Below are 55,698 nucleotides of genomic sequence, written 5' to 3' on the forward strand. Positions count from 1 at the left end.
TATGCGAAGTCATCCGGTGTCACGATAATGTTCTGCGGCTTCACGTCGCGATGGATAAGCCCTTGGGCATGAGCCGCATCCAAGGCCGCCCCGATCTGCCCAATGATGGCTACTGCACGGTCCGGGTCGATCGCCCTTCTTTTGAGCAAGTCAAATAGTGTTTCACCTTGGACGAGTCGCACGTCGATGTAGAGAACGTTGTCGATTTCGCCCCAATCATGGATGGGGATCACGTGTGGCTCTTGAAGAACTGCGGCGGCACGCGACTCACGCAAGAACCGGGCGCGAAATGCCCCATCTTCTGCGTATTGTTCCTTGAGTAGCTTCAGTGCGACGGTCCTACCCTTTTCGGCGTCGTAAGCCTCGTAGACCTCGCCCATCCCGCCTTTTCCGAGCAGGCGCCTAATTTCGTACTTACCGAACGTCTCGCCGACGAGCGACTTCACCGCATCTTCCCTTCTTCGTCGAAGCCAGTATCCGCCGCGAGGGTTGGGTACGCAGACGTTTGCCCAAGAAGCCTTGTACCTGCTCAATGCGCACATGCCACAGGCTGTGACTCTGCGCATGCCTTTGGGGCTGAGCGAGGGGAAGATGTCCCTGGGCACATTTACGTCGGGAGCATCGGGTGGCGTTATCTGAGTACGAGCAAGAACAGCTCAAGAGGGTCAACGCGCACAAAAAGCGAACCCTTAAGCGGTCGTCGCGTCGATTAATTCCCTTCACGGTAAGTGGATTGAGCTCGGGGCTGGCGGGCCAGGTGCTGAAGCTGCCCGGCCTTCGCGAGGCGAAAGACCAAGGCACTGCACTGTTCGACGGAGCGGCGGCGGGCGCGGGCAAAGTCATGAGCAGGACGAGTCAACGTCTGACGCTCAAGTAATCGGTGCCTATGCGAAAAATGGTCACGCCGTAGATCACATCGAAGACATCAGGAAGCTCGACCTGAAAACCGTGGACGAGGTGGCGTCATTCACGCTCTTGCATCACGCCTACTCGCTATCCGCAGCGGCAGAAGGTGCGGCAGCCGGCCTTGCCATCAACAGCGGCGAGGTAGTGGCAACTGCCGGTTCGGTCGCAACTGGCGGAGTCTCAGCCGCACCGGGACTCGGTACCGTCGTTGCTGCGATGGGTGTCGATGCCGCCGCGCTTTTGACCGCTTGCACCGGCGTCGTGGCGCGGGATGCCCTCTATTACGGCTACGACCCGCGTGATCCCGCCGAGGAGATCTTCATGATGCAAGTCATCGGGCTAGCCCTGGCAACGACGGCATCGGCAAAAGCCGCTGCCTACCAACAGCTCACAGCATTGACAGAAAGACTCAATGAAAATGAGGCTTGGTATCAGCTCGACCAGCAGGAGTTCGACAAAGTTGCTCAACGCTTCGCCGTTGAGTTCAGCCAGAAGTTGATGAACAAGAGGATCTTGCAGCTGCTGCCCGTCGTCGGAGTCGGTATCGGCGCGGCCTTGAACTGGAAGACGGTCAACGCGATTGCCGATGCTGCGTATTGGGCGTACCGCGAGCGCTTCTTGTGCGAAAAGGGCGGCGAAACCGAGCCCATCGCAATTAATGTCGATTCCGCCGACGATGATCTAGCGGCGATTGATGTTGTCGACATCCTGAAGTCGGAAGGCGTCCACCCCGGCGAGTGAAAGGACGGGCGCGTTGGACCCCATAGCTGTGGCAGACGCAATTGCGGCCGAGGCGCATGCGGGCCAGGTCGACAAGGCGGGCATGCCTTATGTCGGACACGTCCGCAGGGTGGCGTCCTACGTCGATCCCGCCAACACCGACGCCGTCGTCGCGGCATTGCTTCACGACGTCATCGAGGACACCGCCATCGACGCGGCCGAACTAGCCGAGCGCGGTATCCCCGCCCAAGCGATCGATGCGATCGAGCTGCTCACCCGCCGCGACGACCAGCCGTCCGCCACCTACTACCAGCGCATTAGCGAGCACCCAACCGCTCGCGGACCTGGCCGACAACACCGATCCCGATCGCCTGGCCACGCTGCCCGAGTCCGACCGGGCCCGCCTCACCCAGAAGTATGCGGGCGCCTACGCGGCACTAGATGCCGACTTCGACGACGGTGTCCGCCGCAGAGCGCGTGCGGCACAATAGCTTTCAGCAATCGACGTAACGGCTGATGGTGTCCGCAAGTGTCGGCACGGCGCCGCCGGTTTGAGACTGCGCGGAGGCCAGATACAGCGGCGGGCTGACGATTTCGGATTGGCGGTGGTTGCGACGAGCCACCGCCAACCACGGTCGATGGTCGGCAGAGTCTGTGGACAAACTCGTGACTGTGGATACGGACGCGAGGCGTGCCCGGCGTGGAGTTGAGCGGCCGAAATTTGTCGGCCCCGGTTGCGAAGATCTTGTTATGTCTTCGACCACATCGGTTCCCGCGGCGGTGAGCCCTAAGGAGCGGCTTGAGGTGTTGTTCGATGAGTTGGCGGAGTTGGCTGGTCAGCGTAATGCGGTTGATGGGCGCATTGTGGAGATCGCCGCCGAGATCGATCGTGACGGGTTGTGTGGGATGACGGGGGCGCGGTCGGTGGCGGCGTTGCTGGGGTGGAAGCTGGGTTCTTCCTCGGGCAATGCCCATACGATCGCCACGGTGGCGCGCCGCTGGGAGGAGTTTCCCCGCTGCACGCAGGGGATGCGGGAGGGTCGGCTGTCACTGGATCGGTCGGGGTGATCGCGGCCCGAGCGAGCGACGGCTCTGATGAGCATTACGCGGCGTTGGCCAGCGTTGCCACCGTCAGCCAGTTGCGCACCGCGGTCAAGCTGGAACCGCGCCCCGCACCCGAACCCGCTTGGCCGCAGCCGCAGGCCTCGATCACCCAGACCTCTGACGAGGAGTTCACGTGCTGGCGGATCAAACTTGCGCACCCGGACGCGGCGAAGTTCGACGCGGCACTGGCGTCTCATCGTGATGCGCTGATCGCCGAGTGGAAGCGGGACCACGACACTGGCGGCGCCCGCACGGGCAGCACACCACCGTGGTCGTGCACGTCGATGTGGCGCAGCGCACGGCGGCGCTGCATCTGGGTCCGCTGCTCACCGACGCCGAACGCCAGTACCTCACCTGTGATGCCACCTGTGAGGTGTGGTTCGAACGGGATGGCGAGGTCATCGGCGCCGGGCGCACGACGCGGTTGATCAACCGGCGGCTCCGCCGCGCCCTCGAGCACCGCGACCAAACGTGTGCGGTTCCCGGCTGTGGGGCCACCCGCGGTCTGCACGCACACCACATCCGCCATTGGGAAGACGGCGGTCCCACCGAGTTGTCCAACCTGGTCTTGGTGTGCGCGTACCACCATCGGTTGCACCACCGGGGCGTCATCACCATCAGCGGACCCGCAGACGATCTCACCGTTACCGACGAGGACGGCCGACCGCTGCGCCCAGGGTCGCTGGCACGGCCGCCCACCCATGCCCCGCCCGATGTCCCACCCTGCCCCGGGCCCACCGGGGAACGCGCCCAATGGTGGTGGTACCAACCTTTCCAACCCCAACCGCCACCAACAACCAACTAGGTAGCTCACCGCCGCCGGTCATGACCAGCACCGGATCAAAGCTTAAACGGGTTGGGGCGTCAAGAAATTCGCGATACTGCATCGTGAAATTCAACGCTGGCAACCAGGCCCGCACTACCGGCCCGCCACCCCGACGACCTCGGCAACGCCCTCACCGCGATCCGCGCCGACATGCGCACCACCGGCGCGCCACCCCGACTTGGACGACGAGACCGGCACAGATCCCTTGCAGCGCAATGAAAGTCAGTTCTCGACATACCGCGTAATCGTGTCGACGAGAGCCTTTACGGCGCCGCCGGTTTGGGACGCCGCTGAGGCCAGATACAGCGTCCAGGTCAGCGACGGGCTCAACGGAATCGTGCGTAGGTCGGGGAACCGCTCGGCCGCACTGATCGGCAGCACGGTTGCGGCCAGCCGGTGTCGCACCAGCTCAGCGGCGATCGCGTAGTCGGCGACTTCGTAGGCGCTCGTCGGATGCACGCCCGCCTCGGCGAAACCCGCGTCGAGGCGCTGGCGGATTCCCCACCCGCGCGGGAAGTTAATGAAGTCCAGCCCGTCGAGATTCCCCAAAGAGACATGGCGACGACGCGCCAACGCATGGCTGGATTCGCAAACGAAAACCATCGGCTCATGCGTCAATTCGCGGACCGCAACCAACCGCGACGGCGATGAGGACAGGGATACCAGCGCGAGGTCCATCTTGCCGTCGGCGATCGCGTCGAGATGGCCGGCCGACCCGGTGAGGCTTTGGCGCAGCTGAACCGACACCAACGGGTGCAGGCGACGGAACTCTTCGAGCACCGCCGCGAGATTCAGCCCACCCCAGGACATCAGCGTGCCCAGCGTGACGGTGCCGGTCAGCTGATCGCGGTAGTCCGCCACCGACGCCTGCGCGCGCTGCGCGGTGTGGATGACGTCGCGGGCATGCTGCAGGAAGACCTCGCCGGGAGGTGTGAGCACGATTTGGCGCTTGGACCGGTCGAACAGCTCGACACCCAGTTCCTTTTCCAGCCTGGCCACCGATGCCGACAGCGCGGACTGCACGACATGGATCCGCTGGGCCGCCCGCGAGAAGTTGAGCTCCGCGGCCACCGCGACGAAGTACTCCAGCTGCCGCAACTCCATCCAGACAATCTATCGCGAGCAGCGATCGTTTTGATCGATCTTCAGCGTTGGAATAGATCAGTCGCGAGGTGTTGTCTTGAACCAGTTGATGGGAGGACACGATGACTCGGAACAGCCTGGCCAAGCTGGCCGTTGTGTCGCCACCCGACGCCCGGCAAACCGCGAGCCGCGCAACGGTCAGGGGAAACGACCCATTCCGGGCCGGGTCCGCACCCCACGAGCCCGGCACGGCACCCAACTCGACAGCTAAAGTGACCATCACCTCCCGGAGGAACAGCCATGCGAGCCTTGCGCTTTGACACGTTCGGTGACCCCACCGTCCTGCACATCGAAGATCTGCCAGATCCGAACGCAGCGGAACAGGACGCGGTGATCCGCGTCGAAGCGGCATCGGTCAACCCGTCCGACGTGAAAAACGTTGCCGGCCTGATGGACTGGACCGTGCTGCCGCGCACCCCCGGACGGGACTTCGCCGGCGTCGTCGTCGATGGTCCACCCGAATGGGAAGGCGCAAGAGTGTGGGGCACCGGCGGGGACGTCGGCTTCAACCGCGACGGCTCGCACGCCGAGCTCATCACGGTGCCCGTCGAAGCACTGGCACGCCAACCGGAAAAACTGACCTTCGACGAGGCCGCGACCGTCGGCGTCAACTTCGTGACCGCCTGGTACGGCGCGGTCGAGACGGCGCAACTCGCGGCCGGCGAAACGATCGCAATCTTCGGTATCTCCGGGGGAGTGGGCGGTGCGGTCGCGCAGATCGCGCACGGGCTGGGCGCCCGAGTGATCGGCGTGGGCCGTCGCAAACCCGAACCGGAAACACCCGCCGCCAACGCCATCGACGAATTTGTCACCCTCGGCCCCGACGTCGCCTCCGAGGTCAGACGACTCACCGACGGCAAAGGTGTCGAGGTCGTGTACGACGCCGTCGGCGGTGTCACCACAAACGCGGCACTGGCGTCGCTCGCGCACCGCGGCCGGCTCGTCGTCATCAGCACCACCGGTTCGCCAGAAGTCACGATCGACATAAAAGCGCTGTACCGCAACGAAACCCGCATCTTCGGTGTGGACACCGGTAAACTCGGCGTCACAGACTCCGCGCGACTATTGCAGAAGATGTTGCCCCACTTCGAATCCGGCGAGTTCCGGCCACTGCCCATCGCCGCCCGCTACCCCCTCGACCAAAGCGCAGCCGCGTACGAAGCGGTCGGCGGCCGAATCGCCGGCCGCGTGGTGATCAACCCCTGAAAGGCACACCCATGTCCACCAACCTGACCGAACACACGATTACCGAGGCCGTGCAAAAGACCTTCGACACCTCCACCGATGAGCGCTTCAAGCAATTGATGGTCAGCATGGTGCAGCACATCCATGACTTCGCCCGCGAGGTGCGGCTAACCGGCGACGAATAGTTCACCGCAATGGACTTCATCGAACGGCTCGGCAAGATCTCCAGCCCGACGCGCCAGGAAGTGGTGCTGGCCTCCGACATCCTCGGCCTGTCGATGCTGCTGGACACGATGAACGAGAACCCCGGGGGCTCAGCCACCGACTCCGCCCTGCTCGGCCCGTTCTATGTCGAAGGCCGTCCGACGGCGAACAACGGAGACGACATCTCCAATGGCGTTGCGGGAACCCCGATGTTCGTCACCGGCCGGGTCGTCAACGAGAAGGGCGAGCCCATCAAAGGTGCCCACGTCGACACCTGGCATAGCGACGGTGAAGGGTGCTACGACGTTCAGCAAACAGAGCAGCTGCACAACGAATTCGCCATGCGCGCGCTGCTGACCACCGACGAGGGCGGGCGCTTCTGGTACCGCTCCATCACACCGCGCTACTACCCGGTGCCCACCGACGGCCCGTGTGGGGAGATCATGCGCGCCGCCAACCGATCCGTGATGCGCCCCCAGCACGTGCACTTCTGGTTCCACGCCGACGGCTACCACTCACTGATCACCCAGCTATTTCTCAAAGACGACCCCTACATTGGACGCGACGCCGTCTTCGCCGACCAGGACTCGCTGCAGGCCGACTTCGTGCACCACGAACCGGGCGTCGCGCCGGACGGAACACCAGTCGACGAACCCTTCGTCACGCTGGACTGGACGTTCACGCTGGCCGCAGAGTGAAAGGATTGCGACCATGACACGCATCCCGCTCGTCGACCTCGAGCAGCAACCCGAGCACATCCGCGAGTGGTCGGCCCGTCGTGGCAACCTCAATGTCTTTCGGCTACTGGCCAACGCGCCCAACGTGTTTCCCGGATGGACCCAGATGGTTGACGAGCTGTTCGCCAGCCCGACCTTCAGCGCGCGGATGCGGGAAGTGGTCGTCTTAAGGGTGGCTCATCTGCAGGGCTCGGCGTATGAGCTTGGCCAGCACGTGCGGCTCGGAAAAGCCGCCGGGCTCACTGACCAGCAGCTCGACGCGCTGGCGACCGGCAATCTCGACGGCGCCGGCTTCGACGCGGACGAACGCGCGGCGCTGGCCGTCGTCGACGAGTTGTGCACCACCCACCATCTCGGCGACGAGTCCTTCGCCACCGCGCAGGCCGTCTTCGGCGACGCGGCGCTCACCGAATTGCTGATGATCGTCAGCTGCTACTACGGGCTGGCCCTGGTGCTCAACGCGGCCGACCTGGAGATCGACGACACCGCAAGGTTTCAGGCATGACTCGCATTCCGTACCGCCGCCTCGAAGACATGACCGAGCAGGCCCGCGAATTAACGAGGGAGCGCGGCAATCTCAACGTCTACCGCACGATGGCGAACGCCGAGAACGTCTACACCGGCTGGATGCTGGCCGGTCGCGGCGGTCTGACCAGCCCGGTGCTGACCAGGCGGCTGCGCGAACTGGTGACGCTGCGCACCGCCTTCCTGATGGACAGCGCCTACGAGCTCGGCCAGCACCGCGACGTCGCCCTGACGGCCGGTGTCAGCGCCGATGAGATCAGCGCAGTCACCACCGAGTCCGATTGGCAAACAGGCCATTTCGACGCCACCGAGCTCGCGGTTTTGCGGCTGACAACCGAGCTTGTCTCCACTCACAATGTGGCGGCGCAGCTGGTGGTTCAGGTGCGCGAGGCGCTCGGGTCGGAGGCCACCGTGGAAATATTGATGGTCATCGCCCGCTACACGGGGCTGGCGCTGATGCTCAACGCGCTCGACGTCGACCTCGACGAAACCGCGCGGCTGCCGACGCTGCCCATTCACGCGCCGGACTAGTTTTGCACAAGTGTAACGACGGGGGCCTGATTGCCCGTAACGTCGCGCGACCTGGCAGCGCGTAAGCCCTCGCCGCGCCTGTCGGCCGACGACTGGCTGCACCGACGAGGCCGTCGCCGCCAACATCCGCGACGCGGACCGCCGCCTACTGCGTTCGGTCGCAAAGGACACGGCGACTGCGGGTTCAGCCACGACGACGTCAGGCTGCGCGCGGAGTTGACCTTCGCGGCCGGCATCGGACTGCCGACCGCAAACGTGAGGCTCGCATCAAAATCGTTCTGCTACAGCACAACACAAACGGACCACGGCGAAGGGGGACTTCGCCGTGGCCCGCTGAGAGGTTTTTAGTTGCCGAAGCCGCCGCCGGTGGGCGAGTGCACCACTACCGCCGGTCCGCCGGGGGCCGCGTCGATCCGGGCCGCCGCAAAGGATGCGCCCTTGTCGATATAGGCGCCGCCGTCGGCGTAGGTGTTGTGGGCGGCGAAGTCCATTCCGTCCGAACACACCGGGTCGTCGGTGGCGCAGACCTTGATGGTCTTGGCGGCATACGTCGGGCCGATGACTACCTGAGGTTGGCCAAGGAAGTTCATGGCCCGCGTGTTAGGCGTTCCGAAGAGCACCACCGCCGCGACGTGATCGGCGATGTCGGGTGACAATGGCTTGGGCACGGTCGCCGGGTCGACCCCGTCGGGCACGGCCGCCGAGGTGACGAAACCCATCACGGCCGCGCCCTGGGAGAAGCCGCTGAGCACCATCTTGGTCTTGGGGCAGCTGCCCGCCATCGACACCACGTGAGCGCCGGCGTCGCGAATGCCGTCGAGCCCGGTGGACCACTCATCACTGGCGGGGTAGTTGACGGCATAGACGTCGACGGACTTTCCGGCTTCGCGCCCACGCAGGTTATCGACGAAGGCCTGCCCGGTCGCGCCGATGCCAGGCGGCTCGCCGGTGCCACGCGCGTACACCACTTGAACGTCGGGGCATGGCTCGGCCGATGCCGAGGGAGTAGGGGAGACAAGGAAACTAGTGCCAAGGCCCACGGCTGCTATTGCGGTGGGTTTGACGAATCGATTGATGTGACCGGCAATCATGCCGAGATATTTGCCCATCGGTGTCCATCCCAAACCTTTGAGTTCCAAGACCAGTTCACCACCGCTGCCAGTGACCACAAAAGCGACACGCAGAAGACTGCCGTGGTCTTATTTGGCCTGATATATCCCCGGTCAATACCGAAGGACTGCTGGCCGGTCCCGATGTCGTGCCTTTACAAATCAATCGGCTTGATCCTGAGCATACAGAGGGATTGTTACCATCGCGCGGTGAGCGATCCGCCTGCGCCACGAGCGATCGGCCGGCCGAAATCTGTTTCCAGACGCCAGGTCTTGAAACTTGCCGGCTTCGGGCCCGCGATCGTCGGTGTGACAACGCTTGTTGCCTCGCCTGCTTCCGCCGACCTCGCCGGTGCTTCGGTCTTCCTGGACGCGGGCCACAACGCCGTGAATGACGCGTCGATAAACCAGCAGGTTCCGAATGGCCGGGGCGGCACCAAGGCGTGCCAAACGTCGGGAGCGGCAACCAACGACGGCTACCCGGAGCACGCGTTCAATTGGGCCGTCGTCGGTCTGATCAGTGAATCGCTGCGGCAGATGGGGGTCAACACCGCGCTGTCTCGCGACAACGACAGTTCTGTTGGTCCGTGCGTCGACGCGCGTGCCGCACAGGCCAACGCGATGCATCCCGACGCGATCGTGAGCATTCATGCCGACGGTGGCCCGCCGTCCGGCAGCGGATTCCATGTCAACTACTCGAGCCCGCCGCTCAACGATGTTCAGGCGGGCCCGGCCGTGCAGTTGGCACGCACAATGCGTGATGCCCTGGTGCAGGCTGGTTTTCACCAGTCCACCTACGTCGGGTCGGATGGTCTCTATGGGCGCGCCGACCTCGCCGGCCTGAACCTGGCGCAGTACCCGGCGGTGCTCGTCGAACTCGGCAACATGAGAAACGCGCAGGAAGCGGCGCTGATGCAAAGCGTGGGCGGCCGGGCGAAGTACGCCGCGGCCGTCACGCAGGGGATCGTCGCTTTTCTGAACGGCCACTGAAACTCAGCCCGGGACGGCCTCTTTGGGGACATCCGTCGGCCAATCGGGATCGGTGGCAGCACGGCTTCAAGCGGCACGCCGATTGTAGGGGGCTGTTCTGCGAGTCGCATCCGCAGCGCTACAGCGAAACGTCGTGGTAAACAGCAGGTTTGGTGGCAGTGTACGCGCAGGGTTTACACCAGCTGCGCTGCTGTGGCCATGGCGATCAGCATCATGGTGGCTATCCCGATGATGTACACGGGGCGACGAGGGCTGATGTGCGCCGGAAGTGGCCGCCGCTGCAGTATCGCCTGCCGCCGAAACGCGATCACGTAGGTACACAACGCCGCGAGGAGCGCCACACCCGCCGGGACCAACGGTGCCCACCCGTGGGCGCTGTGGATTTCCCTGATCGCCAGCAGTACGCCGTTGGCCAGAAACGCGAACGACGTCCGGCTCCAGGCGAGTACCGTGCGTTCGGGCTGAAGCCCGCCGATCGGGTTGCCGTGCGCCGCCGCCTGGGTCAAGCCGAGACCACCTTGAGGATGATCAACGCCAGCGCGACCAGACCGACGATGCTGAGACCCACCGCGAGGTAGGCCGGTGACGGGTGCCGGGGCAACGCGTCCCCTCGGCGCATCGCATGATCGGCCTGCTGCCAGCGCAGCAGCCCCATCCCGCTGGTGAGGAGAGCGAGGACCACCAGGGCGAGACCGAGCAGCCGCCGGGCGCCGGGGACCGTCATCTCCGGGACGAGCTGCACCAGGGCGACCGCCGCAGCGAGCAGCCCCAGCGCGGTGCGCTGCCAGGATAGGAAGGTCCGCTCGTTGGCCATCGTGAACCGGTAGTCGGGTTCGATCTCTTCGGTGCTGTCGGCGTGACGTTCGCCAGTCGGCGCGATGGCGTTGTCTGGCACGGATACCTCACAAGGCGTGTCGAGAAAATAATTTAGATAGCTCTGATTTTAACTCACGACGTGGCGCCGCCATGCCGCTGCCCAGAACCTGACGGCATCATGAAGGTTGTGGTTAAGGCGTTGCTGTTCGACGTGCAGGGCACCGCGACGGATTTCTTCTCGACGGTCTGCGACGAGGCGGAGCGGATCAGCGCCGGGCGTCACCCGGATGCCGATTGGCCCGACCTGGTTCGGCGTTGGCGCGCGGGTTATTTCGCCGCATTGGAGGCCGCGCGGAGTCGACAGAGCGGATGGGTATCGGTGCACTCGGTGTACCGCTTTGCCTTGGAGACGTTGCTGGAGGAGTGCGGCATCGGCGGCTTCAGCGATGCCGAGCGCGAAGAGCTCACGCTGGCCTGGCAACGACTCGAGCCCTGGCCCGATGTCGCCCCCGGGCTGTCCTGGCTCAAGAGCGAATTCACCTTGGCGACGCTGTCGAACGCCGACGTGTCCGCGGTCATCAACCTGTCCAAACGAGCACGATTGCCGTGGGACGCGATCTTCGCCGCGGAGATGGCCGGGGTGTTCAAGCCGGACCCGACGATCTATCGGATGGCCGCGACCTACCTGGGTCTGGATCCCGCCGAGATCATGATGGTGGCAAGCCACAAGTACGACATCCGCGCGGCTTCTCAGCTCGGCTTTCGCACGGCGTTCATTGCGCGCCCGCTGGAGTTCGGGGTCGGAGGCGATGCCGACGTGGAGTATTCGGACGAGTTCGACATCAACGCGTCGGACTTCCTCGACCTCGCCGACCAGCTCGGTGTGTGGTGGCCGTCTTAACGGCGTGCTGATCCGGTCAGCGGCTGACCGGTGGCAGATTGCAACAGGCAGATCAGCGTGCTCGGGGTCGGATCGGCACCGGTGCGATCCTGGTTCGAGTCGATCAGATAGGTGATCGAAAAGCCGCTTCCGTCCAGGGATTTGCCGGTGTAGGGAGCGAACGCGGCGGTGCAGTCCCGGTTGGCGAAGGTGAAGACCGCGGTGTCGACGGCCATCGGTGCGCGCAAGAACGTCTCGGCCAAATGCGCTGTGGCGCAATCGACGACGGTGATGGTCACCCGGCTGAGATCGGCCGGCGGAAGGTCGGCGACGCAATCGCCGACTTGGAGGTCGATCCATTTTTCGGCGTGCGAGCCAAGTGCTGCGGCCGCCGCCGTGGATGGCCTTGCCGTGGCGTGCGGGGTGATTGTGTTTTTGGCGGGGTCGGTACCGCACGCGGCGAGCAACGAATCCGCCGCCAGGCCGCATAACGTAGGAAGGCTTCGCATCCGCATCGCGGCCTCCTCGGGATGTCGCTTAGCGGAGGAGTTTAGCCCTCCGGGAACGTCGGCGGCACGGTATTGGTCAGCGCCGGGTCCGGACCTTCGGAGGCCATTGACAGCAGCCCGCGCACCGCGCGTGCGGCCAGCAGCCAGTTCGACGGCTTCTTCATGTCCAGCCCGCCGAGAAGCTGTTTGATCATGGTCAGCGTGTCGAAGTAAATGCGTTCGCAGACAAGCGTTTCGGTGTCGTCGAAGACGAAGTACGCGTTCATGCGCACCCGGAACCGGCTGCCGGTGGCGGAACCTTGCCGAGGAAGCCCCGATGGGTGCCCATCAACCAGAACTCGACGATCACCGCGTCGGCGCTGTGCCGCAGCGCGATGATCTCGTGGTCCTGATCGGGAAACGCGGTGCGTGTAGTTGTAGTAGCCACGCACCGCGTCGTTTCCGTCGTGGATGACCATCTGCGGGATCAGCTCGTAGTGCGGGTGCGGGAACGTGGCCAGCACGTCGTCCCAGTCCTGGCGGACCTCGTCGTGAAAGTGGTCGAGCACGAGTTTCTGGCGCGCGGCCAGGACCTCCGGAGCGGGAAACGTGGGGGCTGTCATGGGGTCAGAGTAAGCCGGGCCGCGGCGGCCGCGTGATAGCGCATGCGGTACCGGGAAGCTAGCCCCGCGGCGGAGTCCAGGCGGCCGGCAGGGTCTTGATGCCGTGGATGAATTGCGACAGCAACCGTGCCGGTTTACCGGTCACCGTGATGTCCGGGATTTCGCGGCGCAGTTCGTCGAAGACGACCCGGATCTCGCGACGAGCCAGGTTGGCGCCCAAGCAGAAATGCGCGCCGCCGCCGCCGAAGCCCAGATGGGGATTGGGGTTGCGCGCCACGTCGAACGCCCACGGATTGTCGAACCGTGTTTCGTCGCGGTTGGCCGAGTTGTAGTACAACGCAACCTTGTCGCCGGCGGCCATCGCGACACCGCTCAACTCGAAGTCCTGGGTCAGGGTGCGGCGCATGTAGATCACCGGCGAGGCCCACCGGATGATCTCCTCGACCGCGGTGGGAGTCAGGTCGTCGAAGTCCGACCACCACTTCTCCCGCTGCTCGGGAAAGTGGGACAAGGCCAGCACACCGTGGCTGATCGCATTGCGGGTGGTTTCGTTGCCGGCCACCACCAGCAGGATGAAGAACGACGCGATCTCCTGGGAGGTGAGCCGGTCGCCGTCGACCTCGGCCTCGACCAGGGCGGTCGTCAGATCTTCGTGATGGTTGGACCGGCGATCTTCGGCCAGCGCCGCGGCGTAGGCACCGATGTCCATCGAAACCTGCATGAACTCCTCGAAGTCCAGCGTCAGATCCGGGTCGCCGAACCCGAGAATCACGTTGGTCCAGTGGAAGATTCGCTGATGATCTTCCTCCGGGATGCCCATCATGTCGCAGATCACCTGCAGCGGCAGCGGTCCGGCGAGCTCGGTGACCAGGTCCGCCTCGCCGTCGGGATGGTAGGCCTTCAACGAGGTGACCAGCCGATGAGCCCGCTCGCGGACCGAATTCTCAATACGGGCAACCACTTTCGGAGTGAACGCGCGGCTGACGATCGAGCGCAACCGCTGGTGGCGCGGGTCGTCGAGCACGATCATCGAGCCGAAGTACTCGGCCAATTCCGGTGTCTGGTCGTTGACCGTGATACCGCTGGCGGAGCTGAAGATGTCGGGATGACGGCTGGCGAAGTGGACGTCGTCGAGCTTGGTCAGCGCCCAATATCCGTTGCCGGTCTCGAATCCCTCGTACTCGATCGGCGGCCAGAACGAGATCGGGGCCTCCCGGCGCAGGGTGGCGAACACGGCGTCGCGGACGTCGTCGTTACGGACCCAGAAGTCGAGCGATTCGAGATGGATATCGGCGAGCGGGATCTCGGGCGGGGGCGTCCCATTGGGTCGCGTCACAAAGCCCGCGTCGAGGCTCATCAGTGCGCGCAAACGGTTCTCGCGGGCACGCCCGTCGTCGCCGTCGCGGCGCTGACCAGGTTGCCGTCCATAAAAATCTTGCAGGAGATCGGCCCCGGCCCCTGGGCGCTGATCGTGAACACCTGCCCGCCGAACGCGGTGAACTCCGTCGACCAGGGCAGCGACGCATTCACCTGGTGCAGCTGCCCGGTGTCGGTTTGGTAATAGATGAACTGGGCGACCGCGGGCCCATTGACCTCGCAGCGGACCTGGGGCATTTGGGGTATCGCCTGCGCGACGCCGCCGGCATTGGCGAATGCGATCCCGACGGCCAGCAGCATCGATGGTGCGGCGAGGTGCTTTCTCATGAAATGCATCGTGTCACCACCAGCGACGGTAGGGAAGCGGTGCGTTCAGGAAACCGGCCGGGTGCGCCGCCGGTGAACGGCGACGGCGCCCAGCAGTACAACCGTGCACGCCGCCCCGACGACACCCGAGATCAGCAAAGGCACCCGGCCGTCGGTGCCCCACAAGAATCCGGCCCACAGTCCCGCGGCCAGCACCGCGCACCCGCTCAGCCCCTGAAAGACGCCCTGGGCGCTCGATTGCAGTGCCTCCCCGACAAGCGTCGATATCCAGGCCTTCGCGACGCCGTCATAGCAGGCGGTGAACAGCCCGTAGGCGACGATCAGGCCCGACGCGGTCGCCGCGTCCGTGGTAATGCCCAGGCCGACATACCCGATCGCGAAGAACACCAGCCCGATACCGTAAGTGCCCGGACGACCGAACCGGTCCGCCATCCACCCGGCCGGGAAACTCGCCACCGCGTAGACCAGGTTGTAGCCGACGTAGGCCAAAATGACGGCGACCACCGAGAAGCCGATCTCCTTGAGCCGCAACAGAAGTAGTGCGTCAGGGAAGTTGACGAGGCTGAACACCACCAGAAAGGACACCACCGCCCAGTACCGGCGGGGCAGCAGACGGGTCTGCGAAAACACCCGCACCCCGGTGGCTCGCGGCAGGTCTCGCGGTCGTTCACGCACCCAGGCGATCACCAGCACACTGAGCACAGCGGGAATCACCGCCAGGTACAACACCGGGCCGATCCGATGCTGAAACAGCTCATATCCGGCCAGCCCGAGCAACGGCCCGATGACCGCACCGAGCGTGTCCAACGCACGGTGGAACCCGAACACCCGACCACGCTCGGCCGGATCGATCCCGTCGCTCAGCAGCGCATCGCGCGGCGCGCCGCGCAGTCCCTTGCCCAAACGGTCGACAACCCGTCCGACCAACACGCCGGGCCACGCGCTGGCGACGGCAACGAAGACCTTGCCTAGTGCTGCCATCCCGTATCCGGTCGCGATGAGCGGCCGGCGGGAAAACCGGTCGCCTAAGGCGCCCGACACCACCTTGGTGATCGACGCGGCGCCCTCCGCGGCGCCTTCCACCGCCCCGACCACCGCTGGCGGCGCGCCCAAAACGGTCGTCAAATAAATCGGCAGCAACGGGTAAAGCAGCTCGCTCGCCGCATCCTGCAGCAGCGACACCAGCGACAGCACCCACACATTCCTGGTGAGCCAGGCCGGGCCCTTACGGACCACCGGGTCGGTACTGCTCATCGCGATCCCACTGTTCGCACAGTGGGATGTTAGGTGCACACCTGTCGCAACTTAGTGTGAAGTCGAGTGGGGGCTGGCGAACGGAAGGTTGGGCATGACGGGCTCAAAGCGTGTGGTGGTGTTTGGTACCGGCTTCGTCGGCAGGATGGTGATCCCCGAGATCGTCAAGCACCCGCTGTTTGAGTTGGTGGGCGTCGGGGTCAGCAATCCGGACAAGGTCGGCCGCGACGTCGGCGATATCTGCGGGATGTCGGAGAAGGTCGGCGTTACGGCCACCGACGACGTCGACGCGCTGATCGCGTTGAAGCCCGACGCGCTGGTGCATTACGGCCCGACGGCCATGCACGCCAAAGAGAACATCAAGCTGATCACCGCCTTCTTGCGGGCCGGCATCGACGTGTGTTCGACGGCGATGACGCCGTGGGTGTGGCCGACGATGCACCTGAACCCGCCGAACTGGATCGAGCCCATCACCGAGGCCTGCGAGTTGGGTGAGTCGTCCTGCTTCACCACCGGCATCGACCCCGGCTTCGCCAACGACCTGTTCCCGATGACGCTGATGGGCCTGACCTCCGAGGTGCGTCGCGTGCGCGCCTCGGAACTGCTCGACTACACGAACTACGAGGGCGACTACGAGTTCGAGATGGGGATCGGGCGCGAACCCGAATTCAAGCCCATGCTCGAGGACCGCGACATGCTGATCTTCGCCTGGGGTGCGACCGTCCCGATGATCGCGCACGCCGCCGGGATCATGCTCGACGAGATCACCACGACCTGGGACAAGTGGGTCACGCCGACCGAGCGCAACTCCGCCCGGGGCGTGATCAAGCCCGGCCACGTCGCCGCGGTCCGATTCACAATCAACGGCGTCTACCAGGGCGAGACCCGCATCCAGCTCGAGCACGTCAACCGGATCGGCCTCGACGCGGCCCCCGACTGGCCGACCGGTCATGACAACGACGTCTACCGGGTCGACATCGAGGGGACGCCGAGCATCTTCCAGGAGACCGCGTTCCGGTTCACCGACGGCTCCGGCCGGGACGCGGCCGCGGCCGGATGCCTGGCCACCGGGCTGCGCGCGCTGAACGCGGTGCCGGCGGTCAACGAGCTGCGGCCCGGCTGGGTCACCCCGCTGGATCTACCGCTTATCGCCGGAGCCGGCAATATACGGTGACCAGCGCTTATACTGTTCCCGATTCGTTATACAGCTCACGCATAGCCAGCGCAGAGATTGGCTATAGGTATAACCGGCAAAATCGGGGATAGGCGGCGGATGCGGGGGCATTCCGCTGGATAACGGGGAATGGGGCCATGTCAGACGGAGCTACGCCCGCGCTGGGGCTCTCGATTGGTGCCACCAACTTCGCCGCGGTCACCGCCGACCACGGCATCACTCGTAAGCCCGTGATCACGCTCTTTCGCGAGCGGCTGCCCGAGATCGGAGTGCCCGGCGAGAACCCCCGGCTGGACCAGCCGGGCCTGGTGATCACCGACTTCGTGGATCGGGTCGGCGACCCGATCGGCATCGTGGCCGCCGACGGCACGGTACATCGCAGCGAGGTCCTGGCCGCCGACGGTCTGCGTGCCCTGGCCTACGCCGCCACCAACGGGGGCGGCCTGCCGGAAAACGTCGCGGTGACTCACCCCGCGCACTGGGCGTCGACGTCGGTGGACGCGCTGGGTTCCGCGCTGAGCCGGGTGCCCGAATGGGCCAACCGCGACCGTCCACTGACGTTGATCCCCGACGCGGCCGCGACGCTGTTCGCCGCGCGGGCCAACCCGGGCATCCCGGCGCGCGGGACCGTGGCGGTCTGCGACTTCGGCGGCAGCGGCAGCAGCATCACGCTGATGGACGCCGCCGGCGACTACCAGCCGCTCGCCCCGACCGCGCGGCACCTCGACTTCTCCGGCGACCTGATCGATCAGGCGCTGTTGACGGTCGTCCTGGCCAACCTGCCCAGCGCCGATTCCTTCGATCCGTCCGGCACCTCGGCCATCGGGCCGCTGAGCCGGCTGCGGACCGGATGCCGCACCGCCAAGGAGCAGCTCTCGTCGAGCACCGTCGCCACACTGGCCGAGGGGTTGCCGGGCATCCCCGGCGAAATCCGGCTCACCAGAAACGAACTCGACGACGCGATCCGTACATCGCTGACGGGTTTCATGGCGGCCCTGGATGAAACGCTGGCGCGCAACGGAGTTCGCGATCTGGTCGCGGTGGTGTCGGTGGGCGGTGGCGCGAACATCCCGGCGGTCACCACGATGCTCTCCGGACACCTGCGGGTTCCCGTGGTGACGATGCCGCGCCCGCAGCTGGCCCCGGCGATCGGTGGGGCGCTACGCGCGACGCGTGGACCGGGGGAGACCAGCGCGACGCGGCTGACCCCGGCCGCCTCGCGCGCGACCGCGACGGCCGTGGCGGCAGCAGCCGCGGCGGCACCGTTGGCCGTCGAAGAGCGCAAGTCGGTGCTGACCCACGCGTCGGAGCCGATCTCGAGCCTGATGCCCGCGCTGGCGTGGTCGGAGGCCGGCGACGAATCACAGGTGATGCCCGCCGTCGGTGGGCAGATCCCGAATCATGCTGGCGGGTCAGGTTATACGTCGGCGCGGCCGGCATTGAACTTCGATCAGCCTTCCGTGCCGCCACGTCGGGAGAAGAAGAGCCCGATCGTGCCCTGGTCCCGGTTGCCCGGGATGTTCATCATCAGCACGGCCGTCGCCGTGTTGCTGGTCGGCATCGCGTTGGCAATGGCGCTCTCCGACGACAAACCGGCGCCGACACCGAACTCCGGCGTGAAGACGACTCCAGCGACCGCGCCACCCGCCAATGGTGCGACCGCGCAACCCGCGCCACCGAGCCAGGCGCCGCCCACGGGTCAGGCCGCGACTCCGGCACCGGCGGCGGTTCCTGATCAGCCCGCCCCCGCAGCGGTCGACACGCCCCCGCCCGCGGCAGTCGACACGCCCGCGCCCGCGGCGGTGGATACGCCGGTCCCCGCGGCGCCTCCGCCCGTCGAGGCCCCGGCCCCGCCGCCGGTGCCCCAGATTCCGGCGCCCGCGCCCCGGGTCCCGCCGATCCCGGCGATTCCGCCTATTCCGCGTATCCCCGGAATCAGCCTGCCAATTCCGGGATTTGGCCAGTAGGGATTATCAGGGCCGCTTTTCGCCCTTGTTTTCCTCGGTCGCCAGCTTCTTGAGTTCGACGTTCAACGCCTTGTCTTTTTCGACCTGCTCTTGGTCGATTTCGTCGTTCGACCCGTCGGCGTACTTGGGATTGCCGTCCTCGTCGAGCCAATCGTTGACCGCCGTACCCGAGATTGCTCCCCCCGAACCCGGCAGCACCAGCGTGGGTCGGTCCTCGTAGGCCACCATCATCTCGGCGGCGGCTTTTTGGTCGTCCTCGTCGGGCTCCGGCTTCTCGGTGACCTGCTGATCGGCTTCTTGACCAGCTGCTTTGTCGTCCTGCACGCTCATTCGCCTACCCCCTATTTGAATTGCAGTCCGATTTCGATTACCCCTAGCCGAGCTGTGTCGAAACTCTCGCTACCGCAATCTTTTTGCCTGACCGGCGGTCGACGGAGGCCCAGACTGTGGTCAGTTGGTCGCCGGATAGGCGACGCCGGTGAGCTTCTCGGAGACCTCCCACAGCCGTCGGCAGTCCTCGTCGTTGCGGGCATTCGCGGGGGTTTTGGCTACTTTCACGCCGCCGCCGGCGAGTTCCATGAAGCCGCGGGGCCCGTAGAACTCGCCGCCCTCGGCCTGCGGGGTGGCCGCCGCGTACAGGGCGGGCAGGATCCCCTCGTCGATCTCCTGCCACAGAAACGGCGTAAAACGCCACGACGCCTTGTACAGGCGCTCCATCAGTGCCGGCTTTTCGCGGCCGTACGACGGCCCACTGATTTGCAAGTTGGTCTTGGTCAGGCCGGGGTGTGCCGCGGTGGAGACGATGCCCCAGCCGCCGGAGCGGCTGCGCTTGTCCAGCTCGCGGGCGAACATCAGCACCGCGATCTTCGACTGGCCGTAGGCCGACATGGCCGCGTAGGACTTTTCGAACTGCAAGTCGTCGAAGTGGATCTTGCCGGCTTGGCTGGCCGCGAGGCTGCTCAGCGAGACCACGCGGGACCGCTGGGCGGCGCGCAGCAGCGGCAGCACGTGCCCGGTCAGCGCGAAGTGCCCGAGATGGTTACTGCCGAACTGCAATTCGAAGCCGTCGGCGGTGGTGTCGCGTTCCGGTGGCGTCATCACCCCGGCGTTGTTGATCAAGATATCGATCGGTCGGCCCTCGGCGTTGAGTTGTTCGCCCAGCGCGGCGACCGACGCCAGCGACGACAGGTCGAGGGATTTGATGGTGAGCTTCGCGTCGGGCACGCTGTGGCGGATCTCTTCGATCGCCGCCTCACCCTTGGCCCGGTTGCGGATGGCCATGACCACATCGGCGCCGGCGGCCGACAGCCGCTTGGCCAACCCGAAGCCCAGACCGCTGTTGGCTCCGGTGATGACGACCAGCTTCCCGGACAGGTCCGGCACGGTGGCGACGAGATCGTTTGACATGGCTATCAGTGTGCTCTTTCGCTGGCCCTGGGTCACTGGCAATGTCACACTGCGTGGATGACCAGCAGACGGCTTGCGAAGATTTCGCTGGCCACTGCGGTCCTGATGATGGTCGTGGCGGTCGGCGGCTTCATCGTCACGCTGGTGCTCAACGCGTTTTTCCTGGACAAGTACAACGCCTACGGTGAGGTGGCCATCCCCGGCAGTGGCAGTTTGTATCTGCCCGCCGGGGAGGTCACCGTCAGCTTGCACACGGTGGTGATCAGCGGTCCCGACGGCGGCGGCCTGCCGGTGCCGCCGCTCGGGGTCACGATCACCCCTCCCGACGGGGTGGCGCAGCCGTCGGTGACCGAAAGTATCGGTAGCACAACAACTGTCAACAATGATGCGCACATGCGGGTGTGGGTGGCCCGGATCCCCGTTGCGGGAACCTACAACATCACGACCGACGGCCAGGTCAACGGATTCATCGCGCCGCGACTGGCCTTCGGCCACTCCAGTTCGTACGGCTTTCTGGTGTGGGTGTTCGTGGCCATGTTCGTTGCGGGACTGCTCGATTCGATCATCTCGGGGTGGTGGTTGTCGCGCACCCGGCGCAAGGTGGCCGCGGCTTTCGTCGCGGGGGCGCATCAGGTTGCGCCGCCGAGCGCGGCCTACGAGCCCAGCGGCGAGGGGGTTCGCGTCGAGCGACTCAAAACGCTGGCGTCACTAAGGGATTCCGGCGCGCTGACCGAAGAGGAGTTCCAGAGCGAGAAGCAGCGGATCCTCGAAGGGCATTGAACGACCTTGAGAATCAGTGGCCCCGCGCCACCCACTCCTCGTAGTGGACGATCTCGTCGCCGATGGTGGTGCTGTCGCCGTGGCCGGTGTGCACGATGGTCTCGCCGGGCAGCGCGCCCAGGCGTTCCTTGATCGACTTCAGGATGGTCGGGAAGTCGGAGTAGGAACGGCCCGTCGCGCCCGGGCCACCGGAGAACAGCGTGTCGCCGCTGAACACCACCCCCAGCTCCGGTGCGTACCAGCACACCGACCCCGGCGAGTGGCCCGGGGTGTGCAGCGCCTGCAGCTTCGTGTCGGCCACGCTCAGCGTGTCGCCGTCGGCGTACGCACGAAAGTCTTTGTCCGGGTGGGTCATTCGCCATAGCACTTCGTCGCCGGGATGCAGCAGCACAGGTGCGCCCAGCGTCGCGCCCAGCTCGGGAGCCACCGTGACGTGGTCGTTGTGGCCGTGGGTGCACATCACCGCGACTACGTTGCGGCCTCGCACGGCGTCCAGGATCGGCTGCGCACTGTGGGCGGCGTCGAAGACCACGACGTCGGAGTCGTCGCCGACGATCCAGATGTTGTTGTCGACTTCCCAACTGCCGCCATCGAGTTCGAATGTTCCGTGCGTGACCAGCTGTTCGATCCCGGCCACTACAACACCACCACCGAGCGCAGCACCTTGCCGGCGTGCATCTTGTCGAACGCCTCCTCGATGTCGGTCAGCCCGATGCGTTCGGAGACGAACTTCTCCAGCGGGAGCCGGCCCTGCAGGTACAGATCGATCAGGGTGGGGAAGTCGCGTTCGGGCAGGCAGTCGCCGTACCACGACGACTTCAGCGATCCACCGCGCGAGAAAAAGTCGACCAGCGGCATTTCCAGCTTCATATCCGGTGTCGGCACGCCCACCAACACTACGGTTCCGGCGAGGTCGCGGGCGTAGAAGGCCTGCTTCCAGGTCTCGGGCCGGCCGACCGCGTCGATGACGACGTCGACGCCGAAGCCGTCGGTGAGGTTCTGGATGGTTTCGACCAAGTCTTTTCCGGCGTCGAGTTCGCGGGCATTGACCGTGTGGGTGGCACCGAACTTGCGGGCCCAGTCCAGCTTGGTGTTGTCGGTGTCGACGGCGATGATCTTCTTCGCGCCGACCAGCGCCGCGCCGGCGACCGCCGCGTCACCCACACCGCCGCAGCCGATCACTGCCACGGTGTCGTCGCGGTTGACCGCACCGGTGTTGATCGCGGCGCCGATGCCGGCCATCACGCCGCAGCCCAGCAGCCCGGCGACCGCCGGGTCGGCCTCGGGATTGACCTTGGTGCATTGCCCGGCGGCCACCAGCGTCTTGTCGGCGAACGCCCCGATACCCAGCGCGGGCGTCAGCTCGGTGCCGTCGGTCAGTGTCATCTTCTGGGTGGCGTTGAACGTGTCGAAACACAGGTGCGTCTTGCCGCGCTTGCAGGCCCGGCACTGGCCGCAGACCGCGCGCCAGTTCAGGATCACGAAGTCGCCCGGCGCCACCGACGTCACGCCCGGCCCGACGGCCTCGACCGTGCCCGCGGCCTCGTGGCCGAGCAGGAACGGGTACTCGTCGTTGATGCCGCCTTCCCGGTAAGTCAGGTCGGTATGGCACACCCCGCAGGCGATGACATCGACCAGTGCCTCTCCGGGCCCGGGGTCCGGGACGACGATGTCCACCAGTTCGACGGGCTGGCCCTTCTTGCGTGAAATGACTCCGCGCACTGTCTGACTCATGGCCTACAACCTACTGTCGACGGCCATACACAGCGCGGCCGGGCGTCCACCCATCAGCCTTTGTCAACCGGCGCGACATTGAGCGGGTGTAGCGTCCGTGGACGTGACTTCTTTGGAGACCACCGAAGATTTTGCGGGACGAATGGTTTCGGCAATCGACGGTGCGAGCCTTGCAATCCTGTTGAGTATTGGGCATCAGACCGGCCTGCTGGACACGATGGCCGGACTGGGGTCGGCCACCAGCGCGCAGATCGCCGACGCGGCGGGCCTCAACGAGCGCTACGTCCGGGAGTGGTTGGGCGGCATGACGACCGGACACGTCGTCGACTACGACGCCGGCGCCGGAACCTACACGCTGCCCGCGCACCGCGCCGCGGTGCTGACTCGCGCCGCCGGGCCGCACAACCTGGCCCTGGTGGCCCTGTTCCTTCCGCATCTCGCCGAAGTCGAGCAGAAAATCCTCCGATGCTTCCGCGAGGGTGGCGGGCTGCCCTATAGCGAGTTCCCGCGCTTCCACGCGCTGATGGCCGAGCAGAGCGCGGCGGTGTTCGACATCGCGCTCGTCGACGTCGTGCTGCCGTTGGTCGAGGGCCTGCCGGACCGATTGCGCTCCGGCGCCGACGTCGCCGACTTCGGGTGCGGCAGCGGTCACGCGATCAACGTGATGGCACAGGCATTCCCGGCGAGCCGGTTCACCGGTATCGACTTCTCCGAAGAGGCCATCGCGGCCGGCGTGGCGGAAGCGGCACGCCTCGGCCTGACCAATGCCGGTTTCGAGGCCCACAACCTGGCCGATCTGAACAAGACGGACGCCTACGACGTCATCACCGTGTTCGACGCCATCCACGATCAGGCGCAGCCGGCGCAGGTGCTGGAGAACATCCAGCGCGCCCTGCGGCCCGGCGGTGTCTTCCTGATGGCCGACATCAAGGCCTCCAGCCGGCTCGAGGAAAACGTCGACGTCCCGATGAGCACCTACCTCTACACCGTCTCGTTGATGCACTGCATGACGGTGTCGCTGGCGCTGGACGGCGCCGGGCTCGGCACGGCGTGGGGCACGCAGCTGGCCACCTCGATGCTCGTCGACGCCGGGTTCGACGACGTCCGGGTGCTCGAGATCGAGTCCGACCCGGTCAACAGCTACTACATCGCCACCAAGTGACGCGCGCCGCTCTCGACGCCCTGGACGACTGGCCGGTGTCGGCTGCCGCCGCGGCGGTGATCGGGCCCGCCGGCGTGCTGGCCACGCACGGCGACACCGAGCGGGTGTTCACGCTGGCTTCGGTCACCAAGCCGCTGGTGGCCCGCGCGGCGCAGGTCGCGATCGAGGAGGGCGTCGTCGAGCTGGAGACACCGGCCGGCCCGCCCGGCTCGACGGTCCGCCACCTGCTGGCGCACGCGTCGGGCCTGGCGATGCTGGACGGACGAGTGCTGGCCAAACCCGGCACCCGGCGCATGTACTCCAATTACGGCTTCGCCGTGCTGGCCGAGACCATCGAGCGCGAGTCGGGCATCGACTTCGGCCGCTACCTCGCCGAGGCGGTGTGCGAGCCGCTGCAGATGCGCGCCACCCGGCTCGATGGCGGCACGGCGGAGGCCGGCTACGGGGCGACCTCGACGGTCGCCGACCTGGCGGCGTTCGCCGGCGACCTGCTGTGCCCGTCGACCGTCTCGGCCGAGCTGCACGCCGAGGCGACGACCGTGCAATTTCCCGGCCTGGACGGGGTGCTGCCCGGCTACGGCGTGCAGCGGCCCAACGATTGGGGTCTGGGTTTCGAGATCCGCGATGGCAAATCGCCGCACTGGACGGGGGCGCGCAACTCGGCGCGAACCTACGGCCATTTCGGCCAGGCAGGTGGCTTCATCTGGGCAGATCCCGACGCTGAGCTGGTGCTGGTGGCCCTGACAGACCGCGATTTCGGCGACTGGGCGCTCGACTTATGGCCCGCCGTGGCCGACGCGGTGCTACTGCAATACATCAAATAGGCACTCAGCACTAGCGCAACACGGGTATCACAGGGCACAATAGACACGCACGAAACAAATGCATCCGCTTGCCGGTCCACCAGGTCGTTGGGGAAGACGTCCCTCGTGGAGCCGAAGGAGCAGGTAGATGCGTGCGTCGAACCAATTCGCCGACGTGACGGCTGGTGTGGTGTACGTCCACGCCTCGCCCGCGGCGGTATGCCCGCATGTCGAGTGGGCGCTGTCGTCGACCCTGCAATCCAAGGCCAACCTGGTCTGGACACCGCAGCCGGCGATGCCCGGGCAGCTGCGTGCTGTCACCAACTGGGTCGGTCCGGTGGGTACCGGTGCCCGGTTGGCCAACGCGCTGCGGTCCTGGTCGGTGCTGCGGTTCGAGGTGACCGAGGATCCCAGCCCCGGAGTCGACGGCCACCGGTTCAGCCACACCCCGCAACTGGGCTTGTGGACCGGGGCGATGAGCGCCAACGGCGATGTCATGGTCGGCGAGATGCGGCTGCGGTCGATGATGGCGCAGGGCGCCGACTATCTGGCCGCCGAGCTCGACTCGGTGCTGGGCACTGCGTGGGACGAAGCACTCGAGCCGTACCGCGACGGCGGCGAAGCCGGCGAAGTCACGTGGCTCAGCCGGGGTGTCGGGTAAGCAGTCGAACTAAACGGTCGGTGGGTTCGCCGGAGCGGCGGACACCGGCATATCGACATTGCCCTGACACGCACCGCTTTTGATGTCGGTGTGAAAGACGCCGGTCAGGACGCCGTTCGCCCCGGGCGTATAGGCCGTGATCGATTTGGCCGGGTCGGATTCGGTTGTCCCGTCGGGCAATAGGCAGTCCCACTGCCAGGTCATCTCGCGCACCCACTGCGACCCGTTCCAGGTGAATTCGATCGTCTTCGGCATGGAGTCGTTCTTGGGCGGTGGCGGGTCGTTCACCGTGGCGGTGCAGATATTGGCGGTGCACTTCGAGGTGATCGAAACGCTGGCCCGGTGGGCGAATTCGGGTTGTTTGGCCGCCATGCTGGTGCCAACCTTCGCGTTGGCGGACAGCGTCAGCATGTACTGCCCGTTCCACAGCGGGTCGGCCGCCTGGGCGGGGGCCGAGGCCAGCGTGCCGCCGAGCGTGACGGCCGCGGCGACCAGCGTCGTTGTGCGATATCGCGACATCGTTCCTCCCAGGGCAGCGCTCCCACGGCGCAGGTCTGCCCTGATGTCGCGTTTGTCGCAGCAGTTGTTACACCGCTGGACGCAGAATCCGCAGTGCGCCGGGCACCGCGGAGAGCTCCGCGGGCGGCAGGCCGGCGAAGTCGCCGTCGGCGTAGACGTTGATGCCGGGGCATTCGACGTGGATCGTCTTGGCGCGCGCCGTGGTGACCTCGTCGAGTTCGACGTGCGTGCCCTTCAGCACCGTGGGGAACAGCCGGACGAATTTCGTCCGGGATGCGGTGTGCGCCATCGTGATGTCGAGCAGGCCGTCGGTGTAGTCGGCATTCGGACAGATCAAGAGCCCGCCGCCGTAGCTTCGGGTATTTCCGAAGGCCGCCAGGGTGATGTCGGCGTCGATCTCCCTGGTGCCGTCGAGCACCAAGCGGAACGGCAACATCCGCAGTTGCGTGAGTTCGGCGAGCATCGCGACGTAATAACGCAGCCGCCCGTGCGGCCAGCTCATCCGGTTGGCGCGATCGGTGACCAGGGAATCGAATCCGGCGGCGGCCACGGTGCCGAACCACTTGTCCTGGCCGGCGGCGTCACGGATTCGGCCTAGATCGATCGTCTGGGTCCAGCCGTCGACGACGATGTCCGCAGCCGCCTCGGGATCCTTTGTGGGAATGCCGAATTCGCGGGCGTGATCGTTGCCGGTGCCCGCCGGGATGATGCCCAGCGGAATGTCGGTGCCCGCCAATACTTGTAGCGCGTTGGAGATGACGCCGTCGCCACCGGTGGCCACCAGCGCGCCGGTGCCACGTTCGATGGCCGCGGCGGCGAGATGCCGGGCGTCTTGCGCGTCGTCGCCGATGATCTCGTTGACCTCGACCCCGCGCGCGTGTAGCCGCGCGATGGCGGCCTCCGCGACGTGAATGGCGGTACCGTGCCCCGACAGGGGATTGGTCAGCGCGGTGACCTTGGCGATCTCGCGACGAATCACGGAATGAGCTTGCCGGGGTTGAGGATTCCCGCCGGATCCAGGGTCGCCTTGACCGCGCGCAACACCCGCACACCCAGGTCGCCCACCTCGTCGCGCATCCAGGGCCGGTGGTCGGCACCGACCGCGTGGTGATGGGTGATGGTGCCGCCGGTGGCGATGATCGCGTCCGACGCGGCCTTCTTGGCGGCCTGCCACTGCTCGATCGGATTGCCGCGCTGCCCTGCGACGACGGTGAAGTACAACGATGCGCCGGTGGGGTACACGTGCGAAATGTGGCACAACACCAACGCCGGTGTCCCGGATTCGGCCAACGCGGTGGTCAGTGCCTCGGTGACGGCCGCCTTCAGCGCCGGAACGTTCGACCAGTCGGTGGCGGTCTCCAGCGTCTCGCAGAGTGCGCCCGCGGCCAGCAGCGAGTCGCGCAGATACGGCGCGCCGAACCGGCCGCGCTCCCAGGCCTGCGCGGGACCCTCACCCAACGACGTGCCGCCCCGAGCGCTTAACAGTGCGCTGGTCTCGGCGTGCCGGCTCTCGACGTGTTCCTTGGTGCCCTCGAAGACGGTGATGCCCAGGCAGCCGCCGGTGATCTGGTTTTCCCCGATCGACTCGGTGGTGGCCAGGTTGACGCCGGTCTCGGCCTCGTCGGACAGCCGAACGACGGTGGGGCCGGTCGCATTCTGCGTGATCGCGCGTAGCGCCGCGGTCCCGGTCGCGAAGTCGGGGAACGACCAGGCCTCGTAGCTGACCGCTTCCGGCGTGGGGTGCACCCGCAGACGCACCTGCGTGATCACGCCAAAGGTGCCCTCCGACCCGATCAGCAGCTGACGCAGGTCGGGGCCGGCGGCCGATTCGGGTCCGCGGCCCAGGTCCAGCGTTCCCGCCGGGGTGATCATCCGCAGCCCGCGCACCATGTCGTTGAACCGGCCGTAGCCGGCCGAATCCTGGCCCGACGAACGGGTCGCGGCGAAGCCGCCAATGGTGGCGAATTGGAAGCTCTGCGGGAAATGCCCCAGCGAGTAGCCGCGCTCGCCGAGCAGACGTTCGGCGTCCGGACCGGTGAGGCCCGCGCCCAGCACGGCCTGCCCGGACACCTCGTCGAGGGAAATGAGCTGGTCGAAGCGACGCAGATCGAGCGACACGACCGCGCCGAAGTCGCCGCGGATGGGGTCGAGGCCGCCGACCACGCTGGTGCCGCCGCCGAACGGCACGACGGCGATGCCGTGTTCGGAGCAGTAGCGCAGGATTTCGCGGACGGAATCGTCGTCGCCGGGCAGCAGGATCGCGTCGGGTGCGTCCTGCGCAGCGGCTTTGCGCCTCAGCAGGTCGAGAGTGGACTTGCCGCCGGCGTGCAGCAGCCGATCGCGATCGTCGGTGCGGCAGTACTCGGCGCCGACGATGCCGGCGAGTGCGTCTTGGTCGGCCCGCGAGAGCGCCGACGGACGCAGCTGCACCTGGTCGGCGGCGAGCTCGGCGTGGTCCGAGTCTTCCAGTCCGACGGCCTGTTTCAGCAGCGACCGGATGCCGTCGGAGAGTGGTTTGGCGCTGGCGGGATCTCCCCACGCGTTCCATTTCATCGGCGGCAGGAGTTGCTCGGATTGCGTCATGCGTTACAGTATTACACATGCTGTCAATCAGTAATGCAGGATTGGATGTGGGCGAGCGGATCCTCTCGGCGGCCGCCAGCTGTGTGGTCGATTTCGGGGTGGACCGGGTGACGCTCGCCGAGATCGCGCGGCGCGCGGGCGTCAGCCGGCCGACCGTGTACCGCCGATGGCCGGACACGCCGTCGATCGTGGCGTCGCTGCTGACCCAACGGATCACTGGTGTGATGGAAGAGGCGCCGCTACTGGGTGAAGACCGTGAATCGCTGGTCCGCCAAATAGCTTCGGTGGCCGATCTGCTGCGCCGCGACGAGCTGATCATGTCGGTGATGCATTCGCACCTGGCGTCGACCTACATCACCGAACGCCTCGGCGAAAGCCAGCAGATGCTGATCGGCGCGCTGGCCGACCGGTTGCGGGTGGCTCAGCGCCACGGCAGCGTGCGCGCCGGCGATCCGCTGCAGATGGCCACGATGGTGTTGCTGATCGCGCAGTCGACGATCCAGTCCGAGCGGATCGTGCGCCCGATCCTCGATGCCGACGCGCTGGCCACCGAACTCACCCACTCGCTGAACGGATACCTGTCGTCATGACCGCCGCCTTGAATGCCGCCCGCCGCGCCGCCGAACTGAACACGCTGGCCGATGGCGCGCCGCTGGACGTGCTGGTGATCGGCGGCGGCATCACCGGGGTCGGCATCGCGCTGGACGCGGCGTCGCGCGGGCTGCGCGTGGCGCTGGTGGAGAAGCACGACCTGGCGTTCGGCACCAGCCGCTGGAGTTCCAAGCTGGTCCACGGCGGGCTGCGCTACCTGGCGACCGGCAACATCGGAATCGCCCGGCGCTGCGCCATCGAGCGCGGAATCCTGATGACGCGCAACGCCCCTCACCTCGTGCACGCGATGCCGCAATTGGTTCCGTTGCTGCCGTCGATGAGTCACCCCAAGCGCGCGTTGGTGCGCGCGGGATTCCTCGCCGGCGACGCCTTGCGGGCGCTGGCCGGAACCCCGTCGTCGACCCTGCCGCGCTCGCGCCGGGTGCTCGCTGACCGAGTCGTGGAGATGACGCCGACGGTGCGCCGCGACGGCCTCGACGGCGGATTGCTGGCCTATGACGGGCAGTTGATCGACGACGCCCGCCTGGTCACCGCCGTCGCGCGCACCGCGGCCCAGTACGGCGCCCGCATTCTCACCTACGTCGAGGCATCCGGAGCCACCGGTACCTCGGCGCGGTTGACCGATCGCCGCACCGGGCAGTCTTTCGACGTGTCCGCCGCCGCGGTGATCAACGCGGCCGGGGTGTGGGCGGGGGAGATCGACGGCTCGTTGCGGTTGCGGCCCAGCCGCGGGACCCACCTCGTCTTCGACGCCGGCGCTTTCGGCAATCCGACTGCGGCACTGACGATTCCGATCCCCGGCGAGCTCAACCGCTTCGTGTTCGCAATGCCCGAACAACTGGGCCGGGTGTACCTCGGCCTCACCGACGAGGCCGCGCCCGGCCCGATTCCCGATGTGCCGGAGCCGTCGCCGGACGAGGTCGCGTTCCTGCTCGACACAGTCAACACCGCGCTGGGGACCGCGCTGTCGACCACCGACGTGATTGGCTCCTACGCCGGGCTGCGGCCGCTGATCGACACCGGCGGTGCCGGTTTCGAAGGCCGCACCGCCGACGTGTCGCGCGAGCACGCCGTCGTCGAGTCGCCGTCCGGGGTCATCAGCGTGATCGGTGGCAAGCTGACCGAATACCGGTTCATGGCCGAAGACGTCCTGGACCGCGCGGTCAGCCTGCGGTACCTGCAGGCCGGGAGTTGCCGGACCCGCAATCTGCCGCTAATCGGGGCGCCATCGAATCCCGGGCCGCTCGCGGTTCCGGGGGCCGAGCTGCCCGCGTCGCTGGTGGCGCGCTACGGCGCCGAGGCGTTCAACGTCGTGGCGGTTGCTCATTGCGAACACCCGACCGCGCCGGTCGCCGAGGGCATCGACGTGACCCGCGCGGAGTTCGAATACGCCGTCACCCACGAATGTGCGCTCGACGCCGACGACCTCCTCGATCGCCGGACTCGGATCGGGCTGGTGCCGCGCGATCGCGAGCGGGCACTGGCCGTGGCCGAGGAGTTCCTGGCGGGAGTCGGCTGACGTGGTCGGGCTGAAGCGGGTCGGGTGACTGCGCCGCCGGATACCATAAACGGAACTAGTGCGTATCGATAAGGAAACGGTGCATGGAGCTCGAAGGCGGCCAGGCGGCGCCCACCTCTCGCCGGACTCGAAGCAGGGGACGCCTCGATCGTTCGTTGGACACCGCGATCCTCGACGCGACGCTGACTGGTCTGGCCGAAGCGGGCTATGACCGATTGAGCATGGACGACGTCGCGTCGCGCGCCGGCGTCGGAAAGGCGGCGATTTATCGTCGCTGGCCGTCGAAGGCCGTGGTGGTTGCCGATGCCATCGCTCACTGGAGACGGCGACTGGGACCCGTCGAACCGCCCAACACCGGGAGCCTCCGCGGCGATATAGACGCGCTGGTTGCCGCCACACCTGACCTGGATAATGCTGATTCGCACATGATTCGGGTCGTTGTCGGGGTGGCGACGGCGGCGATGCACAACCCCATCCTGGCGGCGGCCCTCGACGACCTGGTGCTCTCCACTCCGCGGCAGGTGGTGCGGGCGGTGCTCGACCATGCGCTGGCTCGCGGGGAGATTCCGGCCGGCCGTGACCTGAGCCTGATTCCCGATGTTGCGTTGGGCCTCAACGTATTGCGGGTGATCACGGGACGGCCGATCGACCGCGTCTACGTCCGGCGCGTGCTCGAAGACGTCATCTTGCCGCTTGCCGGCGGGCCAACGCCGTAGGTATTGCGCCTTCCAGCGCGGCGTGCCACATTAGACCTTATACGGAACTACCCAGTTCCGCATAGATGGGAATGGCGATGGACGTCACGCGTGTTCCGGTGTTGATCGTCGGCGCCGGCGCTGCCGGCCTGACCACTTCGGCGCTGCTCGCCAAACATGGTGTTCGTTCGTTGCTGGTCGAAAAGCGCAGCGAGGTCTTCATCTATCCGAAAGCGCGCAACTTGAGTTTCCGCAGCTTGGAGATCCTGCGCGGTCTGGGTCTGGCCGACGAGGTCCATGCGATCGCCCGGGGCGTTTCGGCCATGCTGAGCAAGCCGACGCTGAACAGCGCCGAAGAACATCAGGCGTTCGACGTCAACGCGATCTTCGCGCCATTCAAGGATCTGAGTCCCGAGCCCGCCGCACAATACTGTCCGCAGAGCGCGTTGGAACCGATCCTGCTCGCGCATATCCGTCGAAGCGGTAGCGAGGCGCGGTACCACACGGAGCTGGCCTGGTTCGAACAGGACGAAAACGGCGTCGCCGCGGTGGTACGCGATCGCGAGTCGGGCGTGGCCGAGACGGTACGCGCCGACTATCTCGTCGCCGCCGACGGTGTGCATAGTCCGGTCCGCGACGCGCTCGGCGTGACAACCTCCGGCTACGGTGCGTTGCCGATCTATGTCGTCTTCATCTACTTCCGGGGACCGTGGCGAAAGTTCGTCCCGCGGCTCGGCGGCGGCGACGGTATCCAAGTCAAAAACCCGGACGTGGAGGGCATTTTTCTCCCAGTGCGCGACGACTTCGGCATGTTCATCACCACATACTTCCCCGGCCGTGGGGAGACCGCCGATCAGTTCACCGCGCAGCGGTGCGCAGAGCTGCTGATCAAAGGGATCGGTGAGCCCGTCGATGTAGAAGTCGTCGACGTTGCGCCGTGGCAGCCCTACGAGCGGGTGGCTGACCAATTCCGCAGCGGTCGAGTCTTTCTCGTCGGCGATTCGGCCCACACAATGCCTCCGTTCAAGGCCGGGGGGGCCAACACCGCAATCCAGAGTGCCCACAACCTGGCCTGGAAGCTGGCCGCCGTCTTGAACGGAACCGCCGCCCCGGCGTTGCTTGCCACCTACCACACCGAGCGACACCCAGTCGGGCGTTTCAACGCCCGGCAGTCGCTCACGGGGCCATCGCTGGCCTTCCTTCGGCTGGACGACAGCCGGCCGCAATTGTCGGCGGGCGAAGAGGTGCCGATGTTTCCCTTACTGATCGGCTACCAATATCGTTCGGCCGCTGTGGTTTCCGACGATCCTGTTCCGGCGGATCCGGACGCCGTGTCACTGGTGGAGGAACTGCACGGCCAAGTGGGTACCCGGATTCCGCACGCTTGGGTCCTCGACGGCGAAGATCGGGTCTCCACCCTCGACTTGTTCGGTCCCGACTTCACCCTGTTCACCGGCGACGACGGCGCCGCATGGCCGGATGCCGCCGCCTCGGCGTCGCAGGCTTTGGGCGTCCCAATCACCTTGCGACGCATCGGAACTGAGTGGGATGTCGACGGAGCCTGTTCTGCTGCAACGAGACTCGCACCGGATGGAGCGTTACTGGTGCGCCCCGACGATTTCGTGGGCTGGCGCGCCGACACGCTTGCGCGCTCGCCAAAAACCGAACTCTCCCGGGCGTTGTGTCAGATCCTCGCCCGGACGGCGTGACCGGTCCGCTGATCACGACTGAGCGCCGACGCGGCCCCGGAGTTCTTCGCTTGACCGGGCCTGCCTGATTCGACCCGGCAAAGTTCGGGTAACAAGGGTTTCGATGGACACCGACGGCACTCGGCGCAGGTGGGCGCGCGAGGAGATCACGGTCACCGATCCGACCGTGATGGGTCAGGCGATCACCGGCACCGCGATCGGCAATGTCATGGAGTGGTACGACTTCGGGGTCTACGGCTATATCGCCACCACGATCGCGCGGGTGTTCTACCCCGGCGACAGCGTGAGCGCTGTCCACCTGATCGCCACCTTCGGCACCCTGGCGGCGGCGTTTGTGGTGCGACCGCTGGGCGGGATGATCTTCGGGCCACTCGGTGACCGCATCGGCCGCAAGAGGGTGCTGGTGATCACGATATTCATGATGACGGCCGGTACGACGATGAGCGGCCTGCTGCCCGGCTACAGCGCGATCTGGATCTGGGCGCCGGTCCTGCTCGTGGTCGCCCGAATCTTCCAGGGGTTGTCGACCGGCGGCGAATTCGTCGGCGCGATGACCTTTCTGGTGGAGCAGTCACCGGATCGTAAGCGCGGCATGCTGGTCGGGTTCCTGCCGTTGGGCAACCTGATCGGCTTTGTGGTCGCCGGATTCTTGGTGACGGGGCTACAGGCCTGGCTGCCGGATCACGACTGGCTGACCTGGGGCTGGCGGGTGCCCTTGCTGCTGGCGGCACCGTTGGGCTTGGTCGCGCTCTACATGCGACTGCGGCTCGAGGAGTCCCCGGCCTTCGAACGGATGAGTCAGAATCCGGATGCCGTCGAGCACGGCGGCCGTACCCAGTTCCGGCACACCGTCGTGGAGCAGTGGCGGCCGATGCTGATCTGCGCTGCCCTGGTGTTGACCTCGCAGGTCGCCGAATTCATGGTCACCGGGTACCTGCCGACTTACCTGAAAACAGTTGTGCACCTTGGGGAAACCGTCGCCACGGTGATGATCGTGGCGGCCCTGGCAATCCTGATGGCCACGATCGTGTTCGTCGCGGAGTTGTCCGACCGGATCGGCGTGAAACCGATCCTGCGGACCGGTTGCGTGCTGCTCATCGTGGCGTCGATTCCGGCGTTTCTGCTGATGCGCCTTGGCGGTGTCTACCCGGTGGTCTTCCTCGGCGTGCTGCTGATCGGGCTGATGGAACTCTGCTTCGACAGCACAACGCCCTCGGCGTTGCCGGCGCTGTTCCCCACCCGGGTGCGGTATGGGGCGCTGGCCATTTCCTACAACCTGTCCATCTCCACCGTCGGCGGCGTCACCCCGTTGATCGCTGAGGCGCTGGTATCGAGCACCGGCAACGAGATGGTGCCGGCCTACATGCTGATGGTCGCCGGCCTGGTCGGCGTGATCACCCTGGTGTTTGCGCCGGAAACCGCGGGCAAGCCGTTACCCGGGTCAGGTCCCTCGGTCGAGACCGAGGAAGAAGCCCGGGCGCTGGCCGACCAGACGCGAGCGTAAGCGCACTGCGAAATTTCGCGCTGAAATTCGCAGCCTGCTTACGCTCGCGCGAGGTTTCCCGGCCGATTACAGCGGGATGTTCTTGTGGCGCCCGCGACGTGCCGGCGCCTCCGCCAGCGCCGCGGTGAGCTTGCTGCGGGTGTGCGACGGGTCGATCTTCTCGTCGACCACGCCGATCTCGATGGCGCTGTCCACGCCGCCGGCGATCCGCTCGTGTTCGGCGGCCAACTCGTCGTGCAGCGCTTCGCGCTCGTGGTCCGGCGCGGCGGCCAGCTTGCGCTTGTGCAGGATGCCGACCGCGGCCTTGGCGCCCATCACGGCCACCTCGGCATCCGGCCAGGCGTACACCTTGGTCGCGTTCAACGAGCGGGAGTTCATCGCAATGTAGGCCCCGCCGTAGGTCTTCCGGGTGACCAGCGTCACCCGCGGGACGGTGGCCTCACCGAACGCGTGCAGCAGTTTGGCACCGCGGCGCACCACGCCGCCCCACTCCTGGTCGACACCGGGCAGGTAGCCGGGCACGTCGACGATTACGATCAGCGGAATCCCGAACGCATCGCACAGGCGCACGAAACGTGCTGCCTTTTCCGCACTTTCGGAGTTCAGGCAGCCGCCCAGGCGCAGCGGGTTGTTGGCGAGCACGCCCACGGTGCGGCCGGACAGCCGGCCCAGCCCGACCACCATCGACGGCGCCCAGTTGGCCTGGAACTCGTCGAACGGCGTCTCGTCGTCGAGGATCGCGGTGACGATCGGGTGCACGTCGTAGGCCCGCCGCGCCGATTCGGGCAGCAGCGCGTGGATGTCGGTGTCGCCGGCCTCGGCCTTGGTACGGTCGAAATACCCTTGCTGACAGAACAATCCGACCAGGCGACGGCCCCGCTCGTAAGCGTCGAGCTCGTCGTCGGCGACGATGTGGCAGACACCGGACTTCTTGTGGTGGGTCTCCGGGCCACCGAGCGAGCACATGTCGACGTCCTCGCCGGTGACGCTGCGCACCACGTCCGGCCCGGTGACGAACACCCGGCTCTCCGGGGCCATCACGATGACGTCGGTAAGCGCCGGACCGTAGGCGGCGCCGCCGGCGGCAAAGCCGACGACCACCGAAACCTGTGGGATGTAACCGGATGCGCGAATCATGGCCTCGAACACCAGGCCCACGGCGTGCAGCGCCTTGACGCCCTCGGCCAGCCGGGCGCCGCCCGAGTGCCAGATGCCGACGATCGGGCTCTGCTCTTCGATGGCGGTGTCGTAGGCGTTGACGATGTGCTGGCATCCCTCGATGCCCATCGCCCCGCCCATCACGGTTCCGTCGGTGCAGAACGCGATCGTGCGCACGCCGTTTACGGTGCCCGCCGCGGCCAACACACCTGAACGGTCACGCTCGTGCAGCAGCACGACGCTGCCGTCGTCGAAGAAGTTGCTCAGACGCAGCAACGGGTCGCGGGGGTCGAGCGATTCGCCGACCGCCTCGGGGGCCATGAGTGTCATCGCAATCTCCTGTTTCCGGTGAGCTCGGGGGTTCAATACCGCTGGGTTCTAATACCGTCCAAAGGTGATCGCCACGTTGTGACCGCCGAATCCGAACGAGTTGTTGATCGCGAACCGGTAATTGCCCGGCCGCGGCTTACCCGCCACCACGTCCAAATCGATTTCTGGATCGAGGTTTACCAAATTCAGTGTCGGCGGGATGACCTGCTCCCGCAACGCGAGGACCGTCAAGATCGATTCCAATGCGCCGACCGCGCCGACCGAGTGGCCAAGCGCCGCCTTGGGCGCATAGACCGCGGGGTGGTTGCTGCCCAAGGCCCGGTTGATCGCCTTGCCCTCGGCCAGGTCGCCGACCTGAGTGCCGGTGGCGTGGGCGTTGACGTGGTCGATTTCGGCAGGGGTGATGCCGGCGAGCTGGATGGCCCGCGTGATCGCGTGCCCGGCGCGTTCGCCGTTGGGATCCGGTGCAACCATGTGGAACCCGTCCGACGTCACGCTGGCCCCCATGATCCGGGCCAGGATGTTGGCGCCACGGGCCTTGGCGTGCTCCTCGGTCTCGATGACCATGAGCGCGCCGGCCTCACCGAACACGAAACCGTTGCGGTCCTTGTCAAACGGGCGACAGGCACCGGTGGGGTTGTCGTTGGTGGTCGACATCACGACGCGCATCGCGGCGAACGCCGCGATCGGCACCGCCTCGATCTGCGTCTCCACGCCGCCACAGATCGCGATGTCGGCCTCGCCCAGCACGATCTGCTGCCAGGCTCGGGCGATGCCCTCACAACCGGACGCGCATGCCGAAATCGGCGTCATGACACCGGCTTTGGCTTGCCGTTCCAGGCCGACCGCCGCGGCCGCACCGTTGGGCATGTACTTCTGCACGCCCAACGGGGAGACCGCTTTCATGCCGCGCTCGCGCATGTCGTCGTAGCTGAAGACCAGCTCCTCCGACGAGCCGAGACCGGTACCAATCGACACCGCCAACCGGTTGGTGTCGACCTCGGGCGAACCGGCGTTTTCCCACACCCGGCGGCCCAAAATGGTGGACATTCGCTGCAGGTAACCGGTGCGACGCAGCTCGATACGCGTGAGCTGACTGTCGAACTCCTCCACGAGATGCCCGCCGATTCGAACCGGCAGGTTGTACTGCTCGACGAACGGGTCAGTGAGCGTGCGGATTCCACTCTGGCTGTCCAGCAACAGCTTCCAGGTGTCTTCCACGTCGGGCGCCAAGGCGGTCGTCGCGGCAATACCGGTGACGACCACATTGGGGAAGGCTTTCCCCGTAACCAGTTCTGTCATGGGAGTAGCGAACGTTCCTTCCATACTTGTCCGGTTCCTCCTCGGGCCGTTGCGGCCCGCATCGTCGCCGGACGTCGTGCTCAGTAACGCCCGAAGGCGAGGGCCACGTTGTGGCCACCGAACCCGAATGAGTTGTTGATCGCGTATTGGAATTCGCCGGTGCGAGGTTCGCCCGCGACGACGTCCAGCGCGATCTCGGGATCGGGCGTTTCATAGTTGAGGGTTGGCGGAATGACGCCATCCCGCAGTGACAGCACCGTGAGCACCGACTCGAGCGCCCCGACTGCGCCGATAGAGTGCCCCAGCGCCGACTTCGGCGCATACACGGCGGCCCGTTCGCATCCGGCTACCCGGATGGCATTGGCCTCTGCGGTGTCGCCGATCGGCGTCGCCGTTCCGTGTGCGTTTACGTGGTCGATGTCCTTGGCGGATACGCCCGCCAGTTCCAGCGAGCGGGTCATCGCGCGGCCGGCGCGCACGCCGTCCGCAGCGGGAGCCACCATGTGGAAAGCGTCCGAGGTGATACCGGCACCCATCAGCCGGGCCAACGGCTTGGCGCCGCGGGCCTTGGCGTGCTCTTCGGTCTCGATGAGCATCAGGGCCCCGGCCTCGCCGAACACGAAGCCGTCGCGGTCCTTGTCGAACGGCCGCGACGCGCGCTCGGGCTCGTCGTTGCGAGTCGACATGGCCCGCATCATCGAGAACGCCGCGATGGGCAGCGCCTCGATCGGACCCTCGACACCGCCACAGACGGCGACCTCCGCGTCACCCATGACGATCTGGCGCCAGGCGTGCGCGATGGCCTCGGAGCCCGACGAACACGCCGACACCGGGGTGATGACCCCGGCCCGCGCTCCGAGTTCCAGACCGACCACGGCAGCGGCGCCGTTGGGCATGATCATCTGAACGGCGAGCGGCGACACCTTGCGCGGGCCGCCCTCGTTCATCAGGTCATAGCTCTCGACGATCCGCTCGGCGCCGCCCAGACCGGTGCCAACGACGACGCTGAACCGGTCCGGATCGAGCTCCGGGTTGCCCGCCGACTCCCACAACTGGCCGCTGAGATATTTGGCCAGGCGCTGGACATACGACATGCGCCGCAGGTCCAGCCGCCCCATGTGGTTATCGATCGGCTCCTTGAGGTGCCCGCCGATCTTGACCGGCAGATCCCATTTGTCGACGAATTCGTCTTCGAGGACGCGGATGCCGCTCTCGCCGGCCAGCAAACCCTTCCACGTGCTCTCGATGTCCGGCGCGATCGACGTCGTCGCCGCGACAGCGGTTACCACAACACTGGGGTAACCGCCGTTAGCAGTGGAAGGCTTGGTCACTTGCTGTCTGCTTCGAGCCTCGCCTGGACGTTGGCGGCGGCCTCGGGGTTCTCGGCAACCAGCTTGGAGCGCAGCGCCTCGGCAGCCTCGGGGTTCTCTTCCTCAAGCTTCTGGATGTAGGAGACGACGTCACCGACGGTGCGCAGGCCGGCGAGGTCCTCGTCCGGGATCTTCACGCCGTACTTGTCTTCGGTCTGAACGGCGATCTCAACCATCGACAGCGAGTCGATGTCCAGGTCGTCGACGAAGGACTTCTCCGGGGTGACCTCGGAAGGCTCGATACCGGTGACCTCTTCGATGATCTCCGCGATACCGGCGATGATTTCTTCCTGGCTAACAGACACAGCCTTGATTCCCTTCGTAATGTGTTGAGTGCAAATCGGTTTGATGTGCGCTTATGCGGTTGTACTGGCCTTGCAACTGGCCGAGCTGGCGTTAGATGTCGGCCAGCGCGTCCAGATCTGCGGGTGTCTTGACGGCACGTACCGTCACCCCCCGAAGCTCTCGTTTGGCGATGCCGGCGAGGGTGCCCGCCGGGGGGAACTCGACGATCGCTTTGACATCGTGGGACGCCAGCGTCGCGGTGCACAGGTCCCAGCGCACCGGTTGGATCAGCTGAGCGACCAGGGCTTCCATCGCGTCTGCGGCCGTGGTGACCGGCTTTCCGTCGCGGTTGGACAGCAGCGTGGCGGTGGGCTCGGCCGTCGCGATGGCGGCCGCCGCGGCGGCGTAGCCGTCCATCGCCGACGCCATGTACTTGGTGTGGAACGCTCCGGCCACGCCGAGGGTGCGCACCCGGGCCTTCGCCGGCGGGTCTTCGGCGAGCTTCTCCAGTGCGGTCAGCGGGCCGGCGGCGACGATCTGCCCGGCGGCGTTGCGGTTCGCGGGGAACAGGTCGAGCTGCTCGAGGCGGGCCAGGACTTCGGTCTCGTCCCCGCCCAGCACCGCGGACATGCCGGTCGGCTCGGCGGCACACGCCTTGGCCATCTCGGCACCACGGGTAGCCGCCAGGGCGACGGCGTCATCGGGGGCCATCACGCCGGCGATCGCGTACGCGGCGATCTCTCCGACCGAGTGACCGGCCACGATGAAGTCCTCGTTGGCGAGCACGCCGCGCTTGGTCAGCTCCTGGTGCGCCAGCAGGGTGGCAGCGACAACCAGTGGCTGGGTAACCGACGTGTCGGTGATCTCTTCGTTCGATGCGGTGGTGCCCAGGCGGGCCAGGTCCAGGCCACTGGCCTTCGACCACAGAGTCATCTGCTCTGTCGCCCCCGGCAATTCCAGCCACGGCGAGAGGATTCCCTCAGTCTGCGAACCCTGTCCGGGCGCGAGTAATGCAATCACGTGTCTAAGAGAACACTGTGGAAACGGTTTTGGCGGGTGTAACAGATTATGAACCTCGTCTTAGGTTTTTGTAGATACTCCACAAAACCGCTCGACAAGCTACGTATTTGATACCGCGCCGCGATCTGTTGCCTGGGTCACTATCTCACGGATGGCGCCGCGGAACCCCCTCTGACCGGCAGCGGAACCGCCGTTACTGGGCTGTTACCAATACTGGAGGGGTTGGTGGGGTAGTTGAGTTGGCCGACCGTCGCGGCCACTCGCAACACGTACGCGTCGCGAGGCTGGGTGGGATCACGCCCGGTGAAGTCGGTGATGCGTTTCAGCCGATATCGCACGGTGTTTGGATGAACGAACAACTTGCGTGCGCAGGCCTCGATCGCGCCGCCGCAATCTAAGTAAGCATCAAGAGTTTCAATAAGAGTCGGCCCTGCGTCGGCTAGGGGTCCCATCACGTCGGTGTGCAGCGCCACGATGGCCGAGGCGTCTCCCATCAGGGCACGTTCCGGCAGCAGCTCACGGGCGTATACAGGCCGCGGCGCACCGGCCCAGCCGGCGGCGGCGTTCATCCCCGATATGGCCTCGCTGGCGCTGTGATAGGCCGCGGTGAGCATCGGGGCGGTGGGGCCGATGACGACGGGGCCCTCGGCGAACGCGCTCAACAGATCGCCCAAAAACTTGTCGGTCGGCGACAACTGCCCCGACACGATGGCCACCAGCCAGGTGCCGTGGACGTCGGTGAGGGCCGCGCGCCCGTGGGAAGCGGCGGTGTCGCGGACGATCTGGCTGGCCCGCTCGCTGGCCACCTCGCCGTTGGTGTTGTCGCGGCTGGGCGCCGGGGTTCCGACGACCACGGTCGCCGGTGCGGTGGTGTCCCAGTTCAGCGCCGCCGCGCGGGACAGCAGCTCGGGGCCGGTATCGCCACGCACCACCGCGTCGACGACGCTGGCCTCCATCCGGCTGTCCCAGCTGCCGCGCGCCTCGGCCGCGTCGGCGTAGGCCGAGGCGAAGCTGAACGCCAGGTCGCGGCTGTATTTCAAGATGCCCACGGTCAGCGCGGTCAGCTGCTCCTCGGACCGGGCCAGCAGCGGCACGACCTCCTCGAAGAACTCCATGGTCACCCGCACCATGTCCACGCTGTGGCGCAGCGCGATCCGGCGGGTCAGCTCCTGGGGCACCAATTCGAAGGCCTGCGCGGTGTAGCTGACGTTGCTGTGCGGGTCCTGCATCCACTCGACGAAGTTCACGACGGCCGTCTGCACCACCAGCGCCACGCTGGCCCGCTGGGATGCTTCCAGGTCGGCGAAGAACGGCAATCGCTCGCCCATGGCGGTGACGGCCTCGGTCGCCAGCCGGCCGGAATACTGCTTCAGGCGCCGCAGCACGGATTCGGGGACCGTGTCCAAGGTCTCGAGTGGCGACCTCGGATGCTTGGCGAACGGACCGGCGAAGGGATTGTCATTCACCCCTAAAGCCTACGCTCGATTTCTGGAACTTTCCGCCAAAGGCGCTGCCGAGGCGTGGTCGAGCGCCGAACGCGCGGCTGGCCGCGCCGTCGGCGCCGAATGCCCGGCTGGGCGCGCGCTCGGCGAGGCGGCCGGGGTGTTCAGGCCACGCCGGGGTCGGACGTCTGCTTGGGAGCGGCCTGCACGTCGTCGATCTTGTACTGACGCGCCGCCGCGACCGGCACCGACGGGTCGATCTCGCCGTCGCGGGCCAGCGCCTCCAGTACGGCCACCACCTGCGACTCCGCGTCGGTGTTGAAGAACCGCCGCGCGGCCGGGCGGGTGTCGGAGAACCCGAACCCGTCGGTGCCCAGCGTGACGTAGGTGCCGGGCACCCACGGCCGGATCTGCTCGGGCACCCCGCGCATCCAGTCCGATACGGCGATCACCGGCCCGGTCGTGCCTTCCAGCGCCTTGGTGATGTAGGGGACGCCGGCCTCCTTGTCGGGATGCCGCAGCTGAGCCCGCTGAATCGCCAGCCCGTCGCGGTTCAGCTCACCCCAACTGGTCACCGACCACACGTCGGCGGCGACATCCCACTCGGCGGCCAGCATCTCGGCGGCCTTCACCGCCGACGGCATCGCGACCCCCGAGGCCAGGATCTGCGCGGTGTTGGTGCGTCGCTCGGGCGCCGCCTGATAGCGGTAGATCCCGCGCAGCACGCCCTCGGGATCCAGGTTGTGCGGCTCCGGCGGCTGGACATAGGGCTCGTTGTAGATCGTGATGTAGAAGTAGATGTTTTCCGGGTTCTGGCCGAACATCCGCGCCAGTCCGCTCTCGACGATGTAGGCGATCTCGTAGGCGAACGCCGGGTCGTAGGAGACCACCGCCGGGTTGGTGGCGGCCAGCAGCAGCGAGTGGCCGTCGGCGTGCTGCAGGCCCTCACCGGTCAGGGTGGTGCGCCCCGCGGTGGCCCCCAACACGAAACCGCGAGCCATCTGGTCGGCCGCGGCCCACAGGCCGTCACCGGTGCGCTGGAACCCGAACATCGAATAGAAGATGTAAAGCGGGATCATCGGCTCGTTGTGCGTGGCGTACGAGGTGCCGGCCGCGGTGAACGACGCCGTCGAACCGGCCTCGTTGATGCCCTCGTGCAGGATCTGGCCGACTTCACTTTCCTTGTACGCCAACATCAATTCGGCGTCGACGGCCGTGTAGAGCTGGCCGAGGCGGTTGTAGATCTTCAGCGAGGGGAACCACGAGTCCATGCCGAATGTGCGGGCCTCGTCGGGAATGATCGGCACAATGCGCGGGCCAATCTCCTTGTCCCGCATCACTTCTTTGAACGTGCGCACCAGCGCCATCGTGGTGGCGACCTCTTGGTGCCCCGAGCCCTTCTTCAGTGGGGCGTAGATGTCGCGGCTGGGGAGCTTGAGCGCCTTGGTTTTCGTCGGGCGCTCGGGCAGGAAACCGCCCAGCTGGCGGCGCCGGTCGAGCATGTAGCGGATCTCGGGGGCGTCGGGCCCGGGGTGGTAGTAGGGCGGCAGGTAGGGATCTTCCTCCAGCTGAGCGTCGCTGATCGGAATCCGGATGGCGTCGCGGAAGTACTTAAGATCTTCTATCGCAAGCTTTTTCATCTGGTGCGTGGCGTTGCGACCCTGGAAGTGCGCGCCCAGCGAGTAACCCTTGATCGTCTTGGCCAGGATCACCGTCGGCTGTCCCTTGTGGTCGGCGGCGGCCCGGTAGGCGGCATAGACCTTGCGGTAGTCGTGGCCACCGCGCTTGAGGTTCCAGATCTCCGAGTCGGTCATCGAATCGACGAGCGCCTTGGTGCGCGGGTCGCGGCCGAAGAAGTGGTCGCGGACGTAGGCGCCGTCGTTGGCCTTGTAGGTCTGGTAGTCGCCATCGGGCGTGGTGTTCATCAGGTTCACCAGTGCGCCGTCGCGGTCGGCGTGCAGCAGGGCGTCCCACTCGCGGCCCCAGACCACCTTGATGACGTTCCAGCCGGCGCCACGGAAGAACGACTCCAGCTCCTGGATGATCTTGCCGTTGCCGCGGACCGGGCCGTCGAGGCGCTGCAGGTTGCAGTTGATGACGAAGGTCAGGTTGTCCAGCGCCTCGTTGGCGGCCACCTGGATCAGGCCGCGGCTCTCCGGCTCGTCCATTTCGCCGTCGCCGAGGAATGCCCACGCGTGCTGATCCGAGGTGTCCTTGATGCCACGGTCGTGCAGGTAGTGGTTGAAGCGGGCCTGGTAGATGGCGTTCATCGGGCCCAGGCCCATCGACACCGTCGGGAACTCCCAGAAGTCGGGCATCAGCCGCGGGTGAGGGTAGGACGGCAGACCGCCGCCGGGGTGGCTGTGCTCCTGGCGGAAGCCGTCGAGCCGGTCGGTGGTCAGCCGGCCCTCCAGGAACGCGCGCGCGTAGATCCCCGGGGACGCGTGGCCCTGGATGAAGATATGATCGCCGCCGCCGGGGTGCTGCTTGCCGCGGAAGAAGTGGTTGAAGCCGACCTCGTAGAGCGAAGCCGATGACGCATACGTCGAAATATGGCCGCCTACACCGACTCCGGGCCGCTGAGCCCGGTGCACCATGATCGCCGCGTTCCACCGGATCCAGGCCCGGAAGCGCCGTTCAACGTCCTCGTCGCCGGGGAACCAGGGCTCCAGCTCGGTCGGGATCGAGTTGACATAGTCGGTCGACGTCAGCGCCGGAATGGCGACACGCTTCTCCCGCGACCGTTCCAGCAACCGCAGCATCAGGTAGCGCGCCCGTGCCGGACCCGAGCGCTCCAACAGCTCGTCGAAGGATTCCAGCCACTCCGAGGTTTCCTCGGGGTCGATGTCGGGCAGATACGACGCGACTCCGTCCCGGATCACCCGGACGCGATCGGGTTCGCTTCCGTTGCTTGGGGTTTTGGCCAAATCGTGGCGCGCGAACTCGGTCGTCAACGCACTACTCCTACTGTCGGCGGTTTCCTGCATGCGTGTTCGTCTTCCTATCGTGCCGTACCGGCGCCTCGGGCGGGTAGCCGCAATCGGATCACTGGCGAACATCACTGGTCGACACGCAACGTCGGTGCGTTGAGGGCGCCGCCATTCGCCACCCGGTAACGTCAGAAACCGTGCTCACCGGATGGAAAGTCGTCCCTCGCACGCGCGGGGGGCTGTTCCCCAAGCGCGGCGCGCTGGCGCTCGGCTGCATCGCCACCGTGCTGATGGGCATCGTGGGGTGTACCACCGTCACCAACGGCACCGCCACGCCCGACACGAAGCTAGCGCCGGCCTACCGGCAGTCGGTCTCGTCGTCGGTGTCGGCCTCGATCGCGACGTCGAGTGTCCGGGAGTCCCAGCGCCAGCAATCGCTGACCACCAAGGCGGTGCGCAGCTCGTGCGACTCGCTGGCCACCACCAGCAAGGAAGCCATCGACAAGGTGAACGCCTATGTCGGGGCGTTCAACGGGGGCCGCGGCACCGGCCCGTTCGAGGGCCCGGCCATCGACGCGCTCAACAACAGCGCCTCGACGGTGAGCAACAATTTCAACGATGCGCTGTCGTCGCAGCTGAGGGACGCGTTCAACGCGTACATCGACGCGGCGCACGGGGTGGCGAACGCGATCGGCACCCACGCGGGGACCGGCGAATTCAACCGTCGGGTCGATCAACTCAACGACACCAAGACCAAGGCGCTGAAACTCTGCCTGGCGTCCTTCTGAGGCGGAGTGTCAACCAGCTTCTGGCTGTGCGACGATAATCCCCAATCGCATGGCGCACAGGGTTGTGTTCTTAAAGGAGGTCCACGGTGGTCGCGGCGGATGACGCCTCGAACTACGCTCGCAAGCTGGGCGTCCAACGAGATCAGGTTGTCCAGGAGTTTGGCTGGGACGAGGACACCGACGACAACATCCGCGCTGCGGTTGAGGAAGCCTGTGGCTCGGAGCTGCTCGACGAGGACACCGACGAGGTCGTTGACGTGGTGCTGCTCTGGTGGCGTGACGGCGACGGCGACCTGGTGGACACCCTGATGGACGCCATCAGCCCGCTGGCCGAGGACGGCGTGATCTGGGTGTTGACGCCCAAGACCGGCAAGCCCGGCCACGTGCTGCCCGCCGAGATCGCGGAGGCGGCTCCGACCGCCGGCCTGATGCCGACGTCGTCGGTCAACCTGGGGGACTGGAGCGCCAGCCGGCTGGTGCAACCGAAGTCGCGCGCCGGGAAGCGTTAATGCTGCCTGTCGGGACGACAGCCCCCGATTTCACTCTGCGCGACCAGAATCAGCAGCGCGTCACCCTGGGCAGTTATCGCGGCGCCAAGAACGTTCTGCTGGTGTTCTTCCCGTTGGCATTCACCGCGATCTGCCAGGGCGAGCTGGACCTGATGCGCGATCGTCTGCCCGACTTCGAGAACGACGACAGCGTCGCTCTGGCGATCTCGGTGGGACCGCCACCGACACACAAGGTTTGGGCCACCCAAAGCGGGTTCACCTTTCCGGTGCTGTCGGACTTCTGGCCGCATGGCGAGGTCAGCCAGGCCTACGGGGTGTTCAACGATCAGGCCGGCTACCCCAACCGCGGCACCTTCGTCATCGACCGGTCCGGGCTCATCCAGTTCGCCGAGATGAAAGAGCCCGGCGAGGCGCGTGATCAGCGACTGTGGACCGACGCGCTGGCGCCGTTGCGGGCCTGAGGCTTTCGACTCTTATTCGGCGGCAGACAGCGCGTCCATCAGTGCGTCGACGTTGAATTGGGGTTGGATTCCCGCCGTCCCCGTGAGGCCAGACGCGGGGGCCGCCGCGGGTGCCGCGGCCAACGCGCTCGATGTACTGGGAGCGACAGTATGGGGTGGCGGTGACGAGGCCGGTGCTGGTGTTGATGGTGGCTTCGACGCCGGTGCTGGCGGCGGTGACGGCGCCGCTGGGGATGGTGAACCCGCCCGACCCAAAGTAGGGGCCGTTGACGAAGATTTGGCCGCTCGTGAACTCGTACTGGGCCACCAGGATGTAGACCCCGCCCGCTTGGACGGTGCCCGTTTGTCCGGTGGCCAGGTTTATCCATGTGACGTTGGTGTTGGCCGTGAACGTGGCGCCATAGGTGCTGGTGACGGGGTAGCCGGGGGTGATGGTGACGGTCGAGCCGGGCTCGAGGGTGGCGCCGCCGGGTGCGATGTTGGCGGTGGCGCCATTGGGCAGGGGCGGGTCGACGAGGCCGGCCTGCTGCGTGACGAGGCTTTGGGTCAGGGATTGGGTGCGGGCGCTGGTCGTGTCGGCGGTGGTTTGGGCCAGGGAGCGGGCCTGCTCGTCTTGCCCGGCTTCGTTGGTGGTCTCTGCGGTGGTTCGTCGAACGACTGCAGCGTGCTGGCCGCCGCGGCGTCGGCGGCGTAGCCGTACATGGCGGCGGCATCTTGGACCCACATCTGCAGGTACTCGGCCTCGCAGGCCGCGATCGCCGCGGTGTTCTGTCCGAAGAAATTCGTGGCGATCAACGCCATCAACAGCGCGCGGTTGGCCGCGATCACCGGCGGCGGCACCGTCATCGCAAACGCGACCTCGTAGGCAACGGCCGCCGCATACGCCTGGGCGGCCGTGACCCCGGCCTGCGCGGCTGCGGCCTGCAACCACGCCACGTAGGGGGCGGCCGCACCGGACATCGCCACCGACGACGGGCCGAACCAGGTCAGACCGGTCAGCTCCGACACCGACGAGGCATAGCCGGCCGCAGAGGATTCCAGCTCGGCGGCCACCGCAGCCCAGGCCGCGGTGGCGGCCAGCAGCGGCCCCGATCCGGACCCGCATAGATCAACCCCCGGGGGCAGCAACCCGAAATCCATTCCGACCTTGCTTTCGTTACGACATGGCCACGCGGTCGCCGACCAGTGTCAACAGAACCGACGACGGTACGATCCGGAACGGACTACTGCACTTTTCGCCCGGGTCAGCGAACGACTACTGCAATCACGGCCGAAGGTTTGGGTGGCAGCGCCCCCGGCAGGTAACCTGCTGCGGGTCCCTTTGGTTCCAAGGGCGCGTAGCTCAGTGGTAGAGCTCTGGTTTTACACACCAGCGGTCGGCGGTTCGATACCGTCCGCGCCCACCAGGATCGGCCAGCTGCATCCGATCGACCGCGTGGTATGTTCGGCGGCGTGAATATCGTCGTGCGCGCGCATTGGCGCTTTATCGTGGCTCCGGGTGGGGCCGTGAACCGAGCGTCTGGCTGACGCGAGCGCACGACCGATACCCGGAGCCCAGCAGTGACCACAAGGTCGCTGCTTTTTTCATCTCGGGGCATCGGGAACCAGGGTCGTGCCGCGAGAGCAGCACAGGAAGGCACACCCTCCCCATGTCGATCACCACCAACCGTGTCGTGACAACGGTCGATACCGCGGACCGTCGAATCATCTCGATGCGAGAACTCCCGGCGCCGAACGTGATTCGCGCCGAACTACCGTTGAGGCCCGCGCTGGCTGAGGCGGTCCAGCATGATCGCGACGAAATCGCCGACATTTTGACCGGTCGCGATGATCGATTGTTGGTCGTGGTCGGGCCCTGCTCGGTGCACGATCCAATCGCCGCGCTCGACTACGCGCGGCGCCTCGCACCATTGGCCGCCGAGACCCGCGAACGGCTGAAAATCGTGATGCGCGTGTACTTCGAGAAACCGCGCACCACAGTCGGATGGAAAGGGCTCATCAACGACCCGGGCATGGACGGCACCTTCGACGTGGAACGTGGCTTACGCACTGCCCGGTCCTTTCTGTTGGATATCGCCGAGCTCGGTCTTCCGGTGGGCTGTGAATTCCTGGAACCGACCAGCCCGCAGTACATCGCCGATGCGGTTGCCTGGGGCGCGATCGGCGCTCGGACCACCGAGTCGCAGATACACCGCCAGTTGGCGTCGGGGTTGTCGATGCCGATCGGATTCAAGAACGGCACCGACGGCAACATTCAAGTCGCGATCGACGGCGTCAAAGCCGCGGCCGCGCCGCATAGCTTCTTCGGGGCCGACAACTTCGGCCGCGTCGCGGTTGTCGAAACCGCCGGCAATCCCCACTGCCATGTGATTCTGCGGGGCGGTTCGAGCGGCCCCAATCACGACGCCGGCTCAGTGTTCACGACAGTCGCGCACTTACGCGAAGCCGGGTTACCCGAGCACGTCATGATCGATTGTTCGCACGCCAACTCCTTCAAGGACCACGTCCGTCAGGCCGAGCTCGCGGTCGAGGTCAGCAGGCGCATCGCCGCCGGCGAACAGGGAATCATGGGGCTGATGCTGGAGAGCTTTCTGGTAGCCGGTGCCCAAAATGACCGCGGCGAACTGGTTTACGGCAAATCCGTGACCGATCAGTGCATGGACTTTGCCACCACGGCCGCCTTGCTGGCGAGCCTGTCGGAGGCGAAAGACTCGGCCCGCGGTTCGCGGTAGCGCGTGCGTTACGCTCCGCCTGCCGTTGAGCGGTTGGCGCGGGGCCGCCAGGAGAGGGGTGGATATGTCGGTCGAAGGAACGAAGTGGTTCCGGGCGTTGCGGGCGGCGCCGACCAATCGCGCGGTGGTGGTGTGTTTTCCGCCCGGCGGGGGATCGGCAGGCGCATACCGGGCGCTGGCGCAACAATTCGCGCAGGGGATCGCGGTGTATGCCGTGCAGTATCCCGGGCGCCAGGACCGGCTGGGTGATCCGCTTGTCACGAGCATCGCCGAGCTCGCCGATTACGTCACTGCGGACCTGCTGGGTTGGGGTGCGGTGCCGAACTTGGCGCTGTTCGGGCACAGCATGGGCGCAACGGTGGCATTCGAGGTCGCGCGCCGGCTCCAGCGCAAAGACCGTGATCCGGTCCGATTGTTCGTATCCGGCCGGATCGCGCCGGACGCCCCCTACCCGGGCCGCTTGCATGCGGGGCCAGATGCCGACCTGATATCGGACTTGGAACGCCTGGCCAACGATCCGTCCTCGGTGGCGGTGTTACGCGCCGAGCCGGCGCTCGCTGAGCTGGTGCTGCCGCCGCTGCGGGCCGACTATCAAGCGGTGGAGACTTATGTCTTCGAGGCCGGGGACAGACTTCGGTGCCCGGTATCGGTGATGCTTGGGGACGCCGATCCCACGGTCACGATCGAACAGGCCGAGGGCTGGCGGGCCCACACGGACGGGGAGTTCGACGTGACCACTTTTCCCGGCCGACATTTCTACCTCGACGAACACGTCTCCGAGGTCGCGGCCCACCTGGCCTCGCGGTTGGGCTGAACTCGTCACGCGGATTTCAGTTCAGCTCGGCGAGGGCCTTGCGGGCGGCTTCCAGTTCGGCTTCCAAGGCGGCAACCTTTGCGGCCTGCTGGGATCGCGCCTCTTCGATCACCTCGTCGATCGGAATGGCGAGGTCCTCGTGCAGCTCCTTGGCCGCTCGGGAAACGGCAGCGGCGGCGACAGCGAGATTACGGGCCAGGTAGCTGGTGCCCTGCTTGAGACTCGCATGCCATTCACCGTCGGCGGTGCCGGTGACTGTGAGGACCAATTCGAGAGTCTTGGTTTTCTTGCCGGCGGCCTTCTTGGCCGGGCTTTTCCGGGGTGTGTCGTCGGCGGAAGTGTCAGCGATTGCCGCGTCGGGTGCCGGAGTACTCCTCGGCGACGCGGTGTCGACAGAAGGAATCGAAATGTCGGGAGCGTCGGTGTACGGCGTTTCTGCTGCCATGGTGTCTACGGTCATCGTGGTGGCCATCCCCTCCTGAAAAGTGCCCCGCAGTGCGCGGGCCGGACTGAGCGGCCATTAGAACACACGTTCGACACGCGATGGTCCAAGGCATACGGCGTGGCGCCGTGGCGACCGAAGCCGTGCGGCGCTGGTGCGCCGTGATTAGCCCACGGCGTCACAGGGATCTGTCTGCCAACGCGATGAGAGCTTGCGCCGCATCCTCAGGTACCGACATGTCTAATCCGGTCAGTTTCTTAAACCGCCGCAGCCGTTTCATCACGGTATTGCGATGGCAGAAGAGTGTCGCCGCGGTGCGGGAGATATCCCCGGTTCGGGAGTAGGTCCGGACAGTCATCAGTAGGTGGTGTCGTTCAGGTTCGCTGAGAGCGTCGACGCTTTGCAGCACGCTGTCGATGAATTGCGGCATCCGAGTGCGCAGGCCTGCGCCGGCCATCAGGCTCCAGACATCAGACATTGCCGCGGGGCCCGCGAAGTTGGGCGGCAGCACAAGCGCGATCTCGCAGGCTACCCTCGCGGCGTGACGCACGCCCTGCAAGCCCAGGTGAAGAGGGGCAATTCCGCAGGCAACGTGGGCGAGTGCTGCGGCATCGGCGCTGCAACGCCATCCCTCCGGGACACCTAGCAGGGCAGCGCCGTCCGTCGGGGGCGCTGACCAGAACACAACCGTGCAGACACCCCACGTGTGGCTGTAGGCATGGCGCTCTTGTCTGCGCAATTGTTCTGCGAAAGAGCGTAATGATTCGTCGTTGGTGATCGGAGCCGCCGCCACCCAGAGCCGACTGTCCACGGGGATCGACAGAGCTGTGCTGGCGCGAGCCGTAAGTTCGGGTGGCTCGGGATCGTCGGAAAGTAGCAGGGCCACAAAGGATTGCTTGCTCATCGACTTCTTTTCGGCCATGAGTACTCGTTCATCCATGAACGCGCTGTGAATACGGCCGGCGAAAGAGTCGACAGCCGTCCAGACGTGCTGAACGTGGACCGCCAGAGTCAGAGCGTCACCTTGTTTTGCAAGCCACAACAGGTGCGACCAGAGCAGGCCGAAGTCCAGGTGGATGGCTGCGGTGAGCTTCTGGCCTTCGACCCCTTGTCGGGCCCGCCGGACACCGACTCGGTGTGGAAAGTCCAGGTCTGAAGCGACAGGTGGTTTGGCCGAACCGGCAGCGGCATGGCGACGCAACTCGGAGAGGAGGAAGTCGAGCGCATCCCTGGATGATTCGCGCAGCTCGTGCGGTTCGACCAATCCTTCGTAGTACAGGTCCCCGCCCTTGATCTCCTGCATGAAGCGGTCCGCGAGCACATCGCGCCACCCATCAAGCTCTCCGAGAAGTTCGAGCCAGCGCGCCGCCGTTGTCACGCGGATGCGATCGACACTCTTCATGAGTCGAATTTAGTAACGGCGTGCTGACATCAACCCATGTCAAATGTGTCTGTCCCGCGATCCCGATCACCGGGTCGGCCTTTCAGCGTCGGATGGGTCGAATTTGGGTGGGGTGGGCTGTAACGAGTGGATCAATCGGTGTTAACGCGGTTTGTCATGGGTTTCCATCGGATATCGGTGGTGGTTGAGGTTTGTGCGGGTTTTCCTGTGCCGGCGAGGCGGGTCCGGGTTGAACGGTTCGGCGGTGTGCATGTGCACACTTCGTTGTCGATAATTGGTTGCTTTCTGTGGTCGTGAAGATTGTGCGTCTTGCTCTAACTTCCTTAACAACCGGCAGTGGCGATTGCCGGGAATGCTTGCGCTGCTGGGTGTGATGGCCCGGCACCGGTCACCGTGGGATAAAGACACCGCACAGGAAAGCGAAAATAACAGTGGCAAGATCACGATGGATAGTAATTGTCGTTCTCTTCGCGACATGGCTAATTTCATACTTCGACAGATCGCTGATCGCGACTGCTCTTCCCTTCATTGGTCACGACTTCGGCCTGTCGTCAACACTGAAAGGGTTTGTCAGCAGCGCATTCTTTATCGGATACGCGGCAGTGCAGATCCCAGGCGGCGTTTTGGCTGACCGGGTGGGTCCCCGCCGGGTCGCATTCGCAGCCGTGCTGGGCTGGTCCATATTCTGTGCGCTTACCGGAGCGGCCGGGAGCATTCTGACCCTGATTACGGTGAGGGTACTGTTCGGTTTGGCCGAAGGGGCATTCTCCCCGGCTTCCTGGAAAGTCCTCTCCATGACGGTAGATGAAACAAACCGCGCCCGGGCTAACGCTCTGATGCTTACATCGAATCTTGTTGGACCGGCTCTGGCGCCGATAGTACTGGTTCCGTTCATTGCATCTATTGGCTGGCGTCCCGCATTCTGGTGCGTCGCTATACCTGGTATTTTTGCTGCTATTGCCTGTTTGAAGTACCTCCCGGCTGCCACGAACGGATTTGATGACAAAGGCAAGGCGCAGAGCGAGGCGCTCCCGATCGCAGCCGAGCCGATCTCCATGCGAAAGGCTCTGATGAACCCAGTGATCGGGAAATTGTTCCTGATATGGGGAACATGGGACATAGCCTGGTGGGGATTCCTTTCTTGGGTGCCTTCATACCTGTATTCCGGGCGATCCTTTTCGCTGGAAAAGACTGGCCTGTTGGCATCTCTCCCGTTTGTTGTTGGCATCGTTGGAATGTTGGTCGCTGGCTATGCCGCTGACCGAATCGCAAAGCGTCGCACAGTTATCATGGTTTGCCTTGCCGGAAACGCCGCCTTCCTTACCTTGCTTGCTTTTGCGAACACCCCAGCCACCGCGATCACGTGCCTGATTGGAGTCGGCTTCTTCCTGCCCGCCATGTACGGGCCGTTCTGGTCACTGCCAATGCAGCTCCTCCCGAGTTCGCTCATGGGCGCGGGCGCGGGGTTGATCAACTTTGCGGGACAGATTGCGGGATTTGTGTCACCGATCGTCATCGGTTACACGGTTGGGGTCACGGGCACGTATACCGCCGGATTTTTGTTCCTCGCGGCGGCAGCCGTCACCTGTTTCCTGATCACCGCAACCCTGCGAGAACCGGCTCGGGAATTTTCGCAAGCAGTCACTGTCAGCAGCGCGCCATGACGAAGCCTTTAAGCGTCCGGACATCGGTTTGTTCATCGCTGGCGGAAATTCACCGGTCGGACCCGGAAATTCAGGCATTCGAAAAGGTCTTTGCCGATGATGCGATGGCGCGCGCTGAGCTTTTTGACGCTGACGCCAGCCCGGGCAAAGAGCCATTGCGCGGGATGACGCTCGGTGTCAAGGATATATTCGAGCTGAGTGGCCGTACCCCGGGCAACGGTAATCGTGCGGCGTTCGAAATGCTCCCTCGCGAAGTCCCTGAGAATGACGCTCCACTGATTCGTCTTTTACGTGAGGCCGGGGCGGTCGTCACAGGCATGACCAGGACGACGGAGCTTGTTTGGTATCAACCAACCCTCACACGAAACCCGCATGATCTCAGCTGTACGCCCGGAGGATCTTCGAGCGGTTCCGCGGCCGCCGTCGCCGCCGGCATGGTGAGCGCAGCGGTCGGGAGCCAGACGAATGGCTCGGTGGTCAGACCTGCCAGCTAATGCGGACTTTTTGCATATAAAGCAGGCTACGGCCGGGTGGACATTACGGGGATGACGCGGATCAGTAAGTCATTCGATCATCTCGGCTTCTTTGCCCGCGATGCGCAGAGCCTGATAAAGCTGGCAGAAGTCGCGGGAAACTTCCGAGTGCCCCATGATATTTCCGGCTATCGCCTTGCCGTCGACATGCAAGATCTCGCCGATGTGGACGACGAGGTGCTGGAAGTGTTTAACACGTATGTAGGGCAACTTCGGGAAGCCGGTCACGCAGTCGAGCGCGTACGACTTCCAGAGTTATTGGCACCCAGAATGTTCGATGCATTCTATGACGTGTTAGCGCCCGAAATCCATCGATTACATGGAAAGTTGCTCGCTCCTAACGTGATTGACAATCTCGGATCAAAGACCATCGAAATTCTGCAGCGCGGCCGAGATACAGCTGGCGCCCAGCAACGTGAAGCCGACAGGACGACGTCGGATATCCGAGCGCGGGTAGATGGCTATTTCGACCAGTACGATGCCCTGATACTGCCCGCGGCAACATCGTCCGCACCGAGATCGCTTACAACTACCGGGTCGCCGGCGTTGTCGACGCTCTCGAGTCTGGCTGGCGTTCCTGTCACGGTCGTACCCGCGGGGCTTGGCCGATCCGGCCTCCCGGTGGGTATCCAGATCTGGGGCCGGTTGGGAGCCGACGAAACTGTCCTGGCGATACTCGCCGCGTTGCCGTCCGATTACATCGAACCGCAGAAACTTGTGCAGAATTCATCCACGGGCCCCAGTTTCTAGGCGGGTAAGCGGTCCCGACAACACCTCAACACCCTTGAGTTCGATATTCTTGCCGCGCCGCCGACGGCAGCGCATTCGCCGGCGCTGGCGCCTATGGCGAACATCTACGGCGCCGAGGATGTCGACCTGCAAGTTCATCGAAGCCCGCTGTCGCGCCGGCAAGGCACCCCACTGGTTCGCGCCAGCGCGGTCGTTCGCGAGAGATCCAATTTCGTTATGCGACAAGCTAATCAGGTGAATATGTTCGCGTGATCCGCCGTTCAAACGATCGTGTGTCGGCATTTTCGGGGCACCACCGCCGCGGCGTTGACCAACTCGCAAGCATGTCCGACGCATGCGGCATTAACCACATCGTTAGTCGAATCGTAAGTGGGGGAGTCCGCTTCGTCTCGCTGGAACAACACCTCCTGTAGGAGCTGACTACAACGCCTGTCATGTCAGGCCTCGAGACACAGTTGACTGTTTCGGCTTCGGTGGTCCGTGACGACGCGGTGCTCGAGATGTCTGGGGCCCAGTGGGTTTCGGCTTTTCAGCGTCGGATTGGGGCGAATTGGGCGGGAGGGCTGTAACGAGTGGATCAATCGGTGTTAACGCGGTTTGTCACGAGTTTCCATCGGATATCGGTGGTGGTTGAGGTTTGTGGGGGTTTTCCTGTGGCGGCAAGCTGGGTCGCCGGGTTGAATGGTTCTGCGGTGTGCACGTGCACACTTCGTTGTCGATAACTGGTTGCTTTCTGTGGTCGTGAAGATTGTGCGTCTTGCTCTAACTTCCTTAACAACCGCCAGTGACGATTGCCGGGAATGCTTGCGCCGCAGGGTGTGATGACCGGCACCGGCCACCGTGGGATGAAAGACGCCGCACAGGAAGTGAGTATCCGTTGAGTGCTCGAAGCGAGGCTGCTGAGTACGCCATAGACTCGTCGAAATCTTTGAGCAAGGACGATGCCTTCCTCGGCGATTTCGCGGTGATGTCCACTTTTGGCGCCACCAGCGGGGGTGGAGTGGAACGACTAGCCGCGACGCTCGAGTACGGACAGACCCGTAAATGGTTCGCCAACTGGCTAAGCGAGCACGGGTTTCGCGTCGAGCGCGACCGCATCGGCAACCTGTTCGGATTCCTCGAACTGACTCCCGGAGCTCCCTATGTGCTCGCTGGCTCACACCTCGACAGCCAGCCAAGGGGCGGGAAATTT

Annotated in this window: 54 protein-coding genes, 1 tRNA gene and 6 pseudogenes (2 of these 61 running past the window's edge); 33 read left to right on the forward strand and 28 right to left on the reverse strand. The window is 65.6% G+C overall.

Features of this window, described 5'->3' with window-relative positions; translation table 11 throughout:
• Positions 1-446, reverse strand: partial view of a serine/threonine-protein kinase gene (locus tag G6N54_RS00305; protein ID WP_163788047.1) — the beginning only. It extends 1,114 nt beyond the left edge of the window; the window shows 446 of its 1,560 coding nt (coding positions 1-446); it begins with the start codon at positions 444-446; its stop codon lies off the left edge, out of view.
• 179 nt (positions 447-625) lie between these two features.
• On the opposite strand from G6N54_RS00305, the gene G6N54_RS30015 reads away from it, so the two are divergent.
• From G6N54_RS30015 to G6N54_RS30025, 4 genes and pseudogenes are all read left to right on the forward strand, one after another.
• Complete coding sequence (locus tag G6N54_RS30015) at positions 626-877, forward strand: hypothetical protein (protein ID WP_232073191.1); 252 nt, start codon at positions 626-628, stop codon at positions 875-877.
• A 62-nt stretch (positions 878-939) separates the two neighbouring features.
• Positions 940-1,647, forward strand: a complete 708-nt coding sequence (locus G6N54_RS00310) for an EcsC family protein (RefSeq protein ID WP_232073844.1) — start codon at positions 940-942, stop codon at positions 1,645-1,647.
• Between the two features lie 82 nt (positions 1,648-1,729).
• Positions 1,730-1,801: pseudogene (locus G6N54_RS30020) on the forward strand (HD domain-containing protein); the annotation flags it as partial.
• Positions 1,802-1,883: 82 nt separating this feature from the next.
• Positions 1,884-2,117, forward strand: a complete 234-nt coding sequence (locus tag G6N54_RS30025) for a hypothetical protein (protein ID WP_232073850.1) — start codon at positions 1,884-1,886, stop codon at positions 2,115-2,117.
• Between the two features lie 3 nt (positions 2,118-2,120).
• Here G6N54_RS30025 and G6N54_RS00320 read toward each other — a convergent pair whose 3' ends face one another.
• A complete protein-coding gene (locus G6N54_RS00320) occupies positions 2,121-2,288 on the reverse strand; it encodes a hypothetical protein (RefSeq protein WP_163788048.1) in 168 nt (55 codons plus the stop codon).
• An 88-nt stretch (positions 2,289-2,376) separates the two neighbouring features.
• Between G6N54_RS00320 and G6N54_RS00325 the strand changes: the two are divergent.
• Positions 2,377-3,535: pseudogene (locus G6N54_RS00325) on the forward strand (DUF222 domain-containing protein).
• A 243-nt stretch (positions 3,536-3,778) separates the two neighbouring features.
• On the opposite strand, the gene G6N54_RS00330 reads toward G6N54_RS00325, so the two are convergent.
• On the reverse strand, positions 3,779-4,660 hold the full coding sequence (locus G6N54_RS00330) for a LysR family transcriptional regulator (RefSeq protein ID WP_163788049.1): 882 nt from the start codon (positions 4,658-4,660) through the stop codon (positions 3,779-3,781).
• 279 nt (positions 4,661-4,939) lie between these two features.
• On the opposite strand from G6N54_RS00330, the gene G6N54_RS00335 reads away from it, so the two are divergent.
• From G6N54_RS00335 to G6N54_RS31235, 6 genes and pseudogenes are all read left to right on the forward strand, one after another.
• Entirely contained in the window at positions 4,940-5,905 is a 966-nt protein-coding gene (locus tag G6N54_RS00335) for a quinone oxidoreductase family protein (protein WP_163788050.1), read from the forward strand.
• 11 nt (positions 5,906-5,916) lie between these two features.
• Positions 5,917-6,177, forward strand: a pseudogene (locus G6N54_RS30945) (dioxygenase); the annotation flags it as partial.
• A complete protein-coding gene (locus tag G6N54_RS00345) occupies positions 6,178-6,786 on the forward strand; it encodes a dioxygenase family protein (RefSeq protein WP_232073845.1) in 609 nt (202 codons plus the stop codon).
• Positions 6,787-6,799: 13 nt separating this feature from the next.
• Positions 6,800-7,330 (forward strand): carboxymuconolactone decarboxylase family protein, encoded by a 531-nt coding sequence (locus G6N54_RS00350; protein WP_163788053.1) that lies wholly within the window; start codon positions 6,800-6,802, stop codon positions 7,328-7,330.
• Positions 7,327-7,881 carry a carboxymuconolactone decarboxylase family protein gene (locus tag G6N54_RS00355; RefSeq protein ID WP_163788054.1) on the forward strand — a complete coding sequence of 185 codons (555 nt, stop codon included), beginning with the start codon at positions 7,327-7,329 and terminating at the stop codon, positions 7,879-7,881. Before G6N54_RS00350 ends, G6N54_RS00355 begins: the two co-directional genes overlap by 4 nt.
• Positions 7,882-7,984: 103 nt before the next feature.
• A pseudogene (locus G6N54_RS31235) lies at positions 7,985-8,124 on the forward strand (TetR/AcrR family transcriptional regulator); the annotation flags it as partial.
• 101 nt (positions 8,125-8,225) lie between these two features.
• Here the strand turns inward: G6N54_RS31235 and G6N54_RS00360 are convergent.
• The gene (locus tag G6N54_RS00360) at positions 8,226-8,990 is read right to left on the reverse strand and encodes a cutinase family protein (RefSeq protein ID WP_163788055.1); all 765 of its coding nucleotides are present in this window, start codon (positions 8,988-8,990) and stop codon (positions 8,226-8,228) included.
• A 237-nt stretch (positions 8,991-9,227) separates the two neighbouring features.
• Here G6N54_RS00360 and G6N54_RS00365 point away from each other — a divergent pair, with 237 nt between their 5' ends.
• Positions 9,228-9,980 (forward strand): Rv3717 family N-acetylmuramoyl-L-alanine amidase, encoded by a 753-nt coding sequence (locus G6N54_RS00365; protein WP_232073846.1) that lies wholly within the window; start codon positions 9,228-9,230, stop codon positions 9,978-9,980.
• 173 nt (positions 9,981-10,153) lie between these two features.
• On the opposite strand, the gene G6N54_RS00370 is transcribed toward G6N54_RS00365, so the two are convergent.
• Both G6N54_RS00370 and G6N54_RS00375 read right to left on the reverse strand, forming a co-directional pair.
• Positions 10,154-10,486 (reverse strand): DUF202 domain-containing protein, encoded by a 333-nt coding sequence (locus G6N54_RS00370; protein ID WP_232073193.1) that lies wholly within the window; start codon positions 10,484-10,486, stop codon positions 10,154-10,156.
• A complete protein-coding gene (locus G6N54_RS00375) occupies positions 10,483-10,794 on the reverse strand; it encodes a DUF202 domain-containing protein (RefSeq protein WP_163794347.1) in 312 nt (103 codons plus the stop codon). Before G6N54_RS00375 ends, G6N54_RS00370 begins: the two co-directional genes overlap by 4 nt.
• A 180-nt stretch (positions 10,795-10,974) precedes the next feature.
• Here G6N54_RS00375 and G6N54_RS00380 point away from each other — a divergent pair, with 180 nt between their 5' ends.
• Positions 10,975-11,697 (forward strand): haloacid dehalogenase type II, encoded by a 723-nt coding sequence (locus tag G6N54_RS00380; protein WP_163788057.1) that lies wholly within the window; start codon positions 10,975-10,977, stop codon positions 11,695-11,697.
• Here the strand turns inward: G6N54_RS00380 and G6N54_RS00385 are convergent.
• The 5 genes and pseudogenes from G6N54_RS00385 to G6N54_RS00405 all read right to left on the reverse strand — a co-directional run bounded on the left by G6N54_RS00385 (position 11,694) and on the right by G6N54_RS00405 (position 15,745).
• The gene (locus G6N54_RS00385; RefSeq protein ID WP_163788058.1) at positions 11,694-12,191 is read right to left on the reverse strand and encodes a hypothetical protein; all 498 of its coding nucleotides are present in this window, start codon (positions 12,189-12,191) and stop codon (positions 11,694-11,696) included. The genes G6N54_RS00380 and G6N54_RS00385 overlap by 4 nt on opposite strands.
• Positions 12,192-12,226: 35 nt before the next feature.
• A pseudogene (locus tag G6N54_RS00390) lies at positions 12,227-12,787 on the reverse strand (ester cyclase).
• A gap of 58 nt (positions 12,788-12,845) precedes the next feature.
• Positions 12,846-14,144 (reverse strand): cytochrome P450, encoded by a 1,299-nt coding sequence (locus G6N54_RS00395; RefSeq protein WP_163788059.1) that lies wholly within the window; start codon positions 14,142-14,144, stop codon positions 12,846-12,848.
• The gene (locus tag G6N54_RS00400) at positions 14,144-14,491 is read right to left on the reverse strand and encodes an MmpS family transport accessory protein (protein WP_179969136.1); all 348 of its coding nucleotides are present in this window, start codon (positions 14,489-14,491) and stop codon (positions 14,144-14,146) included. Before G6N54_RS00400 ends, G6N54_RS00395 begins: the two co-directional genes overlap by 1 nt.
• A gap of 45 nt (positions 14,492-14,536) precedes the next feature.
• Positions 14,537-15,745, reverse strand: a complete 1,209-nt coding sequence (locus G6N54_RS00405) for an MFS transporter (protein ID WP_163788061.1) — start codon at positions 15,743-15,745, stop codon at positions 14,537-14,539.
• Between the two features lie 88 nt (positions 15,746-15,833).
• On the opposite strand from G6N54_RS00405, the gene G6N54_RS00410 reads away from it, so the two are divergent.
• On the forward strand, positions 15,834-16,919 hold the full coding sequence (locus tag G6N54_RS00410) for an NAD(P)H-dependent amine dehydrogenase family protein (protein ID WP_163788062.1): 1,086 nt from the start codon (positions 15,834-15,836) through the stop codon (positions 16,917-16,919).
• 137 nt (positions 16,920-17,056) lie between these two features.
• Positions 17,057-18,886, forward strand: coding sequence for an Hsp70 family protein (locus G6N54_RS00415; RefSeq protein ID WP_163788063.1), 1,830 nt, complete (start codon positions 17,057-17,059; stop codon positions 18,884-18,886).
• Positions 18,887-18,892: 6 nt separating this feature from the next.
• Here the strand turns inward: G6N54_RS00415 and G6N54_RS00420 are convergent, their stop codons facing one another.
• Together G6N54_RS00420 and G6N54_RS00425 are read right to left on the reverse strand one after the other, a co-directional pair.
• Positions 18,893-19,216 carry a hypothetical protein gene (locus G6N54_RS00420; protein WP_163788064.1) on the reverse strand — a complete coding sequence of 108 codons (324 nt, stop codon included), beginning with the start codon at positions 19,214-19,216 and terminating at the stop codon, positions 18,893-18,895.
• A 120-nt stretch (positions 19,217-19,336) separates the two neighbouring features.
• On the reverse strand, positions 19,337-20,293 hold the full coding sequence (locus tag G6N54_RS00425; protein WP_163788065.1) for an SDR family oxidoreductase: 957 nt from the start codon (positions 20,291-20,293) through the stop codon (positions 19,337-19,339).
• A 57-nt stretch (positions 20,294-20,350) separates the two neighbouring features.
• Between G6N54_RS00425 and G6N54_RS00430 the strand changes: the two genes are divergently transcribed.
• Positions 20,351-21,073 (forward strand): SHOCT domain-containing protein, encoded by a 723-nt coding sequence (locus G6N54_RS00430; RefSeq protein ID WP_163788066.1) that lies wholly within the window; start codon positions 20,351-20,353, stop codon positions 21,071-21,073.
• A 13-nt stretch (positions 21,074-21,086) separates the two neighbouring features.
• Here G6N54_RS00430 and G6N54_RS00435 read toward each other — a convergent pair whose 3' ends face one another.
• Positions 21,087-21,710, reverse strand: a complete 624-nt coding sequence (locus tag G6N54_RS00435) for an MBL fold metallo-hydrolase (protein ID WP_163788067.1) — start codon at positions 21,708-21,710, stop codon at positions 21,087-21,089.
• Positions 21,710-22,807, reverse strand: coding sequence for an S-(hydroxymethyl)mycothiol dehydrogenase (locus G6N54_RS00440; protein WP_163788068.1), 1,098 nt, complete (start codon positions 22,805-22,807; stop codon positions 21,710-21,712). Before G6N54_RS00440 ends, G6N54_RS00435 begins: the two co-directional genes overlap by 1 nt.
• Positions 22,808-22,949: 142 nt before the next feature.
• On the opposite strand from G6N54_RS00440, the gene G6N54_RS00445 reads away from it, so the two are divergent.
• From G6N54_RS00445 to G6N54_RS00455, 3 genes are all read left to right on the forward strand, one after another.
• Positions 22,950-23,969, forward strand: coding sequence for a class I SAM-dependent methyltransferase (locus G6N54_RS00445; protein ID WP_163794349.1), 1,020 nt, complete (start codon positions 22,950-22,952; stop codon positions 23,967-23,969).
• On the forward strand, positions 23,966-24,793 hold the full coding sequence (locus tag G6N54_RS00450) for a serine hydrolase domain-containing protein (protein ID WP_163788069.1): 828 nt from the start codon (positions 23,966-23,968) through the stop codon (positions 24,791-24,793). The genes G6N54_RS00445 and G6N54_RS00450 overlap by 4 nt, the downstream gene beginning before the upstream one ends.
• Before the next feature lie 127 nt (positions 24,794-24,920).
• Positions 24,921-25,433, forward strand: coding sequence for a DUF3145 domain-containing protein (locus tag G6N54_RS00455; protein WP_163788070.1), 513 nt, complete (start codon positions 24,921-24,923; stop codon positions 25,431-25,433).
• Between the two features lie 9 nt (positions 25,434-25,442).
• Here G6N54_RS00455 and G6N54_RS00460 read toward each other — a convergent pair whose 3' ends face one another.
• The 3 genes from G6N54_RS00460 to G6N54_RS00470 form a co-directional block, all read right to left on the reverse strand.
• On the reverse strand, positions 25,443-25,952 hold the full coding sequence (locus tag G6N54_RS00460) for an Rv2253 family sensor-like surface protein (protein WP_163788071.1): 510 nt from the start codon (positions 25,950-25,952) through the stop codon (positions 25,443-25,445).
• 67 nt (positions 25,953-26,019) lie between these two features.
• Positions 26,020-26,931: a diacylglycerol kinase gene (locus G6N54_RS00465; RefSeq protein ID WP_163788072.1), complete on the reverse strand. Its 912-nt coding sequence runs from the start codon at positions 26,929-26,931 to the stop codon at positions 26,020-26,022.
• Complete coding sequence (locus G6N54_RS00470; RefSeq protein WP_179969211.1) at positions 26,928-28,505, reverse strand: FAD-binding oxidoreductase; 1,578 nt, start codon at positions 28,503-28,505, stop codon at positions 26,928-26,930. The genes G6N54_RS00465 and G6N54_RS00470 overlap by 4 nt, the downstream gene beginning before the upstream one ends.
• Before the next feature lie 47 nt (positions 28,506-28,552).
• Between G6N54_RS00470 and G6N54_RS00475 the strand changes: the two genes are divergently transcribed.
• The 5 genes from G6N54_RS00475 to G6N54_RS00495 all read left to right on the forward strand — a co-directional run bounded on the left by G6N54_RS00475 (position 28,553) and on the right by G6N54_RS00495 (position 34,574).
• Positions 28,553-29,125, forward strand: coding sequence for a TetR/AcrR family transcriptional regulator (locus G6N54_RS00475; protein WP_163788074.1), 573 nt, complete (start codon positions 28,553-28,555; stop codon positions 29,123-29,125).
• Positions 29,122-30,666, forward strand: a complete 1,545-nt coding sequence (locus G6N54_RS00480) for a glycerol-3-phosphate dehydrogenase/oxidase (protein WP_276056777.1) — start codon at positions 29,122-29,124, stop codon at positions 30,664-30,666. The genes G6N54_RS00475 and G6N54_RS00480 overlap by 4 nt, the downstream gene beginning before the upstream one ends.
• A gap of 83 nt (positions 30,667-30,749) precedes the next feature.
• Entirely contained in the window at positions 30,750-31,382 is a 633-nt protein-coding gene (locus G6N54_RS00485; RefSeq protein ID WP_163788075.1) for a TetR/AcrR family transcriptional regulator, read from the forward strand.
• Between the two features lie 77 nt (positions 31,383-31,459).
• Complete coding sequence (locus G6N54_RS00490) at positions 31,460-33,070, forward strand: FAD-dependent monooxygenase (RefSeq protein WP_163788076.1); 1,611 nt, start codon at positions 31,460-31,462, stop codon at positions 33,068-33,070.
• 169 nt (positions 33,071-33,239) lie between these two features.
• On the forward strand, positions 33,240-34,574 hold the full coding sequence (locus G6N54_RS00495) for an MFS transporter (RefSeq protein WP_163794353.1): 1,335 nt from the start codon (positions 33,240-33,242) through the stop codon (positions 34,572-34,574).
• 66 nt (positions 34,575-34,640) lie between these two features.
• On the opposite strand, the gene G6N54_RS00500 is transcribed toward G6N54_RS00495, so the two are convergent.
• The 7 genes from G6N54_RS00500 to aceE all read right to left on the reverse strand — a co-directional run bounded on the left by G6N54_RS00500 (position 34,641) and on the right by aceE (position 44,435).
• On the reverse strand, positions 34,641-36,062 hold the full coding sequence (locus G6N54_RS00500; RefSeq protein ID WP_163788077.1) for an acyl-CoA carboxylase subunit beta: 1,422 nt from the start codon (positions 36,060-36,062) through the stop codon (positions 34,641-34,643).
• Positions 36,063-36,110: 48 nt separating this feature from the next.
• Complete coding sequence (gene kasB, locus G6N54_RS00505) at positions 36,111-37,364, reverse strand: 3-oxoacyl-ACP synthase KasB (RefSeq protein ID WP_163788078.1); 1,254 nt, start codon at positions 37,362-37,364, stop codon at positions 36,111-36,113.
• Between the two features lie 80 nt (positions 37,365-37,444).
• Entirely contained in the window at positions 37,445-38,695 is a 1,251-nt protein-coding gene (gene kasA / locus G6N54_RS00510; protein ID WP_163788079.1) for a 3-oxoacyl-ACP synthase KasA, read from the reverse strand.
• Positions 38,692-39,039 carry a meromycolate extension acyl carrier protein AcpM gene (acpM, locus tag G6N54_RS00515; RefSeq protein WP_085224180.1) on the reverse strand — a complete coding sequence of 116 codons (348 nt, stop codon included), beginning with the start codon at positions 39,037-39,039 and terminating at the stop codon, positions 38,692-38,694. Before acpM ends, kasA begins: the two co-directional genes overlap by 4 nt.
• A 91-nt stretch (positions 39,040-39,130) precedes the next feature.
• Positions 39,131-40,039, reverse strand: a complete 909-nt coding sequence (locus tag G6N54_RS00520; RefSeq protein ID WP_163788080.1) for an ACP S-malonyltransferase — start codon at positions 40,037-40,039, stop codon at positions 39,131-39,133.
• Positions 40,040-40,179: 140 nt separating this feature from the next.
• Positions 40,180-41,505, reverse strand: coding sequence for a PucR family transcriptional regulator (locus G6N54_RS00525; protein WP_163788081.1), 1,326 nt, complete (start codon positions 41,503-41,505; stop codon positions 40,180-40,182).
• A 140-nt stretch (positions 41,506-41,645) separates the two neighbouring features.
• A complete protein-coding gene (gene aceE, locus G6N54_RS00530; protein ID WP_163788082.1) occupies positions 41,646-44,435 on the reverse strand; it encodes a pyruvate dehydrogenase (acetyl-transferring), homodimeric type in 2,790 nt (929 codons plus the stop codon).
• Between the two features lie 173 nt (positions 44,436-44,608).
• Between aceE and G6N54_RS00535 the strand changes: the two genes are divergently transcribed.
• From G6N54_RS00535 to G6N54_RS00545, 3 genes are all read left to right on the forward strand, one after another.
• The gene (locus tag G6N54_RS00535; RefSeq protein WP_163788083.1) at positions 44,609-45,199 is read left to right on the forward strand and encodes a hypothetical protein; all 591 of its coding nucleotides are present in this window, start codon (positions 44,609-44,611) and stop codon (positions 45,197-45,199) included.
• Between the two features lie 86 nt (positions 45,200-45,285).
• On the forward strand, positions 45,286-45,708 hold the full coding sequence (locus G6N54_RS00540) for a DUF3052 domain-containing protein (protein WP_044506655.1): 423 nt from the start codon (positions 45,286-45,288) through the stop codon (positions 45,706-45,708).
• On the forward strand, positions 45,708-46,169 hold the full coding sequence (locus G6N54_RS00545; RefSeq protein WP_163788084.1) for a peroxiredoxin: 462 nt from the start codon (positions 45,708-45,710) through the stop codon (positions 46,167-46,169). Before G6N54_RS00540 ends, G6N54_RS00545 begins: the two co-directional genes overlap by 1 nt.
• Positions 46,170-46,715: 546 nt before the next feature.
• On the opposite strand, the gene G6N54_RS30035 is transcribed toward G6N54_RS00545, so the two are convergent.
• Positions 46,716-47,309 (reverse strand): PPE family protein, encoded by a 594-nt coding sequence (locus G6N54_RS30035; protein WP_372513267.1) that lies wholly within the window; start codon positions 47,307-47,309, stop codon positions 46,716-46,718.
• A gap of 191 nt (positions 47,310-47,500) precedes the next feature.
• On the opposite strand from G6N54_RS30035, the gene G6N54_RS00555 reads away from it, so the two are divergent.
• The 3 genes from G6N54_RS00555 to G6N54_RS00565 all read left to right on the forward strand — a co-directional run bounded on the left by G6N54_RS00555 (position 47,501) and on the right by G6N54_RS00565 (position 49,715).
• Positions 47,501-47,575, forward strand: a tRNA-Val gene (locus G6N54_RS00555).
• Between the two features lie 243 nt (positions 47,576-47,818).
• The gene (locus tag G6N54_RS00560; protein WP_163788085.1) at positions 47,819-48,901 is read left to right on the forward strand and encodes a 3-deoxy-7-phosphoheptulonate synthase; all 1,083 of its coding nucleotides are present in this window, start codon (positions 47,819-47,821) and stop codon (positions 48,899-48,901) included.
• Positions 48,902-48,965: 64 nt separating this feature from the next.
• On the forward strand, positions 48,966-49,715 hold the full coding sequence (locus G6N54_RS00565; RefSeq protein ID WP_163788086.1) for a thioesterase II family protein: 750 nt from the start codon (positions 48,966-48,968) through the stop codon (positions 49,713-49,715).
• A gap of 16 nt (positions 49,716-49,731) precedes the next feature.
• Here the strand turns inward: G6N54_RS00565 and G6N54_RS00570 are convergent, their stop codons facing one another.
• Entirely contained in the window at positions 49,732-50,175 is a 444-nt protein-coding gene (locus G6N54_RS00570; protein ID WP_372513268.1) for a DUF6319 family protein, read from the reverse strand.
• Between the two features lie 160 nt (positions 50,176-50,335).
• Positions 50,336-51,559 (reverse strand): PucR family transcriptional regulator, encoded by a 1,224-nt coding sequence (locus G6N54_RS00575; protein WP_163788087.1) that lies wholly within the window; start codon positions 51,557-51,559, stop codon positions 50,336-50,338.
• 431 nt (positions 51,560-51,990) lie between these two features.
• Here G6N54_RS00575 and G6N54_RS00580 point away from each other — a divergent pair, with 431 nt between their 5' ends.
• The 3 genes and pseudogenes from G6N54_RS00580 to G6N54_RS00595 all read left to right on the forward strand — a co-directional run.
• Entirely contained in the window at positions 51,991-53,223 is a 1,233-nt protein-coding gene (locus G6N54_RS00580) for an MFS transporter (RefSeq protein WP_163788088.1), read from the forward strand.
• A pseudogene (locus G6N54_RS30040) lies at positions 53,220-54,506 on the forward strand (amidase). The gene G6N54_RS00580 and the pseudogene G6N54_RS30040 overlap by 4 nt, the downstream one beginning before the upstream one ends.
• A 967-nt stretch (positions 54,507-55,473) precedes the next feature.
• Positions 55,474-55,698 carry the beginning of a M20 family metallo-hydrolase gene (locus G6N54_RS00595; RefSeq protein ID WP_163794357.1) on the forward strand. The gene runs 1,020 nt beyond the window's last position, so the window shows 225 of its 1,245 coding nt (coding positions 1-225); it begins with the start codon at positions 55,474-55,476; the stop codon falls past the right edge of the window.

It is taken from the genome of Mycobacterium stomatepiae (genome assembly GCF_010731715.1).
GTDB lineage: Bacteria > Actinomycetota > Actinomycetes > Mycobacteriales > Mycobacteriaceae > Mycobacterium > Mycobacterium stomatepiae.

What these genes read in the sequence shown, in the direction of transcription:
- G6N54_RS30025 (WP_232073850.1), top strand. Translation starts at nt 1,884, where the DNA reads ATGCGATCGAGCTGCTCACCCGCCGCGACGACCAGCCGTCCGCCACCT.
- G6N54_RS00330 (WP_163788049.1), bottom strand. Translation starts at nt 4,660, where the DNA reads ATGGAGTTGCGGCAGCTGGAGTACTTCGTCGCGGTGGCCGCGGAGCTC.
- G6N54_RS00335 (WP_163788050.1), top strand. Translation starts at nt 4,940, where the DNA reads ATGCGAGCCTTGCGCTTTGACACGTTCGGTGACCCCACCGTCCTGCAC.
- G6N54_RS00345 (WP_232073845.1), top strand. Translation starts at nt 6,178, where the DNA reads ATGAACGAGAACCCCGGGGGCTCAGCCACCGACTCCGCCCTGCTCGGC.
- G6N54_RS00350 (WP_163788053.1), top strand. Translation starts at nt 6,800, where the DNA reads ATGACACGCATCCCGCTCGTCGACCTCGAGCAGCAACCCGAGCACATC.
- G6N54_RS00355 (WP_163788054.1), top strand. Translation starts at nt 7,327, where the DNA reads ATGACTCGCATTCCGTACCGCCGCCTCGAAGACATGACCGAGCAGGCC.
- G6N54_RS00360 (WP_163788055.1), bottom strand. Translation starts at nt 8,990, where the DNA reads ATGGGCAAATATCTCGGCATGATTGCCGGTCACATCAATCGATTCGTC.
- G6N54_RS00375 (WP_163794347.1), bottom strand. Translation starts at nt 10,794, where the DNA reads ATGGCCAACGAGCGGACCTTCCTATCCTGGCAGCGCACCGCGCTGGGG.
- G6N54_RS00380 (WP_163788057.1), top strand. Translation starts at nt 10,975, where the DNA reads ATGAAGGTTGTGGTTAAGGCGTTGCTGTTCGACGTGCAGGGCACCGCG.
- G6N54_RS00385 (WP_163788058.1), bottom strand. Translation starts at nt 12,191, where the DNA reads ATGCGGATGCGAAGCCTTCCTACGTTATGCGGCCTGGCGGCGGATTCG.
- G6N54_RS00395 (WP_163788059.1), bottom strand. Translation starts at nt 14,144, where the DNA reads ATGAGCCTCGACGCGGGCTTTGTGACGCGACCCAATGGGACGCCCCCG.
- G6N54_RS00400 (WP_179969136.1), bottom strand. Translation starts at nt 14,491, where the DNA reads ATGAGAAAGCACCTCGCCGCACCATCGATGCTGCTGGCCGTCGGGATC.
- G6N54_RS00405 (WP_163788061.1), bottom strand. Translation starts at nt 15,745, where the DNA reads ATGAGCAGTACCGACCCGGTGGTCCGTAAGGGCCCGGCCTGGCTCACC.
- G6N54_RS00415 (WP_163788063.1), top strand. Translation starts at nt 17,057, where the DNA reads ATGTCAGACGGAGCTACGCCCGCGCTGGGGCTCTCGATTGGTGCCACC.
- G6N54_RS00420 (WP_163788064.1), bottom strand. Translation starts at nt 19,216, where the DNA reads ATGAGCGTGCAGGACGACAAAGCAGCTGGTCAAGAAGCCGATCAGCAG.
- G6N54_RS00425 (WP_163788065.1), bottom strand. Translation starts at nt 20,293, where the DNA reads ATGTCAAACGATCTCGTCGCCACCGTGCCGGACCTGTCCGGGAAGCTG.
- G6N54_RS00430 (WP_163788066.1), top strand. Translation starts at nt 20,351, where the DNA reads ATGACCAGCAGACGGCTTGCGAAGATTTCGCTGGCCACTGCGGTCCTG.
- G6N54_RS00440 (WP_163788068.1), bottom strand. Translation starts at nt 22,807, where the DNA reads ATGAGTCAGACAGTGCGCGGAGTCATTTCACGCAAGAAGGGCCAGCCC.
- G6N54_RS00445 (WP_163794349.1), top strand. Translation starts at nt 22,950, where the DNA reads ATGGTTTCGGCAATCGACGGTGCGAGCCTTGCAATCCTGTTGAGTATT.
- G6N54_RS00455 (WP_163788070.1), top strand. Translation starts at nt 24,921, where the DNA reads ATGCGTGCGTCGAACCAATTCGCCGACGTGACGGCTGGTGTGGTGTAC.
- G6N54_RS00460 (WP_163788071.1), bottom strand. Translation starts at nt 25,952, where the DNA reads ATGTCGCGATATCGCACAACGACGCTGGTCGCCGCGGCCGTCACGCTC.
- G6N54_RS00470 (WP_179969211.1), bottom strand. Translation starts at nt 28,505, where the DNA reads ATGAAATGGAACGCGTGGGGAGATCCCGCCAGCGCCAAACCACTCTCC.
- G6N54_RS00475 (WP_163788074.1), top strand. Translation starts at nt 28,553, where the DNA reads ATGCTGTCAATCAGTAATGCAGGATTGGATGTGGGCGAGCGGATCCTC.
- G6N54_RS00480 (WP_276056777.1), top strand. Translation starts at nt 29,122, where the DNA reads ATGACCGCCGCCTTGAATGCCGCCCGCCGCGCCGCCGAACTGAACACG.
- G6N54_RS00485 (WP_163788075.1), top strand. Translation starts at nt 30,750, where the DNA reads ATGGAGCTCGAAGGCGGCCAGGCGGCGCCCACCTCTCGCCGGACTCGA.
- G6N54_RS00490 (WP_163788076.1), top strand. Translation starts at nt 31,460, where the DNA reads ATGGACGTCACGCGTGTTCCGGTGTTGATCGTCGGCGCCGGCGCTGCC.
- G6N54_RS00495 (WP_163794353.1), top strand. Translation starts at nt 33,240, where the DNA reads ATGGGTCAGGCGATCACCGGCACCGCGATCGGCAATGTCATGGAGTGG.
- G6N54_RS00500 (WP_163788077.1), bottom strand. Translation starts at nt 36,062, where the DNA reads ATGACACTCATGGCCCCCGAGGCGGTCGGCGAATCGCTCGACCCCCGC.
- kasB (WP_163788078.1), bottom strand. Translation starts at nt 37,364, where the DNA reads ATGACAGAACTGGTTACGGGGAAAGCCTTCCCCAATGTGGTCGTCACC.
- G6N54_RS00545 (WP_163788084.1), top strand. Translation starts at nt 45,708, where the DNA reads ATGCTGCCTGTCGGGACGACAGCCCCCGATTTCACTCTGCGCGACCAG.
- G6N54_RS30035 (WP_372513267.1), bottom strand. Translation starts at nt 47,309, where the DNA reads ATGGATTTCGGGTTGCTGCCCCCGGGGGTTGATCTATGCGGGTCCGGA.
- G6N54_RS00560 (WP_163788085.1), top strand. Translation starts at nt 47,819, where the DNA reads ATGTCGATCACCACCAACCGTGTCGTGACAACGGTCGATACCGCGGAC.
- G6N54_RS00565 (WP_163788086.1), top strand. Translation starts at nt 48,966, where the DNA reads ATGTCGGTCGAAGGAACGAAGTGGTTCCGGGCGTTGCGGGCGGCGCCG.
- G6N54_RS00570 (WP_372513268.1), bottom strand. Translation starts at nt 50,175, where the DNA reads ATGACCGTAGACACCATGGCAGCAGAAACGCCGTACACCGACGCTCCC.
- G6N54_RS00575 (WP_163788087.1), bottom strand. Translation starts at nt 51,559, where the DNA reads ATGAAGAGTGTCGATCGCATCCGCGTGACAACGGCGGCGCGCTGGCTC.